30 protein-coding genes (1 of these 30 only partly in view) are annotated in these 42,938 nt (G+C 65.7%); 15 read left to right on the top strand and 15 right to left on the bottom strand.

Annotated features, from left to right (window positions below):
• Positions 1-102: 102 nt before the first annotated feature.
• Positions 103-2,067 carry a sigma-54-dependent Fis family transcriptional regulator gene (locus ACMZ6R_RS00625; RefSeq protein ID WP_416108716.1) on the bottom strand — a complete coding sequence of 655 codons (1,965 nt, stop codon included), beginning with the start codon at positions 2,065-2,067 and terminating at the stop codon, positions 103-105.
• 431 nt (positions 2,068-2,498) lie between these two features.
• Between ACMZ6R_RS00625 and ACMZ6R_RS00620 the strand changes: the two genes are divergently transcribed.
• Positions 2,499-11,777 (top strand): beta strand repeat-containing protein, encoded by a 9,279-nt coding sequence (locus tag ACMZ6R_RS00620; RefSeq protein WP_416108715.1) that lies wholly within the window; start codon positions 2,499-2,501, stop codon positions 11,775-11,777.
• Between the two features lie 100 nt (positions 11,778-11,877).
• A complete protein-coding gene (locus ACMZ6R_RS00615) occupies positions 11,878-13,908 on the top strand; it encodes a glycosyl transferase (protein WP_416108714.1) in 2,031 nt (676 codons plus the stop codon).
• A gap of 156 nt (positions 13,909-14,064) precedes the next feature.
• Here the strand turns inward: ACMZ6R_RS00615 and ACMZ6R_RS00610 are convergent, their stop codons facing one another.
• Entirely contained in the window at positions 14,065-15,291 is a 1,227-nt protein-coding gene (locus ACMZ6R_RS00610) for a radical SAM protein (protein WP_416108713.1), read from the bottom strand.
• Complete coding sequence (locus ACMZ6R_RS00605) at positions 15,288-16,118, bottom strand: glycosyltransferase family 2 protein (protein WP_416108712.1); 831 nt, start codon at positions 16,116-16,118, stop codon at positions 15,288-15,290. Before ACMZ6R_RS00605 ends, ACMZ6R_RS00610 begins: the two co-directional genes overlap by 4 nt.
• A 339-nt stretch (positions 16,119-16,457) precedes the next feature.
• On the opposite strand from ACMZ6R_RS00605, the gene ACMZ6R_RS00600 reads away from it, so the two are divergent.
• The 7 genes from ACMZ6R_RS00600 to ACMZ6R_RS00570 are packed head-to-tail and all read left to right on the top strand — an operon-like array spanning position 16,458 to position 23,013.
• On the top strand, positions 16,458-17,612 hold the full coding sequence (locus tag ACMZ6R_RS00600) for a glycosyltransferase family 2 protein (protein WP_416108710.1): 1,155 nt from the start codon (positions 16,458-16,460) through the stop codon (positions 17,610-17,612).
• Positions 17,602-18,309, top strand: coding sequence for a cytidylyltransferase domain-containing protein (locus ACMZ6R_RS00595; RefSeq protein WP_416108708.1), 708 nt, complete (start codon positions 17,602-17,604; stop codon positions 18,307-18,309). The genes ACMZ6R_RS00600 and ACMZ6R_RS00595 overlap by 11 nt, the downstream gene beginning before the upstream one ends.
• A complete protein-coding gene (locus tag ACMZ6R_RS00590; protein ID WP_416108707.1) occupies positions 18,306-19,007 on the top strand; it encodes a hypothetical protein in 702 nt (233 codons plus the stop codon). The genes ACMZ6R_RS00595 and ACMZ6R_RS00590 overlap by 4 nt, the downstream gene beginning before the upstream one ends.
• Complete coding sequence (locus ACMZ6R_RS00585) at positions 19,004-20,149, top strand: glycosyltransferase family 2 protein (RefSeq protein WP_416108705.1); 1,146 nt, start codon at positions 19,004-19,006, stop codon at positions 20,147-20,149. Before ACMZ6R_RS00590 ends, ACMZ6R_RS00585 begins: the two co-directional genes overlap by 4 nt.
• Positions 20,146-21,051, top strand: coding sequence for a radical SAM protein (locus ACMZ6R_RS00580; protein ID WP_416108704.1), 906 nt, complete (start codon positions 20,146-20,148; stop codon positions 21,049-21,051). Before ACMZ6R_RS00585 ends, ACMZ6R_RS00580 begins: the two co-directional genes overlap by 4 nt.
• On the top strand, positions 21,048-22,220 hold the full coding sequence (locus ACMZ6R_RS00575) for a radical SAM protein (RefSeq protein WP_416108703.1): 1,173 nt from the start codon (positions 21,048-21,050) through the stop codon (positions 22,218-22,220). Before ACMZ6R_RS00580 ends, ACMZ6R_RS00575 begins: the two co-directional genes overlap by 4 nt.
• A gap of 28 nt (positions 22,221-22,248) precedes the next feature.
• Positions 22,249-23,013: a class I SAM-dependent methyltransferase gene (locus ACMZ6R_RS00570; RefSeq protein WP_416108702.1), complete on the top strand. Its 765-nt coding sequence runs from the start codon at positions 22,249-22,251 to the stop codon at positions 23,011-23,013.
• A 59-nt stretch (positions 23,014-23,072) separates the two neighbouring features.
• On the opposite strand, the gene ACMZ6R_RS00565 is transcribed toward ACMZ6R_RS00570, so the two are convergent.
• From ACMZ6R_RS00565 to ACMZ6R_RS00530, 8 genes are all read right to left on the bottom strand, one after another.
• Entirely contained in the window at positions 23,073-24,203 is a 1,131-nt protein-coding gene (locus ACMZ6R_RS00565; protein WP_416108700.1) for an ABC transporter permease, read from the bottom strand.
• Positions 24,200-26,944, bottom strand: a complete 2,745-nt coding sequence (rbbA, locus tag ACMZ6R_RS00560) for a ribosome-associated ATPase/putative transporter RbbA (protein ID WP_416108698.1) — start codon at positions 26,942-26,944, stop codon at positions 24,200-24,202. The genes ACMZ6R_RS00565 and rbbA overlap by 4 nt, the downstream gene beginning before the upstream one ends.
• The gene (locus ACMZ6R_RS00555; RefSeq protein WP_416108697.1) at positions 26,941-28,029 is read right to left on the bottom strand and encodes an HlyD family secretion protein; all 1,089 of its coding nucleotides are present in this window, start codon (positions 28,027-28,029) and stop codon (positions 26,941-26,943) included. The genes rbbA and ACMZ6R_RS00555 overlap by 4 nt, the downstream gene beginning before the upstream one ends.
• A 725-nt stretch (positions 28,030-28,754) precedes the next feature.
• Positions 28,755-28,928, bottom strand: coding sequence for a hypothetical protein (locus ACMZ6R_RS00550; protein WP_416108695.1), 174 nt, complete (start codon positions 28,926-28,928; stop codon positions 28,755-28,757).
• Positions 28,929-29,021: 93 nt separating this feature from the next.
• The gene (locus ACMZ6R_RS00545) at positions 29,022-29,270 is read right to left on the bottom strand and encodes a hypothetical protein (protein WP_416108694.1); all 249 of its coding nucleotides are present in this window, start codon (positions 29,268-29,270) and stop codon (positions 29,022-29,024) included.
• An 8-nt stretch (positions 29,271-29,278) separates the two neighbouring features.
• Positions 29,279-29,566, bottom strand: a complete 288-nt coding sequence (locus tag ACMZ6R_RS00540) for a hypothetical protein (protein WP_416108692.1) — start codon at positions 29,564-29,566, stop codon at positions 29,279-29,281.
• Between the two features lie 290 nt (positions 29,567-29,856).
• Positions 29,857-30,033, bottom strand: a complete 177-nt coding sequence (locus ACMZ6R_RS00535; RefSeq protein WP_416108691.1) for a hypothetical protein — start codon at positions 30,031-30,033, stop codon at positions 29,857-29,859.
• Complete coding sequence (locus tag ACMZ6R_RS00530; protein ID WP_416108689.1) at positions 30,030-30,488, bottom strand: hypothetical protein; 459 nt, start codon at positions 30,486-30,488, stop codon at positions 30,030-30,032. Before ACMZ6R_RS00530 ends, ACMZ6R_RS00535 begins: the two co-directional genes overlap by 4 nt.
• 341 nt (positions 30,489-30,829) lie before the next feature.
• On the opposite strand from ACMZ6R_RS00530, the gene ACMZ6R_RS00525 reads away from it, so the two are divergent.
• The 4 genes from ACMZ6R_RS00525 (at position 30,830) to ACMZ6R_RS00510 (ending at position 36,102) form a co-directional block, all read left to right on the top strand.
• Complete coding sequence (locus ACMZ6R_RS00525; RefSeq protein WP_416108688.1) at positions 30,830-32,476, top strand: glutamate synthase-related protein; 1,647 nt, start codon at positions 30,830-30,832, stop codon at positions 32,474-32,476.
• Between the two features lie 97 nt (positions 32,477-32,573).
• Positions 32,574-33,758 (top strand): sensor histidine kinase, encoded by a 1,185-nt coding sequence (locus ACMZ6R_RS00520; protein ID WP_416108686.1) that lies wholly within the window; start codon positions 32,574-32,576, stop codon positions 33,756-33,758.
• Complete coding sequence (locus tag ACMZ6R_RS00515) at positions 33,743-34,420, top strand: response regulator (RefSeq protein ID WP_416108684.1); 678 nt, start codon at positions 33,743-33,745, stop codon at positions 34,418-34,420. Before ACMZ6R_RS00520 ends, ACMZ6R_RS00515 begins: the two co-directional genes overlap by 16 nt.
• A gap of 410 nt (positions 34,421-34,830) precedes the next feature.
• Positions 34,831-36,102 (top strand): Hsp70 family protein, encoded by a 1,272-nt coding sequence (locus ACMZ6R_RS00510; protein ID WP_416108682.1) that lies wholly within the window; start codon positions 34,831-34,833, stop codon positions 36,100-36,102.
• A gap of 146 nt (positions 36,103-36,248) precedes the next feature.
• Here the strand turns inward: ACMZ6R_RS00510 and ACMZ6R_RS00505 are convergent, their stop codons facing one another.
• Genes ACMZ6R_RS00505 through ACMZ6R_RS00495 form a run of 3 tightly spaced genes read right to left on the bottom strand, consistent with a single transcriptional unit; the run spans position 36,249 to position 39,669 of the window.
• Entirely contained in the window at positions 36,249-37,334 is a 1,086-nt protein-coding gene (locus ACMZ6R_RS00505) for a GNAT family N-acetyltransferase (protein ID WP_416108680.1), read from the bottom strand.
• Positions 37,335-37,390: 56 nt separating this feature from the next.
• On the bottom strand, positions 37,391-38,194 hold the full coding sequence (locus ACMZ6R_RS00500) for a ThiF family adenylyltransferase (protein WP_416108679.1): 804 nt from the start codon (positions 38,192-38,194) through the stop codon (positions 37,391-37,393).
• A 2-nt stretch (positions 38,195-38,196) separates the two neighbouring features.
• On the bottom strand, positions 38,197-39,669 hold the full coding sequence (locus tag ACMZ6R_RS00495) for a hypothetical protein (protein ID WP_416108677.1): 1,473 nt from the start codon (positions 39,667-39,669) through the stop codon (positions 38,197-38,199).
• A gap of 274 nt (positions 39,670-39,943) precedes the next feature.
• On the opposite strand from ACMZ6R_RS00495, the gene ACMZ6R_RS00490 reads away from it, so the two are divergent.
• Positions 39,944-41,260: a hypothetical protein gene (locus ACMZ6R_RS00490; RefSeq protein ID WP_416108676.1), complete on the top strand. Its 1,317-nt coding sequence runs from the start codon at positions 39,944-39,946 to the stop codon at positions 41,258-41,260.
• Positions 41,244-42,404 (top strand): histidinol-phosphate transaminase, encoded by a 1,161-nt coding sequence (gene hisC, locus ACMZ6R_RS00485; RefSeq protein WP_416108675.1) that lies wholly within the window; start codon positions 41,244-41,246, stop codon positions 42,402-42,404. The genes ACMZ6R_RS00490 and hisC overlap by 17 nt, the downstream gene beginning before the upstream one ends.
• A 75-nt stretch (positions 42,405-42,479) precedes the next feature.
• Here the strand turns inward: hisC and ACMZ6R_RS00480 are convergent, their stop codons facing one another.
• A protein-coding gene (locus tag ACMZ6R_RS00480) for a L,D-transpeptidase family protein (RefSeq protein ID WP_416108674.1) crosses the window boundary here: on the bottom strand, positions 42,480-42,938 show its 3' portion. It continues 342 nt past the right edge of the window; the window shows 459 of its 801 coding nt (coding positions 343-801); its start codon lies beyond the right edge, outside the window — the gene reads right to left on this strand; it ends in the stop codon at positions 42,480-42,482.

Raw genomic sequence — 42,938 nt, 5'->3', positions numbered from 1 at the left:
ATATCGGCTTCCCTCTATTGAAAGTTTTTGAAGGGGGTCCAGGGGGAAACTTTTTTCAAAAAGTTTCCCCCTGGCCGCCGGAGGCATCTCCTCTTTCCCTTCCTACGACGCCCGAAAGGTGTCCGCCGCGATGCCGTACTGCTTGAGCTTGGTGTAGAGCGTGGTGCGGGAGATGTTGAGGATGGAGGAGGTGCGGCGGAAGTTGCCGCCGGTTTCGCGCAAGGTCTCGAGGATCAGGGCTTTTTGGACGCGTTTGAGGGACATGGAGGCTTCGCCGGCCTTGCCGCGCGGCCCGCGGGCCATGTCGGCCCAGATATTCTGGGGCAGGTCGGCGATGTCGATGCAGTCGCTTGGGGCGATGTTGACCAGCCGCTCGATGCAGTTTTCGAGCTCCCGGACATTGCCCGGCCAGGGATAGGCTTCCAGGGCGTCCAGGGCTTCCTGGGAAATGCGGACCTGCTTTTTGCGCAGGGTGGCGGCGAACTTTTCCAGAAAGCCCCGGGCCAGAAGCGCCACGTCGCCCGGGCGCTGGCGCAGGGGGGGAATGCTGATGGTGAGCACATTGAGGCGGTAATAGAGGTCGCCGCGAAAGGCCTTGTCGCGCACGGCCGTGGGCAGGTCCTTGTTGGTGGCGGCGATGATGCGCACGTCGATGCGCTTGGCCTGCTGGCCGCCAAGGCGCGTGACCTCGCTTTCCTGGAGCAGGCGCAAGAGGCTCACCTGGGCTTCGAGGGGCATTTCCCCGATCTCGTCGAGAAAGAGCGTGCCGCCGTCGGCCAGCTCGAACTTGCCGGGGCTGCCTTCCTTGAGCGCTCCGGAGAACGCCCCGGCCACATAGCCGAACAGCTCGCTTTGCACCAGGTTTCGCGGCAACGCGCCGCAGTTGACCACCACGAAGGGGCCCTTGCGCCGGCTGCTGGCGTTGTGGATGGCCTGGGCGAAAAGTTCCTTGCCGGTGCCGGATTCGCCGAGCAAAAGCGTCGTGGCCTCGCTCCCCGAGGCCACGCGGGCCAGCCGCAGGGCCTCGTGCAAGGGCGCGGCGTTGCCCACGATATTTTCGAAGGTATAGACCGCCTTGGCCCCGGCCACCCGGGCGGCGTATTTGCGCATGCGCCGGGCCTCGCGCAGGGTCAGGATCACGCCGAGATCGCCGAAAGGCGCGCAGGAAAGGGCGCACGACAGCCTGCCGGCCTTGAGCTGGAAGGTGATCTCCCGGTCGTAGAAGGGCGTGCGGCAGGTCAGGATGGAATCCAGGACCGCGCTGTCGGCCAGGAAGTTTCGAATGTTGCCGCCGGCCGCCCGGCTGTCGTCCAGGCCGAGCATGTCGCAGGCCTGCCGGTTGATGCTGGCGATGGCCCCGTCGCCGCCGAGCACGACGACGCCGTCGTCGAGCAGTTCCAGGATGACCTTCTGGTTGCGCACCAGGCTTCGCAGCCGCAGGTGCTCTTCGATGGCGTGGGCGGCCGCTTCCACCAGCCCCAGGGTGTGCTGGTGGAAGTTCTCGGTGTTGATCGCCAGATTGAGCGCCCCGATGAGTTCTCCGACAACGCCCCGGATGGGCGCGGCGGCGCAGCTTAAGTAATGCAGCGAGGCGTTGTAGTGCTCCGAGGCGATGACGTGGACGGGCTTTTTTTCGATGATGCAAAGGCCCATGCCGTTGGTGCCGATGGTTTTCTCGTCGCAGCGCCGTCCCGGCACGCCGTAGGGCACGTTCTCCAGGTCCTGGCTCGTGGCCGAGGCGTGCAGCACCAGCCCGTCGGTGTCGACCAGGGTCACCACGCTTTTGGACATGTGGATGGACAGCACGAGCTTGTCCATGAGGTGCTTGGCGCTTTCCACCAGGTCGCGGTTTCGGGCCGTGGCCAGGGTGAGCGCCGTGGCGTCGATGGGGCAAAGCGGCATGTCGTCGGCCGGAAGCTTCTCCTGGCGGCAGCGCCTCCACGAGGCCTGGATCATGGGCCGCACCATTTCCGGATCGACCGGGGCGCCGGCCTGGAAGCGCCGCCACTGCAAGGTGATGTTGTCCATGTGGTCCTGGGACAGGGGGGGATAGATGGTGCGTTCCATAGGCAGCTTCCTGGCGCTTCGGTCCGGCCTGGCCGGTGGTCCTCGGGGTGTCTCCAAAGCGGGAGCCGTCTGACGCCGGGGACGCCTGGAAACCAGCCTACCAAAAAAGCGGGGAGAAGGTAAGGTGGACCGGCTTGCCGGCCCGGCCCGTGCTGTCCGCCGCTTTCGGTGAGGAGGCTTTCCGGGCTTTGCCCGCACCGTGACAAGACGGTTTGGCCAGGGGCACACCGACGGCCTGGCCCTGACCGCGATACGGACCGGCGTCCTTTCCTTTTTCCCTCGTTCCCCCCGGTTGCCGCCGACGACAAACCTTTCCAAACGGCAATTTTTGCAGCCTGCCGGATGGTCCGTATTTTTAACTACATCATTTTATTTGATAAAATATGGTTTAAAGTTTGCACATTAACCGTTGCCGGGAAGAAATTTCCTGCATGTCGGCATTGGGCGACCATGGCGGCAACAAGGACAAGTCGGGCAGCGTGTCGCTGCCATGCAATACGAAAGGCAAGGAGAAATCCAACGTGACTGTATCACTCATCACATCGTACAGCGCAGAGGAAATCTCGCATCTGTCCAGGACGGCGCTTCGCAGCCTGTCCGCCACCGGTTTTTCTTCGCTGCTGGCGACCCAGGTCGAGGCCTTGACCACGACGGAAATGTCGTGGCTGACGTCGGCCCAGGCCGCCGCCCTGACCGTGGATCAGATCGTCAATCTGAGCGCCGCGCAGTTTTCCGGCCTGGGGCGGTCCCAGGTGTCGACCTTCACCACCACGGAAATCACCTCCCTGACCACCACCCAGCTTGCCGGGCTGACCGAAACCGATATCACGGAGCTGACGCGAGCCCAGATCGCGGCGCTCACGCCCACGCAGATCGCTACACTTGGCACCACGCAGATGCAGGCCCTGCGCGCGACCCAGATCGCCTCGCTTTCCTCGACGCAGCTCAAGGCCCTTTCCACGACGCAACTTTGCGCCCTGTCGCAAAAGCAGTTCACCTACCTCTCCACCACGTGCGTCGCCGCGCTTTCCACCACCCAGCTCGCCGCGCTTTCCACGACGCAGATCGCCTCCCTGACCGGCAATCAGTTCAGATACCTCACGACCGAGCAGATCGCGAGCCTGTCCACCACCCAGGCGGCCGCCCTCACCCTGACCGAGCTTGCCTCCATGACCACGGCCCAGGCGGAATATCTGTCGGCGGAAAACATCGCGGCCCTGGATACCTCGGCCCTCCGGTGGCTCAGAAAGGACGTCGTTTCCAGTCTGGCCGATACCCAGATCGCCGCCTTGTCCCAGACCCAGATCGGGGCGTTGACCAACGCGCAGATCAAGTATCTGACCACGGAGCAGGTGGCGTCCCTGACGACGACGCAGCTCTCCGGGCTTACCGCGGAACAGCTGGCGAACCTGCAAACGACCCAGGCCGCCGTCTTGACGGAAACCCAGCTGGCCTCGCTTACCGAAACGCAGATACAGGGGCTCAACAGCAAATGCGTCAGCGTGCTGACCATGACGCAGTTCGAGGCCTTGACCGAAACCCAGTTGGCGGCGTTGACGCAAAAGCAGCTCAGCGGGTTGACCAGTACCGATATCGATGAGCTGTCCATGGACGATCTGTCCGTCTTTTCGTCCACCCAGATCGGGGCGCTGAACGCGGCGGCCATCAAGAGCTTGAGCGAGGAACAGATCGCGTCGTTGACCGCGACCCAGATCGCCGGGTTGACGAAGGCGGAACTTTCGGTCCTGGCCGATACGCAGATCGCGGCCCTTTCCACCACCCAGATCGCCGCCATAAGCACCACGGCCCTGACGGGGCTTACGGCCACGGGCATTTCGCTTTTATCCACGGCCCAGATCCAGGCCCTGACCACCGAACAGCTGTCGGTCCTGCGCGGCGCGCAGATACGGGGCCTGACCGAGGATCAGATTCCCTTTCTCACCACGACCCAGATCGGCGTGCTGACCCCGACCCAGCTGGCCTCCCTGACGACCAAGGCGGCCAAGGCCCTGACCGCCGACGAACTGGGGGCGCTGACCGAAACGCAGCTGAAGGGCCTTTCCGGCGCCTCGCTGAGCAGCTTGAGCGAGGATCAGTTCACGGTCCTGTCCATCGCTCAGGTGGCCTCCCTGACCACGGCCCAGATCCAATCCCTGACCAGCACCGACATCAGCGAACTGAGTCTGGCCCAGCTGGCGGCGCTGACCGCGACCCAGATCAAATACATCACCGCCGCCGCCCTGGCCGGGCTCAGCGAAGAGCAGGTGGCCCTGCTTTCGGCCACGCAGATGGCCGGGCTCACCAGCACGCAGCTCGGGGCGCTGGCCGACACCCAGATTTCGGCCCTTACCACCACCCAGATCGCCGGGCTGACCACGACCCAGCTTCGGGGCCTGAGCAGCACGGACATCGGCAACCTGTCCACCGAGCAATTCGCCGCCCTGAGCGAAACCCAGCTCGGCTCCATGAATAAGACCCAGCTGAAGGGCCTGACCGCCGCCGAAGTCGAGGTGCTGACCACCACCCAGCTCGACGGCCTGAGCGCGGTGCAGATGGCCTCGCTTTCGCAGACCGTCATCGAGTCCCTGGACGAAACCCAGCTGGCGTCGCTGAGCCTCAACCAGCTCAAGGCGCTGACCGGCACGGCCATAAGCCAGCTCGATACGACGCAGCTCGAGGCGCTGACCGAAACCCAGCTGGCCAGCCTGACCACCACCCAGCTCAAGTCCCTCACCAGCACCGACATCGGTGAATTGAGCCTGACCGTGCTGGCCGCGCTGTCGGCGACGCAGCTTTCCGCCCTGACCGCCTCGGCCGTGTCCGGATTCACGGACGAGCAGCTGGCGGCCCTGACCACGACCCAGCTCGCGGGGCTTTCCGCCGCCGGCATCAAGGGGCTTGGCGAGGACCAGATCGCGCAGTTGACGACCACGCAGATCGCGGCGCTTTCCACCGCCGAGATAGGCGCCCTGACGGCCACGCAGGCCTCGGCGCTGACCGACGCCCAGTTGGAGGCGATGACCACCACCCAGCTGCGAAGCCTCACCACCACGGCCATCCGGGCCCTTGGCGAGGACCAACTGGAAGCGCTTTCCGCCGAACAGATGAGGTCGCTGCGTACGACGCAGATCGCGGCCCTGACCGCCGACCAGATCGATTCGCTCTCCGAATCGCAACTGGCCATGCTCGCCACCACGCAGATTTCGGCCTTGGCGACCACGCAGATCGCGGCGCTTGACGGCACCCAGCTCTCGAGCCTTTCCGTGACCCAGTTTTCCCGGCTGACCTCCACCCAGTTGGCGGCGATCACCTCCACGGCAGTGGGCGATCTGACCGCCGAACAGCTGGCCGCCCTGACCGTGACGCAGCTGCGGGGCCTGACCAGCACCGGCGTGAGTGAACTGACCGCCACCCAGCTCGAAACCCTGACCGCCACGCAGATCGCGGCGCTGACCGCCACGCAGATAAGCGGACTGTCGGCCACGGACATGAAGGAACTGACCCTCAGGGTGCTTTCCGCCCTCACGTCCACCCAGATCGGAGCCCTGACCGCCGAGGCCCTCGAAGCGCTGTCGCGCGAACAACTGGCCGCCCTGACCGAGAGCCAGCTGCGGGGCCTGGGCAAGACCCAGAGCGCCGCCTTGACCACCACCCAGATCGGGAGCCTGACCGCCGAACAGGTCGCGGCCCTCTCGACCTCCGCCGTTAGCGGCCTGACCGCGGCCCAGGTGGGGGCGCTGTCCGAAACCCAGCTTGCGGCGCTGACCACCACCCAGCTTTCCGCCCTGACGACCACGGCGCTTTCCGGTCTTTCCGCCGATCAGGTCGCGGACCTGTCCACGACCCAGCTGCGCGGCCTGACCACGGCCCAGGTGGCCGGACTTACGACCACGGTGGCCGCCGCGCTTTCCACGGATCAGCTCGCCGCCCTGACCCTGGCCCAGACAAAGGCCTTAAGCGGCACGGATCTGAGCGTGTTGACGTCGACGCAGATGGCGGCCCTGTCCGAAACCCAGCTTTCCGCCCTGACCACCACGCAGATGCGCGGGCTGACCAGCACCGACGTGGCCGAACTGACCCTGACCGAACTGGCCGCCCTGACCTCCACCCAGCTTTCCGCCCTCGGCACCGAGGCCTTGCAGGGGCTGACCACGGAAGAGATCGCGGCGCTGACCACCAGGCAGGCCAGGGGCCTGACCGCGACGCAGCTCAATTCCCTGGAGACCTCGCAACTGGCCGCGCTTGCCGCCACCCAGCTGGCGGCGCTGGCGACCGGCGCGATAAGCGGGCTCAGCCGCGACGCGCTTGCCGCCCTGACCACGGAGCAGTTGGCGGGACTGACGGCGGGGCAGATGGCGTCGCTTTCCACCACCGCCCTGGCCGGCCTTTCCGAAACCCAGATGGCGTCGCTTTCCACCACCCAGCTGCACGGCCTGACCCAGACCCAGATGGGTGCCTTGACCGAAACCGAGGTCCGCGCCCTGACCGAGGAACAGCTTTCCGCCCTGTCCAGCACGCAACTGCGGGGACTGACCTCCACCGCGGTCAGCGCCCTGACCTCCACCCAGATCGCCTCCCTGAGCGAGCGGCAGCTGGCCGGGCTGTCCGTGGCCCAGGTAAACGGCCTGACCAGCACGGACGTGTCCGAGCTGACCCTGACCGAACTGGCGTCCCTGACCTCCACCCAGCTGGCGGCCCTGTCCGCCGACGCCCTGGCAGGGCTGACCGCGACCCAGCTGGCGGCCCTGACCGCGACCCAGCTGTCGGGCCTTACCGCCACGGAGATCGCGGCGCTTTCCACCACTCAGCTGGCGGCGCTTTCTTCCACCCAGCTTTCCGCGCTTTCCGCCGACGCCATCGGGGGCCTCGACAAGACCGACCTGGCGTCCCTGACCACGACCCAGCTGGACGGGCTTTCCTCCAGCCAGATCGCGGCGTTGACCACGAGCGCCCTGACCGGACTCGACGCGACCCAGATCGCCTCGCTTGAAACCTCCCAGCTGCGCGGCCTGGCCGCGACCCAGCTCAACGCGCTGACCACGACCACGCTGGCCTCGCTGACGGACACGCAGCTGGCCTCCCTGACCACCACCCAGATCGCGTCGCTTTCCAGCACCGGCGTCAGCGCCCTGACGAGGACCCAGGTCGCGGCCTTGACCCCGTCCCAGCTGGCCGCCCTGACCGCCACCCAGATCAGCGGCTTTACCAGCACGGACGTGTCCGAACTGACGTTGACCGAGCTTGCGGCCCTGACCGCGACCCAGTTTGCGGCACTCTCCGAAACCGCGCTGGAAGGGTTGGCCGTCACGCAGATGGCGGCCCTGACCACCACCCAGATCGGCGGGCTGACCAGTACGGAAATCGCGGCCCTGGAAAGCACCCAGCTTTCGGCCCTGACGTCTACCCAGCTTGCCGCGCTTTCCGTCGACGCCGTAAGCGGCCTCGAGGCGACGGACATGGCGGCCTTTTCCGCCACCCAGCTTTCGGGGCTTTCTTCCACCCAGATCGGGGCGCTGACCACGAAGGCCTTTGCCGGTCTTTCCGCCACCCAGATCGCTTCGCTTGCGACCGCCCAGCTGCGGGGCCTGACCGCCACCCAGCTTGCGGCCTTCACCGCCACCGAGGCGGCGTCGCTGACCACGACCCAGCTGGCTTCGCTTTCCACCACCCAGCTTGCGGCCTTAAGCGGCAACGGCGTCTCCGGCCTCGACGAGACCCAGATCGCCAAGCTGACCACGACCCAGATCGCCTCGCTTTCCACCACCCAGATCGCCTCGCTTACCAGCACCGATCTCGGCGAATTCACCACGAAGCAGATCGCGGCCCTGACCGCGGCGCAGATCGGCGCGCTTGCCGCCTCGGCGCTTTCCGGCCTCGACGCGACGCAGCTGGCCGCCCTGACCACGACCCAGCTTTCGTCCTTGTCCGCCACGCAGCTTGCCGCCCTGGACACGGACCAGATCGCCTCGCTCGCCACCACGCAGATCGCCGCCCTGAGCGCGACCGCCATGGCCGGCCTGACGACCGACGAATTCGCCGCCATGTCTCCGGAACAACTGGCGGCGCTTTCCTCCACGCAGATCGCGGGGCTGTCCACGACCACGCTTAAGGCTCTGTCCGCCACGCAAATGGCCTCCCTGTCCGGCACCCAGCTTTCCGCGCTGACGTCCACCCAGTTTTCGGCCCTGACCACCAGCCAGATCGCATCCCTGACTACGACCGAGCTGGCGGCCCTTTCCACCACCACCCTGGCCGGCTTGGCCGGGACCCAGCTCGGGGCCATGACCGCCGCCCAACTGGCTTCGCTTTCCACCGAGCAGATGGCGGCGCTTTCCGCCGCGGCCATAGGCGGCCTGACCACCACCCAGGTGGCATCGCTTTCCACGGAGCAGGTGGCGGCGCTTTCCTCAACCGAGATCGCGGCGTTAAGCGACAGCCAGATCGCCTCGCTGACGCAGACCCAGATCGAAGCCCTGACCACGACCCAGATCCGGGCGCTTTCCACCACCCAGATCGGCGACCTGACCACCTCCCAGATCGCGGCGTTGACCACGTCCCAGATCGACGCCTTCACCATGATCGCCATGGCGAGCCTCACCTCGACCCAGGTGGCCGCGTTGCGGGAAACCCAGCTGGAACGGCTGGCCACCACCCAGGTGGCGTCGCTTTCCACCACGGCCGTAAGCGGCCTGACCGCGACCGAGATCGCGGCGCTTTCGACCCGGCAGACGGCGGCCCTGACGGCCGCGCAAATGGCGGCGCTCTCCACGGCGCAGCTTGATTCCCTGGCCGCGACCCAGTGGGGGAGCCTGACCGCCACGGCCATGGCCGGGTTGACGGCCTCCCAGGCGGCCTCCCTGACCGCGACCCAGCTGGCCGGGCTTTCCACGGAGCAGGTGGCGGCCCTTTCCGAAACGGCCGTCGGCGGTCTGACCACCACCGCCATGGCGGGGCTTGCGGCCAGCCAGATGGCCGCCCTGACCACCACCGAGATTTCCGGCCTGACCGAAAGCCAGCTGGCGTCCCTGTCCACGGCGCAGCTCGCCGCCCTGTCCACGACGCAGATCGCGGCGCTTTCCGAAACGGCCATACGCGGCCTGACGGCGACCGAACTGGCGGCATTGAGCCGGGCGCAGCTTTCGGCCCTGACCACGACGCAGATCGCGGGGCTCACCGAATCCCAGATGCAGGCGCTGTCCGCGACCCAGATCGCCCAGTTGAGCCTGACCCAGATCGGCGGCCTGACCGCCACCCAGATCACGGCCCTGACCGCCGACCAGCTGGCCGCCCTGTCGGAAAGCCAGTTGACCGCGCTTTCCGTGGCCGCCGTGCGGGGGCTTTCGGCCGAGGACATCGCCTCGCTTTCCACCACGCTTCTGGCCTCGCTGACCGCGACCCAGATCGGCGGCCTGACCGCCACCCAGGCCGCGGCCCTGACCACGACCCAGCTGGACGTCCTGGACGTGGCGCAGCTGGTGGCGCTTTCCACTGCCGCTGTCGCGGCGATGACCGCGACCCAGATCGCCTCGCTTTCCGCCACCCAGATGGCGGCGCTGACCACCACCCAGGTCGGGGCCCTGACCAGCGACGCGGTGGCGGCGCTTGACGCCGAACAGCTGGCCGCCCTGTCCACGTCGCAGCTGGCGGCGCTTTCCACCACGGCCGTGGCCGGGCTCACGACGACCGAGCTGGCCTCCCTGACCACCCGGCAACTGCAAGCGCTGACCACGACGCAGATCGGCGCGCTGACCACGACCCAGCTTTCGTCCCTGACCACCACCCGGCTGGGGCAGCTGACGGCCACCGAGCTGGGCGGACTCACCTCCACCCAGCTGGCCTCCCTCACCACGACGCAGCTGACGTCGCTGTCCACCACCCAGCTGGCTTCCCTTGCCGCCACGGCCATGGCCGGGCTGACCGCGACCCAGTTGGCCGGACTGTCCGATAGCCAGTTCGCGGCGCTGACCACGACCGAGCTGGCCGGGCTGACCACGACGCAGATCGCCGCGCTTGATCCCACGCGGATAAGCGGGCTGACCGCGACCCAGCTGGCCGGGCTGACCACGACCCAGATCGGCGCGCTGACCACGACCGAGCTGGCCGCGCTCTCGACCACGCAGACGGCGGCGTTGACCACGACCCAGGTGTCGGGCCTGACCGCGACCCAGTTGGCGGCGATGACAACGACCCAGCTGGCCTCGCTGACCACGACCCAGGTCGCGCACCTCTCCACCACAGCCGTTTCGGGCCTGACCGCGACCGAGCTTGAGGCGCTCAGCTCCAAGCAGTTCGCGGCCCTGACCGCGGCCCAGATCGGCGCGCTGACCACCACCCAGGTCGGCTCCCTGTCCGCGACCCGCCTGGCGGCGCTCTCCACGACCCAGATCGCGAGCCTGACGTCCTCCGAGATCGCGGCCCTGTCCACGACCCAGCTGGCGGCGCTGACCCCGACCCAGATCGCGAGCCTCTCGACCACAGGCGTTTCCGGCCTGACCGCCGACCAGATCGCGGCCTTGTCCACCCAGCAGCTGGCCGCGCTTACGACCACGGAAATGGCCGCGCTTTCGACCACGGCGCTCTCGGGACTGACGACCACGGGCATCGCGGCCCTGTCCACCACCCAGTTGAGCGGCCTTTCGGCCACCGGCATGGGCGCGCTTTCGACCACGGCCATCGCCAGCCTGACGGCCACCCAGCTTGCGGTCCTGACCACCACGGAACTCTCGGGGCTCACGTCCTCGCAGGTCGCGGCCCTGTCCACGACCCAGATCGACGAACTGACCACCCGGCAGCTGGCGGCGCTTTCGACCACGGGCATCTCCGGCCTGACCGCGACCCAGCTGTCCGGCCTGTCCACCAGCCAGCTGGCGGCGCTCTCCACCGAGCAGATCGGGGCCATTGCCGCCACGGCCATCGCCGGCTTCAGCACGACGCAGCTGTCCAGCCTGACCGCGACCCAGTTCAAGAGCCTCTCCGAAACCGGCGTCTCCGGCCTCTCCGCCACCCAGCTGGCCAGCCTGACCACCGCACAGGTGCAGATGCTGACCACGACCGAGATGGGCGGCCTGACCGCGGCCCAGGTGGGCGCGCTGACCGATACCCAGTTCGCGGCCCTGTCCACGAGCCAGGTCGCGGCGCTGTCGGTCTACGGCATCAAGGGCCTGACCGAAACGCAGATCGCGGACATGGCCACCACCCAGTTCGGCGCGCTGACGTCCACCCAGATCGGGGCCCTGACCACCACCGAGATCGACAGTCTGTCGACCACGCAGATGGCGGCCCTGACCACGACCCAGCTCGACGGCTTTAACCGCGTGCAGCTGCGGTCGCTGAGCACCGAGCAGTTGCAAGCGCTCAGCACGACCCAGGTCGCGTCCATGGACGAAATCCAGATCTCCAGCCTGACCGCAACCGAGATGCAAAACCTCACGGCGGCCCAGCTGGCCATCCTCACCTCCACCCAGATCGGGGCCATGGGCGCCGAGCAGTTCGGTTCCCTGACCACGACCCAGATCGGCTCCCTGTCCGGGGTGCAGCTTAGCGGCCTGACCACGACCACCATCTCCAGGCTCTCGACCACGACCATCGCGGCCCTGACCACGGAGGGGATCGACGCGCTCAACGCAACCCAGCTCAATGCCTTTACGACGACGCAATTGGCCTCTATGACGGAAGCACAGCTTGAAGCGGTGGAAAACGCCAAGGCTTAAACAACGGTCCCGACATGAAGCGACGCCGTTTCCAGGCGGCGTCGCCCCGCATCGGGGCTGACGGCATCACCTTACACCTCGCAAGTATTCAGGCGGCATCATGACCAACGATGTTCTTTCTCCGGCACTCCTGACCTCCATGGCGGCCTCGTTTAGCGTCATCGACCTCATCAAGACGGCGGAAACCCTCAAGCGCAGCGGACAGGCGGCCTCGGTGGAGACGGTCTACGCCGCCTGGCTGGGGCACCATCCCGACGATCCGCTGCGTTACGCGGTGCTCTTCAACTATTCGGTCGCGCTTCAGGACATCGGCAAGCTGGACGCGGCCCGGGAATGTCTCGAGCAGGCCATTGCCCAGCATCCGGAATTCATGCCGGCCTACATCAATCTCGGGCGCATCTACGAGCGGCAGGGCAAGATCGGCCTGGCCGTCATCCAGTGGTCGGCCGGCCTGGCCAAAATGGGGGCCATCACCGGCACGTCCGTCATGCACAAGACCACGGCCCTCAACCAGAGCGCCCGGGCGCTGGAGGCGTTAAGCCAGGACGAGAGCGCGGAAAACATGCTGCGGGAAAGCCTGGAACTGGACCGACAGCAGCGGGAGGTCATCCAGCATCTGGTCGCGCTGCGGCAGCGGCAATGCGAGTGGCCGGTGCTTTTGCCCTCGGAGCGGGTGGACCGCACGCTGCTCCTCGAAGGCATGTCGCCTCTCTCCGCCGGGGCCTTTGCCGACGACCCCATCCTGCAACTGGCCATCGCCGCCAGATACAACCAGCTCGATGTCGGCCAGCCCGGGGGGGCGCATTTTGCCTGGCCCAAGGCCCTGGAGCAGACCGGGACGCTGCGTATCGGCTACCTTTCCTCGGACTTGCGCGAGCACGCCATGGGCTATCTCATGACCGAAATTTTCGGGCTGCACGACAGGCGCAAGGTGGAGGTCCACGCCTACTATTGCGGCATCGAGGCCGAGGACGCCCTGCACGCGAAGTACAAGGCCGAAGCCGACCACTGGACGTCGATCAGCCACCTGGACGACGCGGCGGCGGCCCAAAAAATCGTCGACGACGGCATCCACATCCTGGTCGACTGCAACGGCTACACCCGGGACGCACGCCTCAAATTGATTGCCCTGCGCCCCGCGCCGGTCATCATCAACTGGCTGGGCTATCCCGGCACCATGGCCAGCCCGTACCATCACTACATCATCGCCGACGACTGGATCATTCCCAAGGACCAGGAGCTCTATTATACGGAAGAGGTCCTGCGTCTGCCGTGCTACCAGCCGAGCAACCGGACAAGGACCGTGGCCCCGGAACGGCCCACCCGGGCGGAGGCGGGCCTGCCCGAAGGGACCATGGTCTATTGCTGCTTCAACGGCCTGCATAAGGTGCACCGGTTCACCTTCGAGCGCTGGCTGTCGATCCTGGCCGAGGTGCCGGGAAGCGTGCTGTGGCTGCTCGGTGGTCCCGAGACGGTGGAGAAGCGGCTGCGCGACTACGCGGCCGGGCGTGGCATCGCCGGGGAACGGCTCGTCTTCGCGCCCAAGGTCAAAAATCCGAACCATCTGGCCCGCTATCCCCTGGCGGACCTCTTTTTGGACACCACGCCCTACGGCGCGCACACCACCGCCTCGGACGCCTTGTGGATGGGCGTGCCGGTCCTGACCCTGAGCGGTCGGTCGTTCGCCTCCCGGGTCTGCGGCAGCCTGGTGCGCGCGGCCGGATTGCCGGAAATGGTGTGCGAGACGCCCGAGGCCTTTATCCAGCGGGCCGTGGCCTTCGGCAAGGACCCGCAGTCCCTGCGCGCCGTGCGGGAAAAGCTGCGCGACGCCCATGACTCCTGCGTGCTCTTCGACATGCCGCTGCTCGTCGGCAAACTCGAAGGGCTCTACGCCCAGGCCTTCGAAGCATTCAAAGCCGGCCGGCTGCCGCGACCGGACCTGACCAACCTCGACGCCTACCTGGAAGTCGCCACCCGCATGGACCACGAAGCCCTGGATGTGCAATCCCTCGGGGACTACCACGGCTGGTGGTCGGAACACCTCGCCAAACGCCACCGGCAGCGCCCCCTTGCCCGCGACCGCCGCCTCGTTACCGATGTTGAGAAATTTCCGGGAATTGAAGAGCATTAGGAGGGAAGAGGGTGCGAGAGGGGAAACCCTTTCAAGAAAGGGTTTCCCCTCTCGCGCTCTCCCCTTACTAAAGTTTTCAATGGATACGGTGTTCACCGTACCAACTGAATTTTATTGAAAGTCTTTGGAAGGGGGGCCTGGGGGGATAACCTTTCTTCAGAAAGGTTTCCCCCCAGGTTCCTTTTTCCCTCCCCCCCATTCCTCCCTTAACGCACCGCGCATGTCGGCGTCGGGGCGGGTCTTGACCAGGAAGGCGGGGAGGTAGTCCAGGCGTTTTCGGAGCAGCGGCCCGGCGGTCGTTTCGGGGAGGGGCGCGAGTTCCGATGCGCCGTGGCGGGCCAGGTACACCGGGTCCACGCCGTCGCAGGCGTTTCGGGCCGGGCAGTCGGCGCACTGGGCCGGGAAGAGCTTGAAGCGGTCGCCGCGCATGCCGCAAAGCGTTGTGCCGTCGGGGAGCGTTTCGGCCAGCGGCGAGAAGGCATGGATCGGGCGCACGCCGCTTGCCGGAATTGCCAGGGGCTCGGCGCAGTAGGCCGGCGGCTGGTCGTGGTTGAGGCAGCGGTTGCGCCATTCGTAGGGGTCGTAGGGCACGCCGAGGACCCCGACCACATGGGCGGCCAGGGACGGAAAGGCGCATAAGGGCACGTAGCGGATGTTGGCCGCGACCCGGCCGGCGGCAAGGATCGCCACGGCTTCTTCCAGATAGGGCCGGATTTTCGTGTACGACGCGGCCAGGGCGGCGGCTTGGTCCATGCCGCGCCAGGCATGGTAGGCGTTAAACGCGATGAAGTTGACGGCGTAGACGCCCCGGGCGACGGCCAGCCGGGCGATGTCCGGGAGGCTGCGGCGGTTTCGCTCCAGCATGACTGTGTTGCAGGCGTACTGGAAGCCGCGCGCGTCCAGGGCGTCCATGGTCGCAAGCAGGGTGGCGAGCGACCCGCCGCAGGTGGCGGCAAAGGCGTCCGCGTCAGCGGCATGGAGCGAAAAAAGCAGGTCCGTCAGGCCCGCTTCGAGGAGCCGGTCGAGGAGCGTGCGCCGGTCGCGTTCGCGCAGGAGAAACTGCCCGAGGGTGATGCAGCGCACGGCCAGCCCGGCGGCAACGGCTTCGGCCACGATCTCCGGCAGTCCCTTGTGCACGGTCGGCTCGCCGCCGGTGATGTCGAGATGGGTCAGCCCATTGGCGGCAATGGCCCGGACGATGGCGCGGCACGAGGCGGTATCGCGCATTTTGGCCCGGCGCAGGGCGGAAAATTGTTCCGGTCCGCCGTCGAAAAAGCTGTAATAGCAGAAGGCGCAGGAGTGGGGGCAGCGTAGCCCCAGGTCGAGCACCGCGCCGCGGCCGAGGTGTCCTGGCGTGTGGCGGGCGACGCCGGGAAAGGTCATGGCGCGACGTCCCCCCTGGCCACGGCCGCCCGGGCTTGCCGCACGAGTTCCTTGGACTCTTCCAGAAGCCTGGCCCAGTTGTCTGGGGCGTGGATGTCCACCCGCCGGCTTTGGGGATGGTCCCGCACGGCCATGAGCGCTTGCGACACGTGGACGAAGCGCGCCCCGGCCAGGGCGAAGCGCTGGAACATGTCGTGGTCGTGGGCCAGGAGCGCCGGGTCGTAGAGGCCGCAGCGGTCGTGCAGGGCGCGCGCGTAGAGCTTGCACACGCCAAGCAGGTACCAGTTCCCGAAGCAGGCCGTAAAGCCGTAGTCCGGCAGGGCGAAGCGGCGCAGCACGCGCATGGCGTCGTCCACGATGTGCATGTCGGCGTAGGCGAAGTCCGCGCCGCTTTCCGTAAGCGCGGCGACGAGGCTGGCCAGCATGTGGGGGTAGGCCAGATCGTCGCAGGGCACGTAGGTGCAGTAGTCGCCCGTGCAGGCGGCGATGCCGGTATTGAGCGTCTGGCCGAGGCCCTGGTTGCGCTCGTGGCGCACGATGCGCAAGGCGCGGCCGGCGGCGAGGTAGACCGGGTGCCGGGTTCGCTCGATGACGTCGTTGTCCGCGTCGTAATGGCTGGCGAACGAGGTCTGGCGATGCTCCAGGTCGTCCTGGAAGTGGGCCAGCTCGCCCCGGGTGTCGTCGGTCGAGGCGTCGTCCACGACCACGATTTCCAGGGCCGGATAGTCCTGAAACCACAGGGAATCCAGGCAGGCGCGCAAATAGCGGGCCTGGTTGTAGGCCGGCACGACCACGGACACCGTGGGGAAGGGGGCTGATTGCGGCATGGCGCGGCACCTCGCGGGACCGGCGAAAGTTTGGCATGATCGGCGCATGCGGTTCGTATCACGGCCGTTTTTTCCCGGTTGCGGGTCGGACGCCTCCCCGGATGTACGGGACAAAGCGCCGTCTGGTCCAGGGGGATGCCGGCCGCCACTTGGTCCGGTCGCCACGAGCCGGGAAAGGGTTTCCCCTTCATGCGCGGCACAGTGCCCGGGTCCTTTACGCCCCGAAGCCGGCTGGCGTATGTTCCGGGAAGCAAATTTTCGCGTCAGGCCAAGGCGTTGGCGCTATCGCGAACGGGCGCCCCAACGGGGCAGGGTATTTGTCGGAGAGTTGGAAAAAACATGTTTGCATGGGATCCCAGACTGGAAGCCGTCGGCGTCGGCCGGCCGCTCGTTTCCATCATCGTCACCAGCCACAACTACGCCCGGTTCATCGTCGCGTGTCTGGAGTCCGTGCGTGGCCAGACCTACACGGCCTGGGAGTGCATTGTCGTGGACGACGCCTCCACGGACGACACGCACGAGGTCCTGACCGCCTATCTGGCCGGGCCGGGGAGCGGGGCGGCCTTCCGCTACGTCCGGCGGGAGGGCAACGGCGGGCAGATGGAGGCCTTTCGCGACGGCCTGACCCTGGCGGGCGGCCCCTTTGTCATGATGCTCGATGCCGACGACGTGCTGCTGCCCGATTTCCTGGAAACCCACATGGCCGTGCACCTCGGCACCAAGGCCGTGGCCTTTACGAGCTCCAACCAGTACCAGATCGACGCGGCCGGCACAGTCATCGGCGGCGACCACCCGGACCATCTGGCCAAGGGGTTTTACCGCTACGTGCCCCAGCAGGTGTTCCAGAAAACCTGGTGGATCTGGGCCACGGCCAGCTCCATGGTCTTTCGCCGGGCCACCCTGGACCTGATCCTGCCCGATCCCGGCGTGTCCTTCCCCATCTGCGCCGACTACTACATCGCCCATTTCTGCCAGCAGGTCGGCAATTCCATCCTGATTCCCACCATCCACGGCTGCTACCGCCGCCACGGGGAGAACAATTTCAGCGCCAATCCGCTGGTCGGGGCCATAAACGCCCTGGGCGACGTGGCCAAGCATCCGCCTCATGACGTTTTTCGCCGGGCCATGATCGCCCACGTGCTGGCCCACTACGACCGGTTCAAGCCCATCTTCGGGCCCCAGGGCCTGCTGGTCATGCTTTACCGGCTGGCCCGCTACGACGAGATGCGCCGGATTCTCACGGAACATGCGGACAAATTCGCGCCCTGCGGCCGGGGGCTTTTGCGCCGCTACGTCCGGTTCCGCCTGACGCGCTTCGCTTATGACCGCAGTCCCTTTGACGCCCGGCTCATGGTCATCGATCCGCCCCAGACCGCCTTTGTGCCGCCGCCGCCCGTTCCTGGCCGCATCTGGCTCGGCCGGCTGCGCCAGCGGCTGGGGACGTTTTTCGCGGGAACGCAACCGACACCGGAGGCTTGTCGCCATGGCAGCTGATCCACTGGTGGTGGGGCTCATCATGGCCCGGGGCGGCGGTTCCACGCTCTACCGGAAAAACGCCTTCCGGCTCCACGGCAGGCCGGTTCTCGCCTGGGCCATCGACATCCTGCGGCAGGCCGGTTTTATCGACACGGTCTTCGTCTGGACCGAGGACGCGGAACTGGCCGACATCGCCCGGGAGGCCGGGGCCGTGGCCCTGCCTCGCCCCAGGGACATGGTGCATTATTTTGGCGGCGGCTGGACGTTCGGCGAGTGGTGTCGCACCCAGGACGGGCAGATGGAAGATCACCTGGGCCGGCGTTACGACTATGTGGTGCCGCTCAATTGCAACTGCATCTGCCTGCGGCCCGAAAGCCTGCGGGCCATGTACGACCTCCTGCGCGAGAGCCGGGGCCAGGTGTTTCGCGTCCAGGCCGTCAGCCGGGTGGCCGGCGGGCTGTGCCTGGAAAATCCCGCCAATGGCCGGCTTTTCCCGATCTGGAACGACACGGACCGGACGCCGGACGCCAATCCACCGCTTTTCCGCATGGTCGGCGCGGCCGTGGTCGATCACACCATGCGCAATACCGGCGACAGCCGCACCCGCTACCACGAGGTTTCGCCCCGCGAGGGCTTCGACTTCCAGCACGCGGACGACATCCCCTTTGCCCTGCACTACCTTTCCGACCGGGCGCGGGAGGAGGGGGCGTCATGAACACCTCCGCCGTCATTCTGGCCCTGTCCTGGCTCGATCCGGGCACGGCGGCGCTGTGGGACCGGCGACTCGCCGGAGAAGGGCTGCTTGCGCGGGTGGCGCGGCATTGCCGGGAAAGCGGCGTCGTGGATACGCTGTGCGTGCTCACCGATCTCCCCGCCATCACCGGAGCGGGGGAGGGGCTCGGGGCCAGGATTCTGGCCTGCCCGGAATTTTTCCGGGGCCATCCCTTCAATTTTTTCAATATCGAGGGGCAGAACCTGTCCCGGGAGTTCCAGCTGACCCTGGAGACCGGAACCCAGGCCGACCTGACCTTTTTCCTGCCCTGGAACATGCCCTTTCTGGATGGACGGATACTGGAGAAGATGTACCATACCCTGCTCGAGGACCCGCTGACAGCGCGGCTTTTGCCCATGCGCCCCGTCGATCCGCAGCTTATGGCGCGCGTGGACGGCGGCGGGGACTTTTTCCCGATCTGGCTGCACAAGACCGTGGACCGCCAGCTCATCCCGCAGCTCCACCGGCCGGCTCCGGCCTGCCTGACCCACTGGAGCCGGGTGTTTGCCTGCATGCCCAAGGTTGCGGGGCTGCCCTGCGACAAGACAGAGACGTTCCGGGTGCGGGAGGAGGCGGATGTCGCCCTGGCCGCGTTTCTGGAAGACTACCGGCTGGGCCAGAAGGGGGATGCGGCGCGATGAACGTCCACGAGAGGATCGCGGCCGCGCGGGACGCCGCCGAGGCCGGCCCGCCTGTTGTCTTGCCCGGGGCCTTGCGGGACGAGCGCCTCTTGGCCGTTGCGGTCAGCCGTCCCCGGGTGAGCTTCGTTCTCACCAGCTACAACTATGGCCGCTACATCACCGACTGCCTGGCATCCGTTTCCGGCCAGGACTACGACAACTGGGAATGCCTCGTGGTCGACGACGCCTCCACGGACGATTCCGTGGCCCGGGTGCGGGCGTTTCTGGCGACCGTAGCCGCGCCCGAACGCTTCAGGCTCATCGAACGCCCGGCCAACGGCGGCCAGATGGAGGCCTTTCGCGACGGGCTGGCCCGGGCCACGGGCAGCTTCGTGGTCATGCTCGACGCCGACGACGTGCTGTTGCCCGATTTCCTGACCGCCCACATGCGGGCGCACCTCACCGTGGCCACGGTGGCCATGACCAGCACCAACCAGTACCAGATAAACGGCGCGGGCGAGGTGATCGCCGGGCAGCACATGGACCACCAGTCCAAGGGCTATTTCCGCCACGTGCGCCAGACGAGCTTCCAGAAGGGCTTCTGGGTCTGGGCCACGTCCAGCTCCATGGTATTCCGGCGCAGCACCGTGGAGCGCGTCATGCCCCGGGACGGGACCACCTTCCGCATCTGCGCCGACTATTACATCGCCCATTTCTGCCACCTGCTCGGCGATTCGCTGCTCGTGCCCACCATCCATGGCTGCTACCGCCGCCACGGGCAAAACAATTTCGGCTCCAACCCGGTGCTCGGCAACATCAACAGCGTGGGCGACCTGGACAGGCATCCGCCCCATGACCTTTTCCGGCAGACCATCATCCGCCACGTGTGCGAGAACAGGGACCTCTTTTATCCCATCTTCATGGGCAAGGGGCTGGTCCGGTTCCTGCTGCGTCTGGTGAAGCCCGCCGAGCTGCCGGGGCTGGTGGCCCGATATCCGGAGATCTTCCCCCGCGCGACAGCCCATTACCTGTGGCTGGCGACGCGGGCCGCCTTGGCGCGGTCGCGCACGCCGGTCAGCGAGAAATTCAAGATTCTGCCGGTCGCGGCGACGCGGGGCGACAGGCCCGGCCCCGCGCGGCCGGACGGGAGGCAGGCGACATGATTCCCCTTTCCCGGATGCAGATCATCCAGATCGATGTGACCAATGCCTGTCCCAACCGCTGCTCCAACTGCACGCGGTTGGTCGGGCATCATCGCAAGCCGTTTTTCATGGACATGGACACGTTTACGCGGGCGGTCGATTCGCTGGCCGATTTTCCCGGCGTCGTCGGCATGATCGGCGGCGAACCGCTGGTGCACCCGGACTTCGCCGCCATGGCCGCCTACCTGGCCTCGGTCGTCCCGGACCGCAAACGCCGGGGCCTGTGGTCCACCGTGCCGAAGGCCTTGGGCCAGAAATACGGGACGCTGATACGCGAGGTGTTCGGCTACCAGTCGTTTAACGACCACAGCCTGGACAAGATCCTGCACCAGCCCGTGCTGGTGGCGGCGCGGGAAGTCGTCGCCGATCCCAGGAAAATGTGGCGGCTGATCGACGACTGCTGGGTGCAGCGTTACTGGTCGGCGTCCATTACGCCCAAGGGCGCGTTTTTCTGCGAGGTTGCCGCAAGCCTGGACATGCTTTTCGACGGCCCGGGCGGCTGGCCCGTCGAGCCCGGCTGGTGGAAACGCGTTCCCGGCGATTATGGGGACCAGATGGCGCGCGCCTGCCCGCATTGCGGTTGCGCCATCGCGCTGCCGCGCCGGCCGAGCGCGGAGGGCATCGACGACGTGAGCCCGGGGAACCTGCGGCGGCTTACCGCCCTCGGTTCGCCCAAGGCGGCGGCCGGCAAGGTGGAGGTCTTTCACGGCGGCCTGGAAGCCGACTGGCATCCCGGGCCCAACTGGTACATGTCGGCCATCGATCGCGGCGAGGAATTGGCCTGTCGGGCGCGCATCGCCCGGCGTCTTGAAAGCGGGGAGGCCGCCGGGGACGCGGCCGGAACGACGGAGGAGCGGGCATGAATGCGTCTTCCCGTTGCCCCACGACCAGGGAGCGGTCCCTGACCAAGCGCGGCGTGGTCTGGCTGGGCCAGACCTGCAACCTGCGCTGCCGGTTCTGCTATTTCCAGACGCGCATCGAAGCCAGGGACCATCCCGAACATCCCTTCATGAGCCTGGAAAAGGCGACCGCCATCGTCGATACCCTGCGTAGCCACTATGACAACCGGGCCATCGACATCCAGGGCGGTGAGCCCACCATTTTCCCGGGCATCGAGCGTCTCTGCGAACACTGCGCGACCATCGGGCTGACGCCGACGCTCATCACCAACGGTCTGGCCCTGGCCAAGCGGCAGGCCTGCCGGTGTCTGGCCGATGCCGGCGTGCGGGACCTCTTGGTCAGCGTCCACGGCCTGGGGGACAATTACGACGACGTGGTCGGCGTGCCCGGGGCGCACAAGAAGCAGATGGAGGCCTTGTCCAATTGCCTGGCCGTGGGGCTGCCGGTGCGGTTTAATTGCGTGCTGACGCGCTCCGCCCTGCCGCAGCTTGCCGATGTGGCCAGGCTTGCCGTCGAGATCGGGGCGCGGGTGGTCAACTTCATCGCCTTTAATCCCTTCGAGGACCAGCAGACCGGCGAGCGTTCCCGCAAGGACGTGCCGGCCTACGGCGAGGTGACCCCGCCCCTGGTTACTGCCCTGGACAGCCTGGAGCGCGCCGGCATCGAGGCCAACGTGCGCTATTTCCCCCTGTGCCAATTGCCGGACGCCTATCGGAAAAACATCTACGACTTCCAGCAGCTGCCCTACGACTCCCACGAGTGGGACTACGCCTCCTGGTCCTGGACGGACATGAAGCCCCAGCGCAGGCGCGACGGCGGGCTGTCGCCGCTGCTTACCCTGCGCGAGGCCAACCTGCGTTCGCCCCTGTACCGGGCCATCCCGGCCGAAGTGGCCGAGCGTTTCACCACCGAGGAGCTTTACCGCGAAAACGCCCGCATCCGGGCCGTGGAGCATTGCGGCTACAGGTACGCCCCGGCCTGCGAGGCCTGCGGCGCGCGGGGCATCTGCGACGGCTTCCACGGCGACTACGCCTCGTTTTTCGGCTTTGGCGAGGCCGCGCCCATTGTCACGCCCGCGCCCATCACCGATCCGAAGCACTACATCGACGCCCAGGACAAGATCGTCGATTGAGAACGCGGTGGCAAAGGACAGGCAGGTCATGAGCGGCATCACACACAACGCGTGCCCCATCTGCGGCGGCGTATTCGATATCGTGGCTATAAGCGCCCACATGCGGCGCGTAGCCCGCTGCCGTGACTGCGGCCACGCCTTCGTGCAGAACCCGCCGTCCGCCCAGGAGATTTGGGCCTGGTTTCAGGGCGAGTCCTACTTTGCCGACAATTACAACCGGCAGGGGATTTTTTCCCTGGAGGACGACGCCCAGTGGGAAGGCTGGCTGGCCGGGCGATTCGACGAGCTGGAGTGGTACATTCCCGAAGCGGGGTTTCGATCCGGGCCGCCGCGCCGCGTGTTCGAGGTGGGCTGTCTGGAGGGGCGGCTCATCGACGCGCTTGGTCGCCGGGGGCACACCGTCGCCGGTTGCGATATCAACGAGACCATGACCCGACGGGGGAGGGCGGCTTTTGGCCGGGACATCCGCACCGGCACGGTGGACCGGTGCGCGCCGCCGATCGGGGCCTTCGACGTGGTGCTGGTCTATTTCGTGCTCCAATACGAACCGTGCCCGCAGGCAGCGTTCGCCTCGTGGATGCGCCTGCTCGCCCCGGGCGGCCGGATCTTTTGCATCTTCCCCGTGGGGGACAGCGGCCGCGCCGACCCCATGTGCCTGCACTTTTTCTCCCGGGTGTCACTGGCGCGGCTGGCGCAAACGCATTTGTACGACTACCGGCTGACCATCACGGCCGAGGACCGGCCCGGTCGCAAGGAGCACAAGGCCGTGCTCGTCGGTTCCAAGCAAGCCTGAGCCGCGTTCGCGGCGTTTTCCTCTCCCGTTTCGCTCGATTGTTTCCTTTGGAGCGCGCCTTACCGCGCCTTGGCCAGACTCCTGCGGAAAAGGGCCAGGGCCAGCAGGAAAAAGCCCGCGCCGATGGCGGCGATGGCGACGAAGCTGGGCCAGATAAGCGAAAATCCCGCGCCGCGATAGAGGATCGCCTGGGCCAGACTCACGAAGTGCGTGGTCGGCGCGATCTGCATGATGTCCTGGACCAGTTCCGGCATGCTTTCCCGGGGGCTGATGCTGCCGGACAGGATTTCGAGCGGCAGGATGACCAGGATCATGGACAGCCCGAGCTGCGGCATGTTGCGGGCAATGGTGCCGAGAAAGACGCCGATGCAGGACGTGGCGTAAAATTGGAGCAGCGCGCCGCCGAGGAAAAGCGGCACCGATCCGGCCAGCGGCACGCCAAGCGCCCCGCGTACGACGAAGGCCAGGGACAAGGCCACGGCGGTCACCACCACGAAACCCATGGACCAGATCTTGGCCGCCAGGATCTCCACAGCCGAGATGGGCATGACCAGCAGATGCTCCAGTGTGCCGCGCTCGCGTTCGCGCACCAGCGCCGCGCCGGCCAGGAGGATGGAGAGCAAGGTGATGTTGTTGATGATCTCCATCACGCTGCCGAACCAGGAGCTGGTCAGATTGGGGTTGAACTTGACCCGCACGGCAAGCGCGACCGGCGTTGCCGCCGCGCCGCGCCGGCGCTGGACGAATTCGCGCACCGCGCCCTCGATGATGTTCTGGATGTAGCTTGCGCCGATATAGGCCTGCGACATCATGGTGGCGTCGATGTTGACCTGGATGTCCGGTTGCCGGCCGGCCAGGACGTCGTGTTCGAATTCCGGCGGGATATCCAGCACGAAGATGAAGCGCCCGGCGTCCAGGGCCGGGTCCATCTCGTAGGGGGCGATGCGGCGCGGCGTCTTGAAATAAGGGCCGTAAAAGGACTGGGTGATGCGCACGGACAGCGACGAATCGTCCTCGTCGACAATGGCGATGGGCGCGTTGTGCAGCTCCTGGGACGTGGCCCGGGCCACCACGTAAATGCCTCCGGTAAAGACCCAGACGATGACCACCAGCAGCACCTTGTCGTGCCACAACCCCCACAGTTCCTTGATGCCGAGGCGGTATATGTTTCGCAGGCGACGCATGGTCATTTCTCCTGCTTTGGGAGCAGCCAGACGCTGAGGCCGGTCAGGACCGGCACATAGGCGCAAAGGACCAGGAAATCCGGCATAAGATCGCGCAGCGACAAAGCCTTGGTGAAAATACCCCGGCTGATGTTGAGGAAATAGGTGGCCGGATACACGGTGCCGATAAAGGCCCCCGGTCCCTGCAGCGCCGCCACCGGCGTGGTCAGCCCGGAAAAGGTGACGGTGGCCAGAAGCGTCGTGATGGCGGCCACGGCCAGGGCGGCGATCTGGGTGCGGGTAAACGACGAGACCAGCAGGCCGATGCCCGTGGTCACCATCACGAAAACCAGCCCAGTGAGCGTCAGGGCGGCGAAGTTGCCCTTCACGGGCACATGGAAGGCGAAAACGGCCAGGCCGCACATGCCGAAAAAGCTGACCATGCTGACGACCACGTAGGGCAGTTGCTTGCCGAGCAGGAATTCCACCCGGGTCACCGGCGTGACGTAGAGGTTGACGATGGAGCCCAGCTCCTTTTCCCGCACCACGCCAAGGGCCGTCATGATGGCCGGGATGAAGACCAGAAGGAGCGGGATGACGGCAGGGACCATGGCGTAGAGACTCTTGAAATCCTGGTTGTAGCGGTAGCGCACCTGGACGCCGGCCGGGGCCGGAACGGTCGCCGCGCCGCTTTGGCGGGCGAGGTTTGCCAGATACAGGCTGTGCACGCCCTCCACGTAGCCGCGTATGGTCTCGCCGCGAAAGGGCATGGCCCCGTCCACCCAGACGCCGATGGTCGCCTTGCGCCCGCGCCGTACGTCCCGGCCGAAATCCGGGGGAATCTCCAAGGCCACGCTCAGATCGCCCGTGGCCATGCGGCGGTCCATGTCTATGGTGTCGGCCAGGGGAGGGAGTTCCTTAAAATAGCGCGAGCCGCTGAAATTGCGGATGTAGTCCCGGCTCTCGGGCGACTGGTCCCGGTCGAGGACCGCGAAATGCAGGTTTTCCACATCGAAGGTGATGCCATAGCCGAGGATGGCAAGCAGGATCACCGAACCCAGAAGCGAGATGAGAAGCCGCACCGGGTCGCGCAGGATTTCCCGAAGTTCCCGGCCGGCGTAGGCGGAAAGGCGCATGAGGCTCAATCCCGGGATGCGGGCCGGTCCGGCTTTCTCCGGCTCCGGTTGGGGCAGGGGAGCGGCGCCCGCCTTGTCCGGGGAGCCGGGGGCGGCCGGGCCCGAGGCCTCTTCGAGATAGGCGATGAAAGCCTCTTCCAGGGTGGCCTTGCCGCGAAGCCTGGCCAGGGCCCGCGGCGCGTCGCTGGCCAGGACCTTGCCCGCGTGCATAAGCGAGATGCGGTCGCAGCGCTCACCCTCGTTCATGAAGTGGGTGGACACGAAGATGGTCACGCCCTGGTTGCGCGATAAATCGACGAGCAGTTCCCAGAAGCCGTCCCGGGCCACGGGGTCCACACCCGAGGTGGGCTCGTCGAGAATCAGCATCTCCGGGCCGTGGATCACGGCCACGGCCAGGGACAGGCGCTGGCGGATGCCGAGCGGCAGGCGCTCGGGCAGCTCGTCGGCGTAGGCGGTGAGGTTGAACCGCGTGAGCATCTCGCCCACGCGGGCCGGGATTTTGTCCCGGGGCATCTGGAAGAGTTGGGCGTGCAGGGTGAGGTTGTGGCGCACGGTCAGCTCTTCGTAGAGGGAAAAGGACTGGGTCATGTAGCCCACGCGCTTGCGGGTCGCCATGTCCCGGGTATCGACCGCCTTGCCGAAAAGAAGCGCCCGGCCCTCGGTCGGCGGCAACAGGCCGGTCAGCATCTTCATGGTGGTGGTCTTGCCGCAGCCGTTGGAGCCGAGAAAACCGAAGATTTCGCCCCGGCGGATTTCGAAATTCACGTGGTCCACGGCGGTAAAGGACCCGAAGCGCATGGTCAGCCCTTCGGCCACGATGGCCGGCGCTTCGTCCCCCCCCGGCGCAAGGGGCGGCACCACCAGCGTCTTGTGCCCGCGCCGCCTGGATTCGGGCAGCAGACGGATAAAGGCCGTGTCCAGGTCCGGGGCCCCGGTGCGCGTGAGCATCTCGGCCGGGGTTCCCGTGGCCAGGATACGGCCGGCGTCCATGGCCGCCAGCCAGTCGAAGCCCTGGGCTTCTTCCATATAGGCCGTGGCCACCAGCACGCTCATGCCCGGACGGCCGGCGCGGATGTCGTCGATGAGCCGCCAGAACTGGCGACGGGAAAGTGGGTCCACGCCGGTGGTCGGTTCGTCGAGCAGGAGCAGGTCCGGGTCGTGGATCAGGGCGCAGCACAGGCCGAGCTTTTGCTTCATGCCCCCGGAGAGCTTGCCGGCGGCCCGGTCGCCGAAAGGGGCCAGGCCGGTGCTTACAAGCAACCGGTCGATGCGTTGGCGGCGTTCGCGCGGGCCCAGGCCGAAAAGCCGGGCGAAAAAGTCCACGTTTTCGCGCACGGAAAGGGTCATGTACAGGTTTTTGCCAAGCCCCTGGGGCATGTAGGCGATGCGCGGGCAGACCGCGTCCCGGTGCTTCGCGTCGGCCATGTCGCCGCCGAGGACCGCAACCGTCCCCCGCTGGATGCGCCTCGCCCCGGACACCAGGGCGAGCAGGCTCGATTTGCCCACCCCGTCCGGGCCGATAAGCCCGATCATGCGCCCGGCCGGGATGTCGAGGTCCACGGCCTCGAGGGCCACGACCTTGCCGTAGCGCAGTCCCACGCCGGTGAGTCGGGCCGCGCCCGCCGGGGTCATGGCGCGGGCTCCCTCACTTCGACCACGGGCGGCACCTCGCGCGGCCAGGGGGCCGCGGGATCGAGACGCACGTAGGCCACGCCGGGCAGGCCCGTCTTCACCAGCTTGGCGTAGCGCCGCAGCAACTCGGGCAGGATGTTGATCTTGATGCGAAACATCAGCTTCTCGCGTTCGGTGCGGGTCTCCACGGCCTTGGGCGTGAACTGGGCCTGGGGCGAGACGAAGGTCACCCGCCCGGGGATGGACAGATCCGGCCGGGCGTCGAGCACGATGCGCGCCTCGGCGTCGAGGGCCGTGCGTCCCACCTGGGAGGTGGGCAGAAAAAGGGTCATGTAGACGTCGGTGAGGTCGAGCAGGGTGACGACCTGCCCGCCTACGCCGAGGACTTCCCCGGGTTCGGCCAGGCGGTAGAGCACCCGGCCGTCGATGGGCGCGGTCAGGGTGCAGTCCGCGATGTCGGCCTGGATCGTCTCGGCTCTGGCCCTGGCCGCCTCGATGGCCGCCTGGGCCTCCTCGACGCCGGCCTCGGCGGCTTCCAGGGCGGAGGTGGCGGCGAAAACCTGGGCCTTGGCCGCCTCGAGCAGGGCATTGCTGGTCTCCCGGGCGGTCTGGTCCACGTCGAGCTTTTCGCGGGCCACGATGCCACCGGTATGCAGCACCTTGGTGCGGCGCAGTTCGATTTCAGCCAGTTGGAGCTGGCTTGCGCGCTGGGCCACCAGGGCCTCGGCGGCGGCGATTTCGTTTTGGCGCTGGGCAACGGAGGCCGCGGCGCTGGCCTTTTTGTGCGCGGCCTGCAGGGTGGCCGCCTGGGCCTCGCGCAGGTCGGCGTCGAGGACCTTGGTGTCGATTCTGGCCAGTACCTGCCCCACCGTGACGTCGTCGCCTTCCCGCACGGTCACGGCGGTAAGACGCCCGGCCAGTTTTGTGGCGACATCCACCTCCGTGGCTTCGATGCGTCCGTTGCCCACGGCAAAAGCCCCGCCGAGGTCGCGGGGCTTGAGTTTGTACCAAGTGAAAAAGCCTCCGGCGGCGAGGAGCAGGAGCAGGAGAAAGACGAGCCAACGTTGGGACTTTTTTTGCGGCATGGGCATACTCCGTCGACGTCGCCCGGTAAGGCTGCCCGTTTCGTTCCAAGGGCAATGCCCTGGGACAGCCAGAGAGCCTTGTGAGAAAGTTACTATACTACGTATCCTGAAGCAATGTTCAAGAACCCTGGGCCGATGGAAAAGAAAGGTTTCTCGCCATGGGCCTGGGAGTCCCGCCTGTCGCGCCACCGCATCCTGCGCGAAGCGATGGCGTTTTCGTTGCCGTGTCCGCGCCGGCAGGCCCAGGCTGCGACGCGATACGGTGGAGTCGATGCCGACGGGGTTGCGCTCTGGGAGACCGCGTGCAGTATTTTATACCCGCCAAAGAAGGGCGGATGGATGCTTCCCGCGACACCTAGTGATCCTCGCGGCTGGCGGCGAAGGGGGGGGCCACCCCGCAATGGGCGCGGAAACGCTCGATCAGCGGCGACGGGGACAAGCTCAAAATGAAAAAGGCCTTTTGGGAGCCACCCAAAAAGCCTTTTTCTAAAATGGTTTGTTCAGAGGAAGGATATTTCCTCTATTGCAGGGAGCGTGCCAAGACATGATGATTGGTTTCCTTGGCAGTCTTCGGCTTATTTTTCAGTGTGTTAGGATGTTTGCCGGTGGCTGGCCAGCGAGAGCCGGCCCGGCGTGGCGTACAGAATCCTTTACTGTGCCGGGGAAGCCACGAAAAGAGGCCAAGGATTTATACCCGGCGCGGCCGGCGGCCAGGGGGCTGGCGCTCAGCGCCATTTCGTCTTGTCGAAGAGCCCCCGCTTGGAGAGTTCGTTTTGCTTGTATCGGTCGAAATCGAAATGCCCGGGGACGGTCGCACCGTCATGGCGGTTGGCCGCTATGGCGAAGATGGCTACCAGGGCGATAAGGCCCACGGCAAGGCTGATAAAGATCCATTCCATGCTCTTTACTAGCAGGGGAAAAGGCGCGTGTCATCCTCGGATGCGAAGGGGCCAGGAAGGTTGTCTGCCTAAAAGGACTTTTGCGACAGGCTGTTAGGCCTCCTTGGTCGCGTCCTGGATGATTTTCATTGTCGCGGCCTTGCGCGACTCCAGGATGAGCAGAAACACTTCCGAGCCTTTTTGCCGCCGCTCCCACCATTCAGGATCGGCAAGGGCCAGGATCGCGTCGGCAACAGCGTCCCGCTTTTCCCGTGGCACGGACCGCAGCCGGGCCAGGCACAGCTCTTTCGCGTCGACCTTCATGTCCGCCAGGCTGGCCCGCTTCGGGCTCTCCTTTTTCATGCGGCACATTAAAAGCTGTACGTTCCGGTGGTCGGCATGAGCGCCCCACCTGCGGCACCATTTTGATTGTTCCCAAGAGCCTGATTTAACATTGGTTTGAGCCCTTCAAGGCTCTTGTTATCATTGTTCGATTTGTTGCTGTGGTAGTTGAGGCGGGGGGAAGATTTGTATCCGGATTGATTGGCGGTTGTTTTCGCGGCGTTATCGCCCTGCTGCGGATCCTGGGATGTATTTTCCGCAAATGAAACGCCTGTCGAAAGAAGAAAACATGCGAACAGCAAGATAAACGTTTTCATAGGCCTTTCCTGCTTGCAAAGGTGCGTTGGGCCGTGCTGCGCCCGGTACGTCTCGACCGTCCGGGCACCAAGGCCCTGAGCGTAGCAGAGAGGCGACCGTTGCGCCAGGGCGTCAAGGGCGGGGACCCGGACTTTGGCCTTGGCTTTTGCCCGGGGGACCCCATGCCCGGGCGCGCCGGGGAGGCGGAGTGTCCGTGAGCGGGCTCATATTCTTCCTCGGCCAGGCACGGCCTGGGCGGGCCCCCGGTTCGCCGGTGGCGTGTCTGGCGCGGAAGGTCGTTGCCGCGCGCTCATCGTGTCCAGGTCGTTTTGTCGAAGAGCCCCCGGAGATTGAGCTCCCTGGTCTTGTACACGTCGAAGTCGAAATCCCGGGGGAGAAGCCTGCGCGCCGGCCGCCCCGTTCTGGCGAAAAGGCGCGGCAGACAGGCAAGAATGGCCAGCACGAGCAACCACAAGAAGACATTCATGACGGACCTCCGCGTTTGTTGGCGCGCGATGCTCCTCGGCCAAAGGCCCTGGTCAACATCCGGGCAACCTGATCGGGGCCATGAATCGTGACATCGGTTCGCCGGTCTTTTTCCCCCAGGGTGCGGCCAAGGCTTTCGAACATGCCGCCTGCCGCGGCGGCGATGCGCGTGGTCGTGCCAAGCCAGATGTCGATGCGGCGCGCCTCGTCGCACAGGGCTTTGACGAGGCAATCGCCGAGGTTGCGCACGCAGTCCTCGCCCAGGTCGCTGTAGAGGGTGATATGCATGTTGCCGCCTGCGGTCGTGACGTAGAAAAGACCGCCGTCCTCGGGCGAAATGTAGATTTCCTTCCTGGTTTCTTGGTCCGTTGGGGGCAGCCGGATGTGCCAGCGCATGGCGTCCAGGCAGGAAACGGAAACGGCCGTCAGCCCCCCCGCGACGCTGCATCTGGCCATGGCTTGCCGGATAAACCGCCGTGGAGCCCTGGGCTCCCGTGTGTTTTTCAAATCCTGCGGGGGGGATTGCAATGGTCGGGTGGCTTCCATCTTCCGGTCCTCGTTGACGCCGCTTGTCCGGGCGTTTTTTTGCACCTTTAGCGCAGCCGACGCTTTTTGAAATCGGGCTTTCACCTGTCCGTTATCGGGAAATATTCCCGTTTTTTTGGGAGCGCTTCCCGGAATTTACCGCCTTCTCCCTATCGACCGACAGGAGGGGGGGCATGCTAGAGATGCGGCCGTTTTCTTTTTCCATGGCCTTCTTTCACGACAGAGCCTCAGGCAACCCTTCGAGGAGCACCATGCAACACGGGCAAAAGACCAATGACGTGCTGGGAACCGCCAATCGCGGGACCCCTGTGGAATCGGGATTGTGCAGTTTGTGCCGGGAAGATTGCGCCGGCCGCTGCGAGACGTGGCTGTCGAGCCTGGCTGGTCGAGCCATGCTGTACCCACGGGATTTCGGCAAGGTCACGGCCGGCGCGGGCAATGCCTGCCCGGGCGGCATTTCTTATGACACGCTGCGTATCCAGGGACGGCTCTACGGCGCCTGGGGCCTTGCGCCCGGCCTGACCGCCTCGCCGGACGACTGCCTGTTTCACAATGTCGGTCTGGAAACGACCTTCGGCCGGACCCGGAAGACCAGGATCAAGCTTCCGCTCATGACCGGCGCGCTGGGCTCGACCTTCATCGCGGCGCATTATTGGGACTGTTTCGCCGTGGGCTGTGCCCTGGCCGGCATCCCCATCGTGGTCGGGGAAAACGTGGTCGGCGTCGACCGGCAGGCCGTTTTGGAGCATGGACGCATCCGGCGCGCCCCGGAGCTGGATCGCCGCATCGACGTCTACCGGCGCTACCAGGACCGGGACGGCTACGGGGCGATGATCGTGCAGCTCAACGTCGAGGATGCCCGCAACGGCGTGGCCGAATACCTTATCGACAAATACGGCCCGGACGTGACCATCGAACTCAAATGGGGGCAGGGGGCCAAGAACATCGGTGGTGAAATCAAGGTCCGGGACCTCGACTACGCCCTATTCCTCAAAAAGCGCGGCTACCTCGTGGATCCCGATCCCGAGCTGCCCGAGGTGACGCGGGCTTATGCCGCCGGGGCCATCCGGGAATTTGCCCGCCACAGCCGGCTGGGCTATACGGATGCGGCAAGCGAGGGCCAGGTGCGGGAGGGCTTCCTGGAAAGGGTGGCCTACCTGCGGCGTCTGGGTTTCGAGCGCATTTCGCTCAAGACCGGCGCCTACGGCATGGAGGCGCTGGCCATGGCCATCCGTTATGCCTCGCTGGCCGGCCTCGATCTGCTCACCATCGACGGTTCCGGCGGCGGTACGGGCATGAGCCCCTGGAACATGATGGAGACCTGGGGCGTGCCTTCCCTCCTGCTCCACGCCAAGGCTCGGGAATACGCGGCCCTGCTCGCCGCCTCGGGACAGCCGGTGGCGGACATGTCCCTGGCCGGCGGCTTCGCCCGGGAGGACCACGTGTTCAAGGCGCTGGCCCTGGGCGCGCCGTTCGCCAAGCTCGTCTGCATGGGAAGGGCCCTCATGATCCCGGGGTTTCTCGGCGCGAACATCGAGGGGGCCCTGCATCCCGAACGGCGGGAGCGCGTGCACGGCAACTGGGAGAGCCTGCCGAAGTCCGTGTCGTCGCTTGGCACTTCGCCCGAGCAGCTTTTCGCCACCTGGCACACGCTGCAAAGCCTGCTCGGCGCGGCGGAGATGGAGCGCATCCCTTACGGGGCCGTGGCCACCTTCACCTTGCTGGACAAGCTCGGGGCCGGGCTGCAACAACTTCTGGCCGGGGCGCGGAAGTTCTCCGTCCAGGCCGTTTCCCGGGAGGATATCGTGGCCGCGAACCGGGAAACCGAGCGTGAAACCGGCCTCGCCTACGTCGCGGAGGCCGAGGACGCCATAGCCAGGCGCATTCTGCTCTCCTGACAGGGGGCGGCGCGTACAGGCAGGAAACGACGCCGGACCGGGGAAAACGCCGGTCCGGCCTGTTCCCGACAGGGACGCATTCGATTCGGAACGACCTATGGAGAAGACCGAAAGGCAACGTGCCCTTGCCGCCGGGGCCGCCGTGGCCGCCGGGGAACAACGCCGGACAACGGCCGGACCGGAGTCCGCACCCGAGGAGGTCACGGCGGCCCTGCGCGAGCGCGTCAAGGAATTGGACTGCCTTTACGAAATCACGCGGCTTTCGCAGCGCCACGACCTGGCCCTTGACGACATCCTGTCCGGCGTGGGCGGCATCGTGGCCCGGGCCTGGCAGTATCCCGAAATCGCCAGTGTGAAGCTGACGATCGGCGGCCGCGGCTTTGCGACGCCCGCGGCGCGGCGGCCCGTGGCGAAGCAGTCGAGTCCGATCCGGGTGCATGGGGAAGCCGTCGGCCACATCGAGGTGGGCTATCAGGGCAAGCGGCCGCCCTGCGACGAGGGGCCTTTCCTGCGCGAGGAACGCCATCTGCTCGATGCGGTCGCCGACCACCTCGGGAGAATCATCGAGGCGCGCGAAAACGAGGAGCGGCTGCGGCGGTTGTCCCAGGAACTCCTCAAGGCGCAGGAACACGAGCGGCAGCGCATTGCCCGCGAACTGCACGACGATGTGGGCCAGACCCTGTCCGTGACCCGCATGCATCTGGAGGGGCTGCTGCCCCTGCTCGGGGCTTCCGATCAGGATGGGGCGCGGTGCGTCAGGGAAAAGGTCCAGGAGTGTTCCACTCGCCTGGGAACGGCCATCATGGCCTTGCGTGATCTGGCCTACAACCTGCTGCCGCCGGCCTTGACCCAGCTCGGCCTGGCCGAAACCGCCTGCCGCTTGTGCCAGGAGCTCTCCGCCCGGCACGGGGTGGCCATCGCCTTTTCCGCCGACGGGATGGAAGCGCTCCATATGCCCTTTGAAACGAGCATCAATCTCTACCGCGTGTTGCAGGAAGGATTGGCCAACGCCTGCCGTCATGGCCGCTGTTCGAACATTTCCGTGCGCTTGGTCGCCTCGTATCCCCACTGCCTGCTCCAGATAAGCGACGACGGCCAGGGGTTCGATCCGGAGACGCGCCTTCCCCAGGCCTTGGCGGAAAAGCACATGGGGCTTTGGAGCATGGGCGAACGTATCCGGCTGCTCGGCGGACGGTTCACGCTGCGCGCGCGTCCCGGCAAGGGGGTGCGCATCAAGGTGGAAGTCCCCGTGGAGGGACAAGGCCCATGTCCGATGCCCTGAAGATTCTCCTGGTCGATGACCATCCGCTCTTTCGGGAGGGGCTGCGCTCGCTGATCGCCGGGCAATCGGCCTACACCGTCCTTGGCGAAGCCGGCACGGCCGGGGAGGCGTTGGAGCTGGCCAGGACGCAGGCGCCGGACATCGTCGTGCTGGACATCGGCCTGCCCGACGCCGACGGCATCGAGGTCATCCGGCGGTTGCGCGCCCTGCCCGCGCCGCCGCGCATCCTCGTGGTCAGCATGCACACGCGCCTGGATCTGGTGGCGGAGAGCCTGCGGCTGGGGGCGCTCGGCTATGTCCTCAAGGATTCCGCCGCGGTCAGTTTGCTGCACGGCCTGGACGCCGTTTCCCGGGGGGATCGCTACCTCGACGGGGCCATAGTGCCCCAGGTGCTCCTCAAGCTCGACGAATACGCCACGCATCGCTCGCGGCCCGCCGATCCGGCCTACGACACCCTGACCCGCCGTGAACAGCAGATCCTGCGCCTGCTGGCCGAGGGGCGCGGCGTCGCGGCCATTGCTGCGGATCTCTATATTTCCCGCAAGACCGTCGAAAACCACCGCTCGAACATCTTCGGCAAGCTCGGCTTTTCCAATATGGCCGAGCTGGTCCATTATGCCGTCAAAATGGGCCTTATCGAAGTGGGTGACGACACGGCATGACCCTGCCCTCCGCGCTGGCGGGGCTGTCCGGTCGCAGTGGGGGGGCAGCCTCTGGGAAAAAACGCTTGACCTGCCCGTCCCCGGAAGTGTAGCTCCCCCGCTCCGACAACAGCCAACGAAACCAACGCTTTTTGTCCCCCGGCTTTTTTTCGGGAACGAAATCCCGGTGGGGGGACTTCGGGACGGGGCGGGGCATCGCGCCGGTTCCCGGTTCCGTTCCCAGGCATCGCGGATCCGGGGGCGCGCGCGTGCGCGACATTCCGTGGCCATAGTTTAACACCCTGAAATAATTTCAAATCAAATTTCGTGAAGGGGTCGCGTTGACGCGGTGTCAACGGGGTCTTTTTGCTTTTTCCGCCGGGTTTCGTGCCTGGGTCAATCTGTTGGCGCCAGAGAAATACGGAGATGTTATGTCGGTGGCTCTTGGAATTGATTTCGGAACATCAAATTCCGCTGTTGGTTTTTTAAAGGACGGCCTTCCTTGTCTTGTGGAATTGGAAGGCAAGAGGCAAACGATTCCGAGCGCCATTTTTTTTGACACCGAAGAGCATGCAGTGCTGTTCGGAAATGAGGCGATAGCGTTTTATATGGATGGTTGTGAGGGGCGTTTGTTGCGATCCCTCAAGAGTATCCTTGGCAGCTCGCTGATCAACGAATCGACGGAAGTGGGCTACGAAAACATTCTCTTTAAAGATATTATCGTCAGTTTCATAGAACAGTTGAAGCGCAGGGCCGAAGCCACTGTGGGCCATGCTGTCGAGAATGTGGTCATGGGGCGGCCTGTTCGGTTTGTGGACGCCGACGAGCAGGCCGATGCGCTTGCGCAAGGGCATCTGGAGGAAATCACAAGAAAGGCCGGTTTCCGCCATGTGTTTTTTCAGTATGAACCAATAGCGGCGGCTCTGGATTATGAACAATCGGTCACGAAGGAAGAGCTTGCGTTGATTGTCGATATCGGTGGCGGCACGTCCGATTTTTCCATCGTTCGCGTTTCCCCGGACAGGCGGGGCAAGCTGGACAGGAAGCAAGACATCCTCGCCAACACGGGCGTGCATATCGGCGGGACCGATTTGGACTTGAAACTGAGTCTCGAGCAAGTCATGCCGTTGTTCGGCTACAGGACGCGGACAAGGAGCCTTTTCCCCGGTGATGCGATACTGGATCTGCCTCCAACCTATTATCGCGAGCTGGCGACATGGCACAAAATAGTCTTTTTGTATAACAACAGAGCGTTGCAAGGCGTAAAAAACATTCACTACCATGCACAGCGGCAAGATCTGGTGGATCGGCTGGTCAGGATTATCCAGAAGCAGGAAGGCCATCGCCTGGCCGGTGATGTCGAGGCTGCCAAAATTGCGCTTTCGGAAAGGGATGCCGCCTCAGTCTCGTTGCACTATGTCGAGAATGGCCTTCACGCCTCAGTTTCCCGGAGTAGGTTCGAGGGTGATATCGAGAAGGAAAAAGACGGCATCGTTTTCCAGATCAAGGAATGTCTCAAAAGGGCCGGCGTATCCTCTTCGAAGATACAGACGCTTTTCATGACAGGTGGAAGCACGGCGATTCCGCTCATAGCACAAGCGTGCAGAGATGCTGTTCCCTCTGTGCGCATGGTCGAGGGCAACAGGTTCGGGAGTGTCGGGATGGGGCTTACGATTGATGCGGGGATCAAATTCGGGAGATAAAAGAGGGGGGCATATCGGGACGTTCCCCCGGCCGTGGCGGCCAGGAAACGGCATCGGCCCGGGCAAGCGGAAGAGGGCAGGCTCACGAAGGAGAACCTTTTCCGGCTAAAATGCCCCAGCCCAGGCCCCAGGCGATTCTCCGGAGCTTAGCCGCCCGGGAGCCCGTCACGGTCTTCCGCCGGATCCGGCAGGCCTGTTTCCCCGCGCCTGGCGCGTTCGAACTCCTCGCGGACCATGTCGCGGAGGGCGGCCGCCCTCTGGTCAGCGCCCTGGATGGCGTCCCAGTCCGGTTCCCGGCCGACCTTCTGCAGGAGCAGGCCATCCGCGCCGAACCAGTACGGCAGCAAACCGGCCAGAAAATACCCCCTGGCCAGCAGCAACTCCACGGCTGGAGGGGCTGCCGCGTCGCCAAGGTTCAGGAATATCTGGAGCACGCCTTGTGGTCCGGCCTTGGCTTCGGCCGCGGAAACAACAGCGCCAAAATCCCTGCCGGCCCGGGTTACGGTCAGGCGCATGAGGCCGGTCTTCTGGATGAAGAAAGGGCTCGCCAGGGTATCTCCCGAGAGCGCCGCCGCAGAAGAAAACACTCGGGGGAGCGCCAGTTCCGCATACATCGTCTCGCAAAACGTCCGGTATGGCTCGGGCGCATGCACGTCGCGGGAGGTCTTTTCGAACACCTTGAACATCAACAACAGCGAGATGTCGCGAGCCCCGTCGTTCTCCTTGGCCTGGACGCCGGACGACATGCATTCGACCTCGAGTCCGGTAAATGCCAAGCCCCTGGGCAGAACGATACGTTGGGAAACCGTATGGTTGCTCACGGCCTCAAGGAAGACCACGGGGATTCGCAGCTGCTTGGGTAGTTTGTCGTGGGCCACCAGGCTGAATTCCGTGCTGAGGCCCCTTTTTCGATAGCTTTTGAGGACCATGAGTTGTCCGGCTTCGTATACGCCGGGATTGGGCGCGTGGCGAAACAGTCCGAACAGCCCGACCACCTCCCCACGCGGCGTCCGGGCGACCACGGTGTATTGGTCGTCCGTGGCATTGCGGCGGATGATCTCCTTTGGGTCGTAGACATGCTCCAGCGGAAAGGTATCGCCGTATGTCGCATAATAGGCCAGGGCGACGCCCAGGGCGTCCTCGGGACGAAAAAGCTCTATCGCGACATCCTGGCCGGGCTCGATCACCCGGTGCGACTCCCGGAGTTTTCCGATCAATTCCTCGCGTCCCATGCGCATCTCCTCAGGCTCCCGGGGCCCCGTTTCCTCGGCTGGAGCGGAAGCGAAGGTCACGCCCCAAGGCTCGCATCGCCCACCACCAGTTTCTGGTTGAGGAAATCCACCACGGTGAATCGCGGGGCAAAGACCGGTTCACGGTCCACCAGGCCGGTTCCCCGAAGCAGGCAGGTCAGGACTTCGCAGGCGAGCAGCGTGTTCGCCGCCAGAGCGCCGATGGCCGTGGTGGGCAGGATGCCGGACGCGCCGCCCCCGGCAATGCGGTCCATGACCGGACGGTTGAAGAAGTCCCCGAAAAGCGACGGCAGCAAACCCTGGTTGCCGTCGGACCGCTCCTGCACCAGCCGCCAGAATGCCTCCGGCATCATGCCGCCCGGCTCGTGGGCCACCAGCAGGGTGCCGAAGCCGATGGCCCCGCAGGTGAACATGGGGAGGTCGTATTTTTCAAGCAGGGCAGGAGTCATGGCCTTGATATCGTGGCCTTTCTCCACATCGATAACGCCGACGTACACGTCGGCCCCGGCCAGAAACCCTTCGAGATTGCCGCCGGTGACACCCTCCGGGAAGCATTCGAGCTCCAGGGCCGGATTGATGGACCGGGCCAACTCCACATACACGTCGAGCTTCGGGCGCCCCATGGTCTGGCCCAAGGCCCCGGCCTGCCGGTTCATGTCCGGCGGGTCGAAAACGCCGTTTTCCGCCAGCCGGAAACGCGTCACCCCGCAGCGGACCAGGGCCAGGAACGCGCCGCCGCCCACGCCGCCAAGCCCGGCCAGGGCGACAACCTTGCCCCGCAGGACCGCCAGACCTTCCTCGGTAAAGATGGGCACCGCCCGGTTCAGGAATGCCTCGGCCATGCTCACCCCCGGCATCCCGACGCGCCGTCGCACAGGGAGTAGACGGTTTCGCCGTGGCTGTGGCGATCGGCGTCGCTCAGGCGCAGATCGCCGAGCAACTCGGCCATGACTTCCGGCTCACGGTGGTAGCCGAGTTCCTCCACTTCCCGCAGGGCCTCTTCGCGGGAGAGCAGCCCGAAGAAGACCCCCGCGCCCACTTCCACGATGGACTGTGGGAAGGAGGTGGAGCGCATGTTGCGAAAGCGCATGTACTGGCAGTAGTCCTTGACTTTTTCGATGCGGCAGCTGGTGTGCAGCAACCCCTTCTGGCCCGGGGGCATCTTCCAGTCCATTTCCTTGTGCATCAACGTCGCGACCTCCTTCCAGGAGCCGTAGAGCGCATTCGTCTTTAGGCGGAGGAATTGCGGCACAAAAACGGATTCGTCCTTCCTGGCCCGCGCAAGGAGGCGATCGAGAGGTCCGTAGATCGGGTTCAGACCGCTTCGGATGGACCGCTGGTAGCGGATGTAGTCCGCCATGAGGGAAAAGGGATCGGGCGGTTCGGGCGCGCGGGCCGCCATCCCCAGGAATTGGAGGGTCTGCTCGCGGATGGACAGGGGCGCCGGCCGGGCCGGTCCCTTGCCGGATTGCAGGCTGCGCATGACATGGCTCATGACCGCGAGCTGGACTTCCTCGACCCCCTGCATGACCACCGGGATCCGTTCCGAGGCGGCGAGCGGAAAGAAAAGGACATGGGCCACGGTCGGGCAGAGGCACGGCGCTCCCACCTGGCCGAACTGGGCGCGCATGGCGTCCCGGACGGCGTTTATCGGCAGGGTCCGTTCCACCAGTTCGACATCCGGCAGCAGTTCGAGGGCCCGGCGGATATTCCCGCGGCAGGTGTCGTTGGTATAGGGCATGTTCCAGGACGCGGCCAGGACGCGCAGCCCGAGTTGTTTCGCCAGATACCACAGCAGAAAGGTGGAATCCTTGCCGCCGGTGCAAAGGACCATGACGTCGAAGCGGGAGTCCTTGTTGGCCTTGGCGATCGACAGCAAGGCGGCCTCGTCCACGGCATTGCGCGGCCCGGCGGAACCTCCCGTTTGTTCGGCCCGCTCGTAGCACTGGCAGAAGGCGCACACCCCCCGGGCATCGAACTCCAGCCCCGGCAGCAGATGGTCGTCGGCCACGCATCGGGTGCAGGTCCGCTTGTGATCGGCCGTGGACGGCTGCCGCCGGTCCTGCTTGTCCACCACGATCCCCTCCGCGACCAGTCGGCTGAAGGTCTCGCTTTCGCGTACGGCCGCCGGCAGGCTGTCCAGGGACGTCGCGCCGTCAAGCCCGGCCAAGGCCTCGGCCAGGGCAGCCGGCACGGGCAGGACCGTTTCCTGATGGTGGGGCGGATTGCGCAGGCCGTAATAGACCAGGACCTTCCCGTCCCGACTGTCACGCACCGCCCAGCGGTATTGAAGTGCGGGATGCGATGGCAAACGCATGGCGACCTCGTTTCGGTTTCGGTAAGACCATGGAAACGGCCTGGACCATGCGGGTGCCGCTCTCCGTGCCCTGTGGTTCCCCGATTGCGCGGGCATGTTGCTGTGTCCCATCCTGAAGTGCGAGGATGTGTTTTTCGTATGCCATGGGCGGGATGACGTCGAGCGTAAACCGCTGCCGGCCGGCATGGCCGGTTTGCCGCGCGGACGGGAATCCGCTATCCTCCTTTGCCAGGAAGCGACCAAGGTCCATCAAGCCTGTTGCCGGGAGTTCCCTATGTCCGAGGACGTCAGCGTGTCGCTGGAGATTCCGGCGGAAACCGTTTTTGCCTGTCCCGTGGCCGGGCTGGCCAACGTTCTGGCGGAACGCGCGGGCTTCGGCCAGAGGGAACGCTACCGCTTCCAGTTGACTGTCGAGGAATTCTGCCTGTGCCTCGCCGGCCTCGCCGAGGGCAGCCGGCCCCTCGCCCTTGGCCTCACCGGCAAACGGCACCAGTTGTGCGCCTCGTTTGCCTTCCAGGCGGGCAACCTTTCCCTGGGCGCGCTGAACATCACATCCCGCGCCTCGCTTTGCACGACCGACGACGCGTTAGCCGGGGATATCGGCCTGCTTTTGGCCGGCAAGGCCGCGGATCGTTTCCATCTCAAGCATCAGGGCGCGGATCGGTTCCTCCTCGAAGCCACTGTGGACAGATCGTATCCGCCGGTCGCGCCGGTCCGCCTTCCCGAGGGCTTGCGCGCGCCCTTCGCCATCCACCCGGATCCCAGCCCGGCGCAGCTCACCCACGCCGCCACCCTGGCCATCTCCGCCTATCCTCCCTGGCAGTGCCCAAGCAGCTTCCGGACGCCCGGCAAGTTTCCCGACATGGTGGCCGAGGGCCAAGTGGCTTGCATCCTGGCCTGCGACGCCACGGGGCAAATCGCCGGCCTGTTGCCCTGGAGCCCGTGCAGCGGGCAGGCCCTGTATTTTTCCGGTCCCTTTGTGTTTACCCCACCGGAAATGACGGCCGGCGTGGCCCGGCTTCTGGTCGACGGCTTCCTGTCGGCCGTGGCCCGAGGGCCGCACAGCATCGTGCTCAGTTTTCGGGCCACCGCCGATCTCCCCCAGGCCTCTTTCGAGCCCCTGGGGGCTCTCCAGTCCATGACGGACGGTCGTTTGGAATCCCACCCGGTGGTGTTTCGCCATCTGCGCGAGGATAACGGCCTGGCGGTCTGGTGCGCGCCGCAGCTGGAGGAATTCCTGCGCCAGACGTATGACCGACTGGCCTTGCCCCGGGACATCCTGCCCGTGGAGGTGCCGACCGGCCGGTCCCGACGGGAATCCCTGCTCGGCGCCACTTATGACCAGGTTCGCAAATTCGCCGAGTTGGAGCCGTTTCTCGACGGCGAGGACCTCACGGCGAATTTGGCGGCTCATGTGGCGGCCTTTCGCCGCAAAGGCATCGGCGCCATCCTCTATTCCATGGATCTTGCCGTTCCCTGGGAAGCGGCCCTGGCCGGCGACCTGATCGAGGCCGGCTTCGCGCCGATGGCCGTCCTTCCCCAGGGCGGGCAGGCTGACAAGGTCATCTGGCAGTATGCGCGGCTTGCTTGATCTCGTGCCGGACTATGTCCGGTCTTTCGAGCGCTACGTTCCCAGCCGGCCCGATCCGGTGCTCATGCGCCAGTTCGGCGTGGAGCACCTTTTCCGGCTCAACAACAACGAAAACGCCCTGGGGCCGCCGCCCTTGGCCCAAGAGGCCATTGCCGCCTTCCGGCCCGAGCTGGGCGCCATCTACCCCAGCGGCGACGCCTATGACCTGCGCCAGGCCCTGGCCGCCCGTTTCGGCAAATCCCCGGACCGGTTCCTGGTCGGCAACGGCTCCTGCGAGGTCATCAGCTCCGTCATCCGGGCCTTCTGCGGGCCTGGCGACGCCATTGTGACCGCCGACAAGACCTTTGCCGTCTACGAGTGGGTGGCGCAATTTTCCGGAATCGAAACCCGGCTGGTTCCCCTGGCGGGTCGGGCCCTGTCAGCCGCAGCCATGCTGGCGGCCGTCACGGAGCGCACCAAGGTCCTCTTCGTGTGCAATCCCAACAATCCCACCGGGTCCTGGTGGAACCGGGCCACCCTTGAACGCTTTCTGACCGCCCTCGACGGCCGGGCCCTGGTGGTGCTCGACGAGGCCTACCGCGAGTTCCTGGACGATCCGGATTTTCCCGACGGCATGGAGGTCATGGAGCGCCACGCCAACGTCCTGGTCTTTCGCACCTTCTCCAAGATGTACGGCCTGGCCGGTTTTCGGATCGGCTACCTGTGCGGCTCCCTGGAGGCGGTGGATATCGTGCGGCGCACCCACATCGCCTATTCGGTGAACATCCTGGGCCAGATCGCGGCCATGGCGGCCTTGGCCGACGACGCCGGGCACCTTGCCGCCACCCGGCGCATGGTGGACGAAGCCAGGTGCTTTCTCCGCGACCTGTTTGACGCCATGGGGCTGGAATACGTGAGCCAAGCCGGCAACTTCATCATGGTCCGCACGCCGATCTCCGACACCATGCTCTACCGCAAGCTCATGCGCGAGGGCGTGATGGTGCGCACCATGACCGGCTTTCGCTGCCCAAACTGGATTCGCGTCACCCTGGGCCGGGAGCAGGCTATGGAAGCCTTCGCCAAGGCCCTGCCCAAGGTCCTGAGCACGCATGAACGCCCGGACGTGATCCCGTCCCACAAGGGACGCATTTGGCGCGTTCGCTAGCGAAACAAGCGGGGTACAAAACCGGCAGGAGTGTCTCTGGGACAGGCCTGACGGTTTTTTGCCTCCCGTGCCATCTTAATTGGCGGCAAGTTCAGGCGCGCCCCAGACAGGAGCCAGCCGGACCAATTCCTCGCGCGGCAATTGCACCAACACCGGTTTTTTCGAAGCGTCGAGCCAGCCTAACATAGCACGCAGGCTCGGTTCGGCCATGGCCGTGCAGCCCGCCGTGGGCGCGCCAGGACCCCGCCACAAGTGCATGAAAATGCACGAACCGGCCCCTGGCCGGGCGTTCGGGGCATTGTGATCCACGAACAGTCCGAAACGATACAGGCCGTCCGGCCGCAACATCCGCTCCTCACTGCCCCAGTCCTTGGTTGCCGTGTTCTCCTCGAACATTTGATTGTAATACTTGGATGCGACGGTATCCACGCAAACGGTTTGCGTGGTGACCTGGTACACGGGGAACCTGGGCGATGCTCCGGCGGACTCGGACGGGCCGATAAAGGCGCGCGGCAAACTGAAAACGCCTGCAGG

This window comes from Solidesulfovibrio sp. C21 (assembly GCF_047785625.1).
In the GTDB taxonomy this organism is placed as follows: Bacteria; Desulfobacterota; Desulfovibrionia; order Desulfovibrionales; family Desulfovibrionaceae; genus Solidesulfovibrio.
The sequence above is the reverse complement of the archived record's forward strand: the minus strand, read 5'-3'. Positions and strand labels throughout refer to the sequence as shown.

Bases quoted from the DNA above. Each gene is read 5' to 3' on its own strand.
- ACMZ6R_RS00595 (WP_416108708.1), top strand. From the start codon at position 17,602: ATGGCAGCTGATCCACTGGTGGTGGGGCTCATCATGGCCCGGGGCGGC.
- ACMZ6R_RS00520 (WP_416108686.1), top strand. From the start codon at position 32,574: ATGGAGAAGACCGAAAGGCAACGTGCCCTTGCCGCCGGGGCCGCCGTG.
- ACMZ6R_RS00540 (WP_416108692.1), bottom strand. From the start codon at position 29,566: ATGAAAACGTTTATCTTGCTGTTCGCATGTTTTCTTCTTTCGACAGGC.
- ACMZ6R_RS00625 (WP_416108716.1), bottom strand. From the start codon at position 2,067: ATGGAACGCACCATCTATCCCCCCCTGTCCCAGGACCACATGGACAAC.
- ACMZ6R_RS00585 (WP_416108705.1), top strand. From the start codon at position 19,004: ATGAACGTCCACGAGAGGATCGCGGCCGCGCGGGACGCCGCCGAGGCC.
- ACMZ6R_RS00610 (WP_416108713.1), bottom strand. From the start codon at position 15,291: ATGACCTTTCCCGGCGTCGCCCGCCACACGCCAGGACACCTCGGCCGC.
- ACMZ6R_RS00490 (WP_416108676.1), top strand. From the start codon at position 39,944: ATGTCCGAGGACGTCAGCGTGTCGCTGGAGATTCCGGCGGAAACCGTT.
- ACMZ6R_RS00545 (WP_416108694.1), bottom strand. From the start codon at position 29,270: ATGAAAAAGGAGAGCCCGAAGCGGGCCAGCCTGGCGGACATGAAGGTC.
- ACMZ6R_RS00565 (WP_416108700.1), bottom strand. From the start codon at position 24,203: ATGACCATGCGTCGCCTGCGAAACATATACCGCCTCGGCATCAAGGAA.
- ACMZ6R_RS00530 (WP_416108689.1), bottom strand. From the start codon at position 30,488: ATGGCCAGATGCAGCGTCGCGGGGGGGCTGACGGCCGTTTCCGTTTCC.
- ACMZ6R_RS00495 (WP_416108677.1), bottom strand. From the start codon at position 39,669: ATGCGTTTGCCATCGCATCCCGCACTTCAATACCGCTGGGCGGTGCGT.
- ACMZ6R_RS00590 (WP_416108707.1), top strand. From the start codon at position 18,306: ATGAACACCTCCGCCGTCATTCTGGCCCTGTCCTGGCTCGATCCGGGC.
- ACMZ6R_RS00570 (WP_416108702.1), top strand. From the start codon at position 22,249: ATGAGCGGCATCACACACAACGCGTGCCCCATCTGCGGCGGCGTATTC.
- ACMZ6R_RS00615 (WP_416108714.1), top strand. From the start codon at position 11,878: ATGACCAACGATGTTCTTTCTCCGGCACTCCTGACCTCCATGGCGGCC.
- ACMZ6R_RS00515 (WP_416108684.1), top strand. From the start codon at position 33,743: ATGTCCGATGCCCTGAAGATTCTCCTGGTCGATGACCATCCGCTCTTT.
- ACMZ6R_RS00505 (WP_416108680.1), bottom strand. From the start codon at position 37,334: ATGGGACGCGAGGAATTGATCGGAAAACTCCGGGAGTCGCACCGGGTG.
- hisC (WP_416108675.1), top strand. From the start codon at position 41,244: ATGCGCGGCTTGCTTGATCTCGTGCCGGACTATGTCCGGTCTTTCGAG.
- ACMZ6R_RS00605 (WP_416108712.1), bottom strand. From the start codon at position 16,118: ATGCCGCAATCAGCCCCCTTCCCCACGGTGTCCGTGGTCGTGCCGGCC.
- ACMZ6R_RS00600 (WP_416108710.1), top strand. From the start codon at position 16,458: ATGTTTGCATGGGATCCCAGACTGGAAGCCGTCGGCGTCGGCCGGCCG.
- ACMZ6R_RS00580 (WP_416108704.1), top strand. From the start codon at position 20,146: ATGATTCCCCTTTCCCGGATGCAGATCATCCAGATCGATGTGACCAAT.
- ACMZ6R_RS00525 (WP_416108688.1), top strand. From the start codon at position 30,830: ATGCAACACGGGCAAAAGACCAATGACGTGCTGGGAACCGCCAATCGC.
- ACMZ6R_RS00620 (WP_416108715.1), top strand. From the start codon at position 2,499: ATGTCGGCATTGGGCGACCATGGCGGCAACAAGGACAAGTCGGGCAGC.
- ACMZ6R_RS00575 (WP_416108703.1), top strand. From the start codon at position 21,048: ATGAATGCGTCTTCCCGTTGCCCCACGACCAGGGAGCGGTCCCTGACC.
- ACMZ6R_RS00555 (WP_416108697.1), bottom strand. From the start codon at position 28,029: ATGCCGCAAAAAAAGTCCCAACGTTGGCTCGTCTTTCTCCTGCTCCTG.
- ACMZ6R_RS00500 (WP_416108679.1), bottom strand. From the start codon at position 38,194: ATGGCCGAGGCATTCCTGAACCGGGCGGTGCCCATCTTTACCGAGGAA.
- ACMZ6R_RS00550 (WP_416108695.1), bottom strand. From the start codon at position 28,928: ATGGAATGGATCTTTATCAGCCTTGCCGTGGGCCTTATCGCCCTGGTA.
- ACMZ6R_RS00535 (WP_416108691.1), bottom strand. From the start codon at position 30,033: ATGAATGTCTTCTTGTGGTTGCTCGTGCTGGCCATTCTTGCCTGTCTG.
- ACMZ6R_RS00510 (WP_416108682.1), top strand. From the start codon at position 34,831: ATGTCGGTGGCTCTTGGAATTGATTTCGGAACATCAAATTCCGCTGTT.
- rbbA (WP_416108698.1), bottom strand. From the start codon at position 26,944: ATGACCCCGGCGGGCGCGGCCCGACTCACCGGCGTGGGACTGCGCTAC.